Origin of the sequence: Rothia sp. P7181 (assembly GCF_048513015.1) — a bacterium.
GTDB lineage: Bacteria > Actinomycetota > Actinomycetes > Actinomycetales > Micrococcaceae > Rothia.
Genome location: NZ_JBLXXZ010000003.1, coordinates 1 through 57,671 on the forward strand (window position 1 = coordinate 1; position 57,671 = coordinate 57,671).

At 47.7% G+C, this 57,671-nt stretch carries 48 protein-coding genes, 1 tRNA gene and 1 rRNA gene (1 of these 50 running past the window's edge); 38 read left to right on the plus strand and 12 right to left on the minus strand.

Features of this window, described 5'->3' with window-relative positions; translation table 11 throughout:
• Positions 1 to 97 precede the first annotated feature (97 nt).
• The 18 genes from rrf to ACN08Z_RS02230 all read left to right on the plus strand — a co-directional run bounded on the left by rrf (position 98) and on the right by ACN08Z_RS02230 (position 17,405).
• Positions 98 to 214: ribosomal RNA gene (gene rrf / locus ACN08Z_RS02145) — 5S ribosomal RNA — on the plus strand.
• 194 nt (positions 215 to 408) lie between these two features.
• Positions 409 to 1,653: a hypothetical protein gene (locus ACN08Z_RS02150; protein WP_419102962.1), complete on the plus strand. Its 1,245-nt coding sequence runs from the start codon at positions 409 to 411 to the stop codon at positions 1,651 to 1,653.
• A gap of 1 nt (position 1,654) precedes the next feature.
• Positions 1,655 to 2,650 carry an HAD-IIA family hydrolase gene (locus tag ACN08Z_RS02155; RefSeq protein ID WP_419102963.1) on the plus strand — a complete coding sequence of 332 codons (996 nt, stop codon included), beginning with the start codon at positions 1,655 to 1,657 and terminating at the stop codon, positions 2,648 to 2,650.
• The gene (locus tag ACN08Z_RS02160; RefSeq protein ID WP_419102964.1) at positions 2,637 to 2,834 is read left to right on the plus strand and encodes a hypothetical protein; all 198 of its coding nucleotides are present in this window, start codon (positions 2,637 to 2,639) and stop codon (positions 2,832 to 2,834) included. Before ACN08Z_RS02155 ends, ACN08Z_RS02160 begins: the two co-directional genes overlap by 14 nt.
• Positions 2,831 to 3,559: a TlyA family RNA methyltransferase gene (locus tag ACN08Z_RS02165; RefSeq protein WP_419102965.1), complete on the plus strand. Its 729-nt coding sequence runs from the start codon at positions 2,831 to 2,833 to the stop codon at positions 3,557 to 3,559. Before ACN08Z_RS02160 ends, ACN08Z_RS02165 begins: the two co-directional genes overlap by 4 nt.
• A gap of 47 nt (positions 3,560 to 3,606) precedes the next feature.
• Positions 3,607 to 4,566, plus strand: a complete 960-nt coding sequence (locus ACN08Z_RS02170; RefSeq protein WP_419102966.1) for an NAD kinase — start codon at positions 3,607 to 3,609, stop codon at positions 4,564 to 4,566.
• Positions 4,567 to 4,581: 15 nt separating this feature from the next.
• Complete coding sequence (gene recN, locus ACN08Z_RS02175) at positions 4,582 to 6,309, plus strand: DNA repair protein RecN (RefSeq protein ID WP_419102967.1); 1,728 nt, start codon at positions 4,582 to 4,584, stop codon at positions 6,307 to 6,309.
• A gap of 29 nt (positions 6,310 to 6,338) precedes the next feature.
• Positions 6,339 to 8,021 (plus strand): CTP synthase, encoded by a 1,683-nt coding sequence (locus tag ACN08Z_RS02180; RefSeq protein WP_419102968.1) that lies wholly within the window; start codon positions 6,339 to 6,341, stop codon positions 8,019 to 8,021.
• A 154-nt stretch (positions 8,022 to 8,175) separates the two neighbouring features.
• Entirely contained in the window at positions 8,176 to 8,862 is a 687-nt protein-coding gene (locus ACN08Z_RS02185) for an NUDIX domain-containing protein (RefSeq protein WP_419102969.1), read from the plus strand.
• Between the two features lie 12 nt (positions 8,863 to 8,874).
• Positions 8,875 to 9,849 carry a site-specific tyrosine recombinase XerD gene (xerD, locus tag ACN08Z_RS02190; RefSeq protein WP_419102970.1) on the plus strand — a complete coding sequence of 325 codons (975 nt, stop codon included), beginning with the start codon at positions 8,875 to 8,877 and terminating at the stop codon, positions 9,847 to 9,849.
• A 70-nt stretch (positions 9,850 to 9,919) separates the two neighbouring features.
• Entirely contained in the window at positions 9,920 to 10,786 is an 867-nt protein-coding gene (locus tag ACN08Z_RS02195; RefSeq protein WP_419102971.1) for a ParA family protein, read from the plus strand.
• 108 nt (positions 10,787 to 10,894) lie between these two features.
• Positions 10,895 to 11,764 carry a segregation and condensation protein A gene (locus ACN08Z_RS02200; protein WP_419102972.1) on the plus strand — a complete coding sequence of 290 codons (870 nt, stop codon included), beginning with the start codon at positions 10,895 to 10,897 and terminating at the stop codon, positions 11,762 to 11,764.
• A gap of 2 nt (positions 11,765 to 11,766) precedes the next feature.
• Complete coding sequence (scpB, locus tag ACN08Z_RS02205; RefSeq protein WP_419102973.1) at positions 11,767 to 12,591, plus strand: SMC-Scp complex subunit ScpB; 825 nt, start codon at positions 11,767 to 11,769, stop codon at positions 12,589 to 12,591.
• A gap of 103 nt (positions 12,592 to 12,694) precedes the next feature.
• The gene (locus tag ACN08Z_RS02210) at positions 12,695 to 13,675 is read left to right on the plus strand and encodes a pseudouridine synthase (protein WP_419102974.1); all 981 of its coding nucleotides are present in this window, start codon (positions 12,695 to 12,697) and stop codon (positions 13,673 to 13,675) included.
• Between the two features lie 15 nt (positions 13,676 to 13,690).
• A complete protein-coding gene (locus ACN08Z_RS02215; protein WP_419102975.1) occupies positions 13,691 to 14,839 on the plus strand; it encodes a prephenate dehydrogenase in 1,149 nt (382 codons plus the stop codon).
• A gap of 20 nt (positions 14,840 to 14,859) precedes the next feature.
• The gene (cmk, locus tag ACN08Z_RS02220) at positions 14,860 to 15,549 is read left to right on the plus strand and encodes a (d)CMP kinase (protein WP_419102976.1); all 690 of its coding nucleotides are present in this window, start codon (positions 14,860 to 14,862) and stop codon (positions 15,547 to 15,549) included.
• Positions 15,550 to 15,580: 31 nt separating this feature from the next.
• Entirely contained in the window at positions 15,581 to 17,155 is a 1,575-nt protein-coding gene (gene der, locus ACN08Z_RS02225) for a ribosome biogenesis GTPase Der (protein ID WP_419102977.1), read from the plus strand.
• Positions 17,156 to 17,331: 176 nt separating this feature from the next.
• Positions 17,332 to 17,405 (plus strand) — tRNA-Pro (locus ACN08Z_RS02230).
• Positions 17,406 to 17,473: 68 nt separating this feature from the next.
• Here ACN08Z_RS02230 and ACN08Z_RS02235 read toward each other — a convergent pair.
• From ACN08Z_RS02235 to ACN08Z_RS02260, 6 genes are all read right to left on the minus strand, one after another.
• Complete coding sequence (locus ACN08Z_RS02235; protein WP_419102978.1) at positions 17,474 to 18,034, minus strand: methylated-DNA--[protein]-cysteine S-methyltransferase; 561 nt, start codon at positions 18,032 to 18,034, stop codon at positions 17,474 to 17,476.
• 77 nt (positions 18,035 to 18,111) lie between these two features.
• A complete protein-coding gene (locus tag ACN08Z_RS02240; RefSeq protein WP_419102979.1) occupies positions 18,112 to 19,032 on the minus strand; it encodes an ornithine cyclodeaminase family protein in 921 nt (306 codons plus the stop codon).
• A gap of 151 nt (positions 19,033 to 19,183) precedes the next feature.
• Positions 19,184 to 20,740 (minus strand): glycerol kinase GlpK, encoded by a 1,557-nt coding sequence (gene glpK / locus ACN08Z_RS02245; protein WP_419102980.1) that lies wholly within the window; start codon positions 20,738 to 20,740, stop codon positions 19,184 to 19,186.
• Positions 20,741 to 20,805: 65 nt separating this feature from the next.
• Positions 20,806 to 22,191 (minus strand): MFS transporter, encoded by a 1,386-nt coding sequence (locus ACN08Z_RS02250; protein WP_419102981.1) that lies wholly within the window; start codon positions 22,189 to 22,191, stop codon positions 20,806 to 20,808.
• A gap of 72 nt (positions 22,192 to 22,263) precedes the next feature.
• Entirely contained in the window at positions 22,264 to 23,049 is a 786-nt protein-coding gene (locus ACN08Z_RS02255; RefSeq protein WP_419102982.1) for an MIP/aquaporin family protein, read from the minus strand.
• A 280-nt stretch (positions 23,050 to 23,329) separates the two neighbouring features.
• Positions 23,330 to 25,087, minus strand: coding sequence for an FAD-dependent oxidoreductase (locus ACN08Z_RS02260; RefSeq protein WP_419102983.1), 1,758 nt, complete (start codon positions 25,085 to 25,087; stop codon positions 23,330 to 23,332).
• Between the two features lie 104 nt (positions 25,088 to 25,191).
• On the opposite strand from ACN08Z_RS02260, the gene ACN08Z_RS02265 reads away from it, so the two are divergent.
• The gene (locus ACN08Z_RS02265; protein ID WP_419102984.1) at positions 25,192 to 26,142 is read left to right on the plus strand and encodes a sugar-binding transcriptional regulator; all 951 of its coding nucleotides are present in this window, start codon (positions 25,192 to 25,194) and stop codon (positions 26,140 to 26,142) included.
• A gap of 5 nt (positions 26,143 to 26,147) precedes the next feature.
• Here the strand turns inward: ACN08Z_RS02265 and ACN08Z_RS02270 are convergent, their stop codons facing one another.
• Positions 26,148 to 27,077: a LysR family transcriptional regulator gene (locus tag ACN08Z_RS02270; protein ID WP_419102985.1), complete on the minus strand. Its 930-nt coding sequence runs from the start codon at positions 27,075 to 27,077 to the stop codon at positions 26,148 to 26,150.
• A 159-nt stretch (positions 27,078 to 27,236) separates the two neighbouring features.
• Between ACN08Z_RS02270 and ACN08Z_RS02275 the strand changes: the two genes are divergently transcribed.
• The 6 genes from ACN08Z_RS02275 to ACN08Z_RS02300 all read left to right on the plus strand — a co-directional run bounded on the left by ACN08Z_RS02275 (position 27,237) and on the right by ACN08Z_RS02300 (position 33,799).
• A complete protein-coding gene (locus ACN08Z_RS02275; protein WP_419102986.1) occupies positions 27,237 to 30,722 on the plus strand; it encodes a bifunctional proline dehydrogenase/L-glutamate gamma-semialdehyde dehydrogenase in 3,486 nt (1,161 codons plus the stop codon).
• A 195-nt stretch (positions 30,723 to 30,917) separates the two neighbouring features.
• Positions 30,918 to 31,064, plus strand: a complete 147-nt coding sequence (locus tag ACN08Z_RS02280) for a hypothetical protein (protein ID WP_419102987.1) — start codon at positions 30,918 to 30,920, stop codon at positions 31,062 to 31,064.
• Positions 31,061 to 31,450: a glycine cleavage system protein GcvH gene (gene gcvH / locus ACN08Z_RS02285; protein WP_419102988.1), complete on the plus strand. Its 390-nt coding sequence runs from the start codon at positions 31,061 to 31,063 to the stop codon at positions 31,448 to 31,450. Before ACN08Z_RS02280 ends, gcvH begins: the two co-directional genes overlap by 4 nt.
• Before the next feature lie 282 nt (positions 31,451 to 31,732).
• Complete coding sequence (locus ACN08Z_RS02290) at positions 31,733 to 32,212, plus strand: FHA domain-containing protein (RefSeq protein WP_419102989.1); 480 nt, start codon at positions 31,733 to 31,735, stop codon at positions 32,210 to 32,212.
• On the plus strand, positions 32,213 to 32,980 hold the full coding sequence (locus tag ACN08Z_RS02295; protein ID WP_419102990.1) for a MerR family transcriptional regulator: 768 nt from the start codon (positions 32,213 to 32,215) through the stop codon (positions 32,978 to 32,980).
• Positions 32,981 to 33,196: 216 nt separating this feature from the next.
• Entirely contained in the window at positions 33,197 to 33,799 is a 603-nt protein-coding gene (locus tag ACN08Z_RS02300; RefSeq protein WP_419103094.1) for a MerR family transcriptional regulator, read from the plus strand.
• Positions 33,800 to 33,881: 82 nt separating this feature from the next.
• Here the strand turns inward: ACN08Z_RS02300 and ACN08Z_RS02305 are convergent, their stop codons facing one another.
• A complete protein-coding gene (locus ACN08Z_RS02305) occupies positions 33,882 to 34,667 on the minus strand; it encodes a ParA family protein (protein WP_419102991.1) in 786 nt (261 codons plus the stop codon).
• A 303-nt stretch (positions 34,668 to 34,970) separates the two neighbouring features.
• Here ACN08Z_RS02305 and ACN08Z_RS02310 point away from each other — a divergent pair, with 303 nt between their 5' ends.
• Complete coding sequence (locus ACN08Z_RS02310; protein WP_419103095.1) at positions 34,971 to 38,423, plus strand: pyruvate carboxylase; 3,453 nt, start codon at positions 34,971 to 34,973, stop codon at positions 38,421 to 38,423.
• A 186-nt stretch (positions 38,424 to 38,609) separates the two neighbouring features.
• The gene (locus tag ACN08Z_RS02315) at positions 38,610 to 40,022 is read left to right on the plus strand and encodes a mycothione reductase (RefSeq protein WP_419102992.1); all 1,413 of its coding nucleotides are present in this window, start codon (positions 38,610 to 38,612) and stop codon (positions 40,020 to 40,022) included.
• A 96-nt stretch (positions 40,023 to 40,118) separates the two neighbouring features.
• Here ACN08Z_RS02315 and ACN08Z_RS02320 read toward each other — a convergent pair whose 3' ends face one another.
• Positions 40,119 to 42,131, minus strand: coding sequence for an AMP-dependent synthetase/ligase (locus ACN08Z_RS02320; RefSeq protein ID WP_419102993.1), 2,013 nt, complete (start codon positions 42,129 to 42,131; stop codon positions 40,119 to 40,121).
• On the minus strand, positions 42,128 to 42,886 hold the full coding sequence (locus ACN08Z_RS02325; protein ID WP_419102994.1) for an alpha/beta hydrolase: 759 nt from the start codon (positions 42,884 to 42,886) through the stop codon (positions 42,128 to 42,130). Before ACN08Z_RS02325 ends, ACN08Z_RS02320 begins: the two co-directional genes overlap by 4 nt.
• A 240-nt stretch (positions 42,887 to 43,126) precedes the next feature.
• On the opposite strand from ACN08Z_RS02325, the gene ACN08Z_RS02330 reads away from it, so the two are divergent.
• Both ACN08Z_RS02330 and ACN08Z_RS02335 read left to right on the plus strand, forming a co-directional pair.
• Entirely contained in the window at positions 43,127 to 43,885 is a 759-nt protein-coding gene (locus ACN08Z_RS02330; protein ID WP_419102995.1) for a lysophospholipid acyltransferase family protein, read from the plus strand.
• 200 nt (positions 43,886 to 44,085) lie between these two features.
• On the plus strand, positions 44,086 to 45,459 hold the full coding sequence (locus tag ACN08Z_RS02335; RefSeq protein WP_419102996.1) for a class II 3-deoxy-7-phosphoheptulonate synthase: 1,374 nt from the start codon (positions 44,086 to 44,088) through the stop codon (positions 45,457 to 45,459).
• A gap of 98 nt (positions 45,460 to 45,557) precedes the next feature.
• Here ACN08Z_RS02335 and ACN08Z_RS02340 read toward each other — a convergent pair whose 3' ends face one another.
• Positions 45,558 to 46,976, minus strand: coding sequence for a serine/threonine protein kinase (locus ACN08Z_RS02340; protein WP_419102997.1), 1,419 nt, complete (start codon positions 46,974 to 46,976; stop codon positions 45,558 to 45,560).
• Between the two features lie 164 nt (positions 46,977 to 47,140).
• Here ACN08Z_RS02340 and ACN08Z_RS02345 point away from each other — a divergent pair, with 164 nt between their 5' ends.
• Positions 47,141 to 47,473: an Rv2175c family DNA-binding protein gene (locus ACN08Z_RS02345; RefSeq protein ID WP_419103096.1), complete on the plus strand. Its 333-nt coding sequence runs from the start codon at positions 47,141 to 47,143 to the stop codon at positions 47,471 to 47,473.
• A gap of 121 nt (positions 47,474 to 47,594) precedes the next feature.
• On the opposite strand, the gene ACN08Z_RS02350 is transcribed toward ACN08Z_RS02345, so the two are convergent.
• The gene (locus ACN08Z_RS02350; RefSeq protein WP_419102998.1) at positions 47,595 to 48,722 is read right to left on the minus strand and encodes a polyprenyl synthetase family protein; all 1,128 of its coding nucleotides are present in this window, start codon (positions 48,720 to 48,722) and stop codon (positions 47,595 to 47,597) included.
• A 172-nt stretch (positions 48,723 to 48,894) separates the two neighbouring features.
• Here ACN08Z_RS02350 and dinB point away from each other — a divergent pair, with 172 nt between their 5' ends.
• The 8 genes from dinB to ACN08Z_RS02390 form a co-directional block, all read left to right on the plus strand.
• The gene (dinB, locus tag ACN08Z_RS02355) at positions 48,895 to 50,157 is read left to right on the plus strand and encodes a DNA polymerase IV (protein WP_419102999.1); all 1,263 of its coding nucleotides are present in this window, start codon (positions 48,895 to 48,897) and stop codon (positions 50,155 to 50,157) included.
• 147 nt (positions 50,158 to 50,304) lie between these two features.
• Positions 50,305 to 50,691, plus strand: a complete 387-nt coding sequence (locus ACN08Z_RS02360) for a DUF3040 domain-containing protein (RefSeq protein ID WP_419103000.1) — start codon at positions 50,305 to 50,307, stop codon at positions 50,689 to 50,691.
• Positions 50,692 to 50,968: 277 nt separating this feature from the next.
• Complete coding sequence (gene mraZ / locus ACN08Z_RS02365) at positions 50,969 to 51,403, plus strand: division/cell wall cluster transcriptional repressor MraZ (protein WP_419103001.1); 435 nt, start codon at positions 50,969 to 50,971, stop codon at positions 51,401 to 51,403.
• 74 nt (positions 51,404 to 51,477) lie between these two features.
• A complete protein-coding gene (gene rsmH / locus ACN08Z_RS02370) occupies positions 51,478 to 52,470 on the plus strand; it encodes a 16S rRNA (cytosine(1402)-N(4))-methyltransferase RsmH (protein ID WP_419103002.1) in 993 nt (330 codons plus the stop codon).
• On the plus strand, positions 52,471 to 53,178 hold the full coding sequence (locus ACN08Z_RS02375; protein ID WP_419103003.1) for a hypothetical protein: 708 nt from the start codon (positions 52,471 to 52,473) through the stop codon (positions 53,176 to 53,178).
• A gap of 205 nt (positions 53,179 to 53,383) precedes the next feature.
• On the plus strand, positions 53,384 to 55,261 hold the full coding sequence (locus ACN08Z_RS02380) for a peptidoglycan D,D-transpeptidase FtsI family protein (protein ID WP_419103004.1): 1,878 nt from the start codon (positions 53,384 to 53,386) through the stop codon (positions 55,259 to 55,261).
• A gap of 69 nt (positions 55,262 to 55,330) precedes the next feature.
• The gene (locus ACN08Z_RS02385) at positions 55,331 to 57,019 is read left to right on the plus strand and encodes a UDP-N-acetylmuramoyl-L-alanyl-D-glutamate--2,6-diaminopimelate ligase (protein WP_419103005.1); all 1,689 of its coding nucleotides are present in this window, start codon (positions 55,331 to 55,333) and stop codon (positions 57,017 to 57,019) included.
• Positions 57,020 to 57,026: 7 nt separating this feature from the next.
• Positions 57,027 to 57,671, plus strand: partial view of a UDP-N-acetylmuramoyl-tripeptide--D-alanyl-D-alanine ligase gene (locus ACN08Z_RS02390; protein ID WP_419103006.1) — the start only. Its footprint extends 945 nt past the window's final position; 645 of the gene's 1,590 nt are visible here — the first part of the coding sequence; its start codon is at positions 57,027 to 57,029; the stop codon falls past the right edge of the window.

Consider the following 57,671-nt stretch of genomic DNA (forward strand, 5'->3'; position numbering starts at 1 on the left):
TTTGGCTTTGTTTTGTGTTTGTGTCCACTGTACGGTTTTCTAATAACAAACCACAAGAGTTATAAAACTTTTGCAGGTATTGATTATTAAATAGATTTGCGGTGATTATATCGTAGGGGAAACGCCCGGTTCCATCCCGAACCCGGAAGCTAAGACCTACCGAGCCGATGGTACTGCACTGGGGACGGTGTGGGAGAGTAGGTTGTTGCCGCATTATTATTTGAAGGAGGATTTCTTCCAGGTAAAACTGGTAGAAATCCTCCTTTTTTATTACCTATATTGAGTAACGTGTAAGAGAAAACGCATCAACACTTTTGATGTGTCGATAGCTCATCCTGAAATACCTCGATAAACTATATATTCAACGCCATAACGTGAATCATCTTCACAATAATAGAGGAGCATAATTTGTCTGACTACTCCCGCCGTGACGCGCGCCAGAACAACGATCGAAAAGATCAAGAAGGAAAAGCTCAACGACCTGACCGTCAGCGTTCTGCTTCTCGTGGAGAATACACAAAGAGTTTTGGCAACCACAAAAAGTTTAATGACCGTGGTCGTGACGGAGAAAAACGCTACTCAAAAGATACAGAACGTTCTTCTTCAGCCCGTCGCCCTTCCCGCGATAATAACCGCTCTGAACGTTCCTACCAAGACCGTAACAAAGCCGGACGACGCTATAACAACGAAAATAAACCTCAAGGTGGACATCGCCGTGGAGGAGTAGAACAGCGTGAAGAGCGTTTTGCCCGTAAAGAAGGCTACCGTCCGGCACGCCCACAAGCTCCAGAGCTAGACACTGATGTGACCGGTCGTGAACTTGAAGGATACATCCTTTGTGAGCTACGAGCTCTCGAAAAAGATAACGCCGAAGTTGTGGCAAAACATCTTGTTATGGCAGGACGATACCTCGAACTTGATCCACAATTTGCGTTAGAACACGCCGTTGCCGCTACTCGCCGTGCAGGACGTATTGGAACAGTGCGTGAAGCAGCAGGAGTCGCCGCATATGTTGCTGAAAACTATGACTTATGCCTTCGTGAACTTCGCACACACCGTCGTATCAGCGGTTCCAACCAACATTTAGCGCTACTAATCGACAGCGAACGAGCTCTAGGACGTATCGATAAAGCCCTAGAAATGGCAGAACAATTCCGCTTCGACCAAGACTTACAACCTGCAACTCGCGTCGAAATCGCTCTTGTACTTTCAGGTATTCATCATGATCAAGGCAACTTGCAAGATGCAATGAAAGCACTAGAAATCCCCGAGCTGAACAGCAAACGTGGATTCGAATACAGTCCACGTCTCTTCTCCGCATACGCGAATCTTCTCGAAGAAGCTGGACGAGGTAAAGAAGCAGCACGCTGGAATCGTCTTGCTTTCATGACCGAAGCAGCTTTAGGCCAAGGAAACTTCGTAGAGCCTGAAATTTTTGACATTCTCACCGAAGAAGAACTCCTCGAACCAGAAGAACCTTCAGTAGATATTAGTGAATTAGAATCCCAAGCTGAAAACTCGACATCACAAGCACCTACTGAAGAAGACACTATAGAAGAGACTGACTCAGCATCTACTGAAGAATCACCGGCTGAAGAAGAATCTTCTGTAGCCGACGAGAAAACTACCGATAAAACATCCAAAGAAGCATAGTATGTTAATCAAAAAACATGATGCTATTCTGAGCGACCTTGACGGCGTCGTCTACGCTGGACCACATGCAATTGACGGCGCACCTCAAGCGCTTAACCGTGCAGAAAACGAAGGTGTACCTGTCGCATTCGTGACAAATAATGCTTCACGAAGCGTCGAAACCATTGCAGAACACTTACGCTCTCTAGGGGTAGACACCTCAGCAGAACGTATTGTTAGCTCTGCACAAGCTGCAGCAGAACTCTTACGAGAACACCTTAAAACAGGGGCAAAAGTTCTGATTACAGGAACTCAAGATCTTGCAGACTGTGTTGAAGCAGCAGGTTTTAAAGCGGTTTACCACCAGACAGAAAATCCTCAAGCTGTTGTTCAAGGTTTTAACCCAAAAATGATATGGGAAAACTTAGCCGAAGCATCCTTTACCCTAGCGGACCCAGAAATTCTGTGGATTGCAACCAACACTGACTGGACTATCCCACAAGCCCGTGGAATGGCCCCCGGCAACGGCACACTAGTCTATGCCGTTGCTAAAGCAACGGGTAGAACACCATATATTGCAGGGAAACCAGAAGCCGCAATCTTCAGAACTGGAGCTCAAAAACTCAAGAGTAGCGCACCAGTTGTTGTAGGAGACCGTCTTGACACCGATATTCGCGGTGGAAATAAAGCCGGTATGGCAACTGCTTGCGTTCTGACCGGCGTAGAAAGCTATCAAAGTATTCTGCAGGCGCCAGTTCAAGACCGTCCAGACTATATTCTGGCCACATTAAACGACTTCTTCACAGAATATCCAACAATAAATATTAACGTTACCGAGGGCCTCTACAGGGCTGACGGTGCAGGATACTCTGCAGTAACCGACGGTAAGACCCTCACCGTGACCGGTCATGGAGAAGAACTTAACGCATGGCGAGTAGCTTGTGCTGCATGGTGGGCAGCACATCCACAACAAAAAGAAAGCTGCCAACCGGAAGAAATTATTCGTGACAAACGATAATGCACGCGACAAACTTTCCTCAGAGGAAGAAACTGAAAGATTAGATTCTTCCTACCTAGAACATTTTATCTATCAGCTAGAACAGGCCGAGACTCTAGATACCATGGACCAAAAAACTCAAGAACTTTGGTCCCTGATCAACGGGTTAGAGGACTATCTTCAAAAGGGTGACTCTTTAGAGTGAGACTCGATAAAGAACTCGTGAACCGTAACTTAGCTCGATCACGGACTCTCGCTCAGAAACTCATTCACGATAGTTTCGTGTCGGTCAACGGCGTCATCGTCACAAAAAGTTCCTACGACGTGCTACCTCAGGACACTCTTACGGTGCACGATAGTGAGCATACCCAATATGTGTCCCGAGCAGGACATAAACTGATGGGCGCATTAAAAATCTTCTCTGACGTTAGAGTCACCGGCAAATACTGTCTTGATGCTGGGGCCTCTACCGGAGGATTTACAGATGTCTTACTCCAACAAGGTGCAACGCACGTTGCCGCAGTTGACGTAGGACATGACCAGCTCGTTCCTGAACTACGAGAAGACCCACGCGTTAGTGTCTATGAGGGGATGAACGTTAGATATTTACGTTTAGAAGATATCGGAGGAGCAGTAGATCTTACTGTTTCTGACCTCTCTTTTATCTCTTTAACCCTGGTCATGGACGCATTAGCCCAAGCAACTAAAATGGGTGGAGACCTCCTGCTGATGATTAAACCCCAATTTGAAGTGGGCCAACATAAAATTGGGCGTGGGGGAGTCGTCAGCGATCCAACAGCACACCAAGAAGCTATCGAAAAAGTCTCTTTGAGCGCTAAAAGCTGCGGACTTAACATTGCCGGTCTTGAAAAAAGTCCATTACCTGGACAAGACGGAAATCAAGAATTTTTCCTTTGGTGTACTAAATAGTGCAGGCTAGCTCAACCTCAACGCAAAAGTGCCATAAGATTTATAAGGTGAGCACCTCAACACAAAAGAACTCTTTTTCTCGAAAAATTCTCGTCTTTGCACATACCGGACGTGAAGAAGCCCGACGGGCGGCACGTACCGTATGCACCCAGCTACACGAATCGGGGCTAATTCCCGTCCTTGAACGTAGCGACCTCGAATGTCTCGTTGAGGGGTGGCAAGACCCCGTACCCGTCGCGGTTGCTCGTGAAGCAGTAGCACTCGTTGACGTTGAACTAGGGATTGTCCTTGGTGGCGACGGCTCTATTCTGCGTGCAGCAGAAAAAGTACGTCACACAGATATTCCCCTCGTTGGTGTTAACCTCGGGCACGTTGGCTTTCTAGCCGAATCTGAAGAATCTGATCTTCAAGAGACCGTGCAATGCATCGTTGAAAATAACTACACCGTCGAAGAACGCATGGCTATTGAGGTAAAAGCATGGCACGGGCATCAAAAATTAGTCGAAACATGGGCTCTGAACGAAGCAAGTGTTGAAAAAAGTAACCGCGCAAAAATGATTGAGGTAGTTATCGAAGTCGACAAACGTCCGTTGAGCACCTTTGGGTGTGACGGGGTTGTTATGGCAACACCAACCGGCTCAACAGCTTATGCTTTCTCTGGTGGCGGACCTATCGTATGGCCAGAAGTGGAAGCAATGCTTATCGTACCGTTATCTGCACATGCTCTTTTCTCCCGTCCTCTCGTGACCGCGCCGACTTCTTTGCTTGCCGTTGAATTGTTGCCTCATAATGGGGTGACCGGCGTATTGTGGTGTGATGGACGCCGAACTATTGATTTACCCGCTGGTGCACGAGTCGAAGTATCACGATCAGATAAGTACGTTCGTCTAGCACGAATACATACAGCACCATTCTCCGAACGTCTTGTCGCAAAATTTGAACTTCCTATTCGCGGTTGGCGTGGACCCTATAACGCAATCCATGATGAAAAAGCATCCCAAGAATAAGAGAGACACTATTTTATGATTGAAGAGATTCATCTGCGTGACGTGGGTGTTATTACTGATGCTCGCCTGCCGCTAGAACCGGGGTTTTCTGTGTTGACTGGCGAAACTGGAGCCGGTAAAACAATGGTTGTTACTGCCCTCGGCATGTTACTTGGTGCACGTAGTGACGCTGGAACGGTACGAAGCGGTGCGAAGAACGCTTTAGCTGAAGCCGTGATGCGTTTGCCTAAAAACCATAAAGCTCTTGCTCTAGCAGAAGACGCTGGAGGTAGTTTCGACCATATTGATCAAAACCAGTGCGAATTGTTATTGGCTCGTACTGTCTCTGCTCAAGGACGTTCACGTGCTCATGTTGGCGGTTGTTCTGCACCTATCGGAAAATTAGCGGAAATTGGTCAAACCCTTGTGGCGGTGCACGGACAATCGGACCAGATTCGTTTGAAATCTTCTGCAGAGCAACGACGAGCCCTTGACTCTTATGCTGGTGATGAGCTGTCCAATATACAACGCGATTATCAGCAGCATTATGAGCGTTATCGCCATATTGTAACGGAGCTACGTCAAGTGCGCGAGAATACTCGTGAGAGAGCTCTTGAAGCGCAAACATTAGAAAGCGCTTTAAACGAAATTAACGCAATAGAACCTCTTCTTGGTGAAGATGAAAAATTAGCTCAAGAAAGTTTAAGACTAACAAATATTGAGTCTTTACGTTCTGCCGCGCAGACAGCTTTAGCAGCTTTAACAGGAGCAGAATACCTCGAAGCTGAGAGCGCTAACGTCCTTGCCTTATTAGATACAGCTCGTTCTGCTTTAGAGGTGGAATCTTCTTCAGACGAGCAACTGGCGGCGCTAGTGCAACGACTCAATGACGCGCTGATACAGATTACGGATATTGCTGAAGAGCTATCGTCCTATACCTCGAATTTAGATAGTGAAGGCCCCCAGCGTTTAGCACAAGTTCAAGAGCGCTTAGCTCAGCTGAAGACTCTTACTCGCAAATATGGTTCAGATATTGCTGAAGTGCTTCAATGGGCAGAAGAATCTCAAGAACGTCTTTTGACGTTGAACGATGATCCACACCGCATTGAAGAGCTTGAAGACGAACTGCAAGACCTTCGAGAACGTCTTCAACGGCAAGCTGAGCAGATGTTGCAGATCAGGCAGCGTACAGCGAAGAAACTTGCTCATGCTGTTTCTGAAGAGTTAAGCGCGTTAGCCATGCCTCATGCCGAACTTGTTGTTGACGTTCAAGAGAGCGCAAAATTCACGCCTTCTGGCAAAGACACTATTGAGTTTTTACTTAAACCGCATGAGAAGGCTACGGCTCGTCCCTTAGGAAAAGGTGCTTCTGGAGGTGAACTTTCTCGCGTAATGTTAGCGCTTGAAGTTGTCTTAGCAGAAGTCGACCCCGTCCCTACTTTTATTTTTGACGAGGTAGACTCTGGGGTAGGCGGTAAAGCTGCTGTTGAGATTGGGCGACGGTTAGCGATGCTTGCTCAACATGTTCAGGTTCTTGTCGTGACGCATTTACCTCAAGTTGCGGCTTTTGCTGATCAACATATTCTTGTGATGAAGAATGATGATGCTTCGCTATCGAAGGTTAAAGTGCTTGATGAACAAGAACGTGTCGTAGAGTTAGCTCGTATGCTAGCCGGACATGACGAATCTCTCTCTGCTCAAGAACATGCAAGAGAACTGCTGAAAAATGGGAAGAACATCTCACGACCTGCTCACGTGCAATAGGTGAGTGGTGTTGGCTCAGAAGAATATCAATGATAAGGTGGAATTCCGTGGCGAATGAAAAAAAGACTTCAGATAACGGCAAAGTAACACATCAGATTTTTGTGACTGGTGGTGTAGCTTCATCCCTCGGTAAAGGACTTTCAGCATCTTCTCTAGGGCGTCTACTACGCTCTCGCGGTCTATCCGTGACGATGCAAAAGTTTGATCCTTACCTCAACGTAGACCCCGGTACGATGAACCCCTTCCAACATGGAGAAGTTTTTGTAACAGATGATGGGGCAGAAACAGACCTTGACATCGGTCACTACGAACGTTTCCTTGACGAAAATCTCGACCAGTCTTCCAACGTAACAACCGGACAAGTCTATTCTACTGTTATCGCTAAAGAGCGTCGCGGTGAATACCTTGGCGATACCGTTCAGGTTATTCCTCATATCACTGATGAAATTAAACGTCGTATGAGAGTACCTGCAACACGCGAAGATGCACCCGATATTATCATTACTGAAATTGGTGGAACTGTTGGTGATATTGAATCTCAGCCGTTCCTTGAAGCTGCCCGACAAGTTCGCCGAGACGTCGGACGAAATAATGTCTTCTTCCTACACGTGTCCTTAGTGCCTTTTATTGGGCCTTCCGGAGAACTCAAAACTAAACCTACTCAGCATTCAGTTGCTGCGCTTCGTGGTTTGGGTATTATTCCTGATGGGCTCGTCCTTCGATGCGAACGAGAAGTTCCAGAATCTCATAAGAAGAAAATTGGGAACGCTTGCGATGTTGACCCTGAAGCAGTTATCTCTTGCGCTGATGCGCCTAGCATCTATGACATCCCTAAAACTCTTCACAGCCAAGGGCTAGACACCTATATCCTTGATTATCTTGGTCTTGACTATCAAGAGGCTGACTTTGCCGAATGGAACAAAGTTCTCACCGCTGTACACCAGCCTCAATCTGAGGTTAATGTTGCCCTCGTCGGAAAATATATTGACCTACCTGACGCGTATCTTTCTGTCTCTGAGGCCTTACGTGCTGGAGGCTTTGCAAACAACGCTAAAGTGAACGTCAAATGGGTAGCGGCTGACCTCTGCGCCACTGACGAAGATGCTGCACACCAACTACGTGAGATGGACGCAGTCCTCGTTCCTGGTGGTTTTGGTATTCGTGGTCTTGACGGTAAAATTGGGGCACTCAAATATGCGCGTGAACATCACATTCCAACATTAGGCATTTGCCTAGGTCTACAGTCAATGGTGATTGAATACGCGCGCAATGTGCTAGAAATTCGTGACGCATCATCAACAGAATTTGATCCTGAAACACCATCACCGCTCATCGCCACTATCAAAGAACAACAACAATTTGTTGAGGGCGCCGGAGACCTTGGCGGAACGATGCGCCTTGGCCTTTACCCCGCAACTTTAAACGCTGATTCTGTCGTAGCGAAGACCTACGGTGCTACTGAAGTTTCAGAACGTCACCGCCACCGTTACGAAGTTAACAACGAATATCGTGAACAGCTAGAAAAGGCTGGACTTGTTATCAGTGGTGTATCTCCTGACGGAAATCTCGTAGAATACGTTGAACTCCCTGAAGATGTACATCCTTATTACGTCGCAACGCAGGCACACCCCGAATACCGTTCTCGCCCAACACGACCACACCCATTGTTTGTTGGTCTAATTAGGGCAGCGCTTGCACAACGTGCAAAATAACGGGGTAATAAAAAACCTGAGGTAAGAAAGTCGGGTACTAGAGAAAAACACTCTGGCACCCGACTTTCTGTATCTTATCTATTATCGATAGTTGTACCGTATACCTCGGTTGTAGACTGATATATGTTTGAGACAATATCAGGAAGGTTCCATCATGCATCTCTCGTCAGAAGAACTGACCGATGATATCGATCCACGCCCCCTGCACCGGCGAGAACTCCTCTGCGGTGGTCGTATCTGGGATGTTGTGAGAGAAAGCGTCTCTCTCACCGAAGAATCAAAACCCTTTGAACGGGACTTCTTAGACCACCCAGGTGCTGTTGCGATTGCAGTATTGAATGAAGAATACCAAATTCTTCTGATTCGCCAATACCGTCACCCCGTGCGTGCGAACCTTTGGGAAATACCTGCTGGACTATTAGATGTGGCAGGAGAAACTCCTCTCGAAGCGGCACAACGAGAACTCGCTGAAGAAGCTTTTCTGAGAGCCAAACAATGGGATACGTTAATGGAGTTCTATAATTCTCCAGGAGGAAGTACCGAAACCTGCCGAGTATTCTTAGCACGAGATATTACCCCTATTGATCAAGAACACCAGCATATTCGAGAAGATGAAGAATCTGAGATTGTGATGCGTTGGGTCAACCTTGACGACGCGGTTACGGCCGTCCTCTCCGGAAGAATACACAATCCTAGTGCGACCAACGCGATTCTTGCTACCTATGTAGCCCATCAACAGAATTTTGCTCATCTTTATTCTGCTCACGCACCATTTGAAGCGCATCCTCGGTACAGAACAAAAGATTACATCGGGCCTATCAGCCCAGCAGAAAAATCATAAGATTATATTTCTATGACAACACCTTCAACACCAACAGCTGTACATCGTGGCATAGAACAATATCTACAATTTCTCACTATCGAACGATCCCTGAGTAAAAATACGGTGGAGTCCTATCGGCGTGATCTACAACGATACGAAACATTTTTGACGCAGAACGCAATTATTTCTCCTCGCGCCATCACCTCAAAACACATCCGTGATTTTGTCACCGAGCTTGCAACCAGAGACTCTCCAGAACAGAAACCGCTCAGCGTACGTAGCGTAGCAAGAGCTGTTGTTGCGGTGAGAGGACTACACCGTTTTTGGTTTAAAGAAAACACCACAAAAGACGACCCCGCATCTCATATTCAACCACCTAAAATCGCGTCAAGACTACCTAAAGGTATTTCTTATGAAGAAGTTAAAGCTCTTCTAGAAAGCCCCGATAAACAGTCCACCACAGGTCTTCGTGACCGCGCCGTCTTAGAGTTTCTATATTCCACAGGGGCACGTATTTCGGAGGTCCTTGCCCTTGACCTCGACGATATTTCTCTGCAAGAGCCCACTGTAGATACTTCTGAACAGAAACAGCGTACTGGCATGGTAAGGCTATGGGGCAAAGGATCGAAAGAAAGAATCGTTCCTGTTGGTTCGTATGCCGTACAAGCCATAGAAGAATATTTGGTGCGCGCTCGCCCCATACTTGCTCAGCAGGGCAAAGGAACCCCCGCACTATTTTTGAACGCTCGCGGTGGACGTTTAGGGCGTCAAGGAGCATGGCTCATGATTAAGAGCGCTGCAGAACGCTCGGGTATCGTCTCAGATATTTCTCCGCACACACTCAGACATTCTTATGCTACGCATCTGTTAGAAGGTGGAGCAGATATCCGTGTTGTTCAAGAACTTTTAGGTCATGCTTCACTGACAACAACCCAGATTTACACTAAAGTTACGGCAGAAACGTTACGCGAAGTCTTCGCTGCAACTCATCCACGAGCTCTTTAACCAGAGATAATTTGACTCTAGGCTGTACTCTAGAGAGAGAACAATTTTCGGTTTCATAAAGGTAATGCACATGAATAAATCTTTTGATGATCATTCACAGACTGGTCCAACAGGTCGTCCTTTGCGGACATACCCTGATCCTGCGCCACTGCAAACCCACGGCCCAGCTCGTATTATTTCTATGGTGAACCAAAAAGGTGGGGTTGGTAAAACCACCTCAACTATTAACCTTGGTGCGGCTCTTGCCGAATGCGGGCGACGCGTCCTACTCGTTGATTTTGACCCACAAGGTGCACTATCAGCCGGTTTTGGTGCTAATCCACACGAGCTAGACCTAACGGTATATAACGTCATGATGGACCGTAACGTTGATATTCGCGAGGTTATTCAAAGCACCAACGTCGAAAATATTGACTTACTCCCTGCAAATATTGACCTTTCTGCGGCTGAAGTTCAGCTCGTGAACGAAGTCGCTCGTGAACAAGTCTTAGCTAGTGCTCTACGCAAAGTGGCTCATGAATACGATGTTATTCTGATTGATTGTCAGCCTTCTCTTGGTCTTTTAACTGTCAATGCGCTTACAGCCAGTGACGGCGTCATCATTCCTCTTATTTGTGAGTTCTTCGCCCTGCGCGCGGTCGCCTTATTGGTGGATTCTATCGAGAAAGTGCAAGAGCGCCTCAATCCTAAACTTCAAATTGACGGTGTTCTCGCAACTATGTTTGATTCGCGTACCTTGCATTCTAAAGAAGTGCTCGCTCGTATTATTGACGCCTTTGGAGACAAAGTTTTCGATACCGTCATTAAACGAACCGTTAAATTCCCTGATGCAAGCGTTTCTGCAGAACCTATTTTGTCTTATGCTGCGACCCATCCGGGGGCAGAAGCCTACCGCCAATTAGCACGTGAACTGATCAGCCGTGGTGGTGCCGCCTAAACGTGGGCAAAGCTACCCGCTCATACCCTTGCACTTTTCTTCTGTTCTACGGCAGAATCGTGGTAAGGACATCAACCTATATCTTTTTAAGAAGGACCTGCTACATCTATGACGACAGAGCCGGTCGCTGCCGTGATGGCACCGACATCCACTACCTCAGACGAGAGAACACCAACACCCTTCAACCTTACTCTTGAGAACTTTGAAGGGCCGTTTGACCTTTTACTCTCCCTGATTACTCGCCGTAAACTCGACATCACAGATATTGCTTTATCTGAAGTGACCGATGAATTTATGGAGTATATTTCGGCTCTTTATCAGCAACACCATCCTCAGGCGTTAGATACCGCCAGCGATTTTTTGGTTACTGCAGCAACACTTCTAGAGCTCAAAGCTTCCCGACTATTACCACGCGATACCACCGCTGAAAATAACTATGATGCAGCCTTATTAGAAGCTCGAGACTTACTCTTCGCACGACTCTTGCAATACCGTGCCTATCGAGAAGTCTCAGAATACTTGAACACCAGATACGAGCAAGAATCACACCGCTTTGCTCGAGAAGTCGCCCTCGAACCTCATCTTGTAAAGGTTCTCCCCGAACTTGTTTTTAACACTGGCATCGAAGAATTTGCGCGCATTGCTGCTCGAGCATTAAAGCTCAAAGAGTTAGAAACAGTTCATACACCAGAACCAACCGTCAACACCGAACATTTACAAGAACCTCTCACGACCATTGCCGCAGAAGAAGAACATATTAAAGAACGCCTACAAGACGGCGAAGAAATATCTTTCCTCGAACTCTTACAAGGTACCAATGTCTATGAGATAGCTATCGTTCGTTTTCTGGCTCTTCTTGGGCTATACCAGCAAGGAGCCATTGCTCTACACCAAGAAAAACCTCTAGGAACGGTTCGTGTAACAGCGCAATACACCCGCGAAAAAACAACGTGCACACCCATAGCGCAGGAGCAATGAAAATGTCTGAATACCCAGAAGAATACGATTACACTGCCTCCGACCTTGAACTTCTCAATTCTGGTGCATGGAACCCCGAAGACGACCAAGACCATGAAGAAGAACAATACAACTTTTCAGATATTCAAAAGAGCGTTGAAGCTCCTGAAAACCCGTGGGAAGAACCTGAAAAAGCTGAAGAATACGCAACACAAAAAACCCAACAGAAACCTGTTGTTATTCTCAACGATGAGGACATCCCACGCGTTGAACTTCAACCGGGAGGCGCTAAAGCTGCCATCGAAGCTATCCTCCTCATCGCACAAAAACCGGTACGAACTCGAGAACTATCAGAAGCTTTACTCTTACCGGAAGACGCTATAGATAACGCTTTAGACCAGCTATATCGAGAATATAATGGTTATGTTGAACAAGATATCGTGCACGAACCTCGCGGGCTAGAACTCCGACGTGTAGCAGGAGGATGGCGTATCTACTCACGCGCAGATTTTAGCCCTTGGGTAGGGCGTTTTATCGGCTCAAAAGCAAACTCAAAATTGCCTAAAGCCGTGATGGAAACACTTGCAGTCATCGCCTATCAGCAGCCTGTTACGCGAGCGTACATTACAAGTGTTCGAGGAGCTAACGCTGATTCTGCAGTGCGAACCCTTCTCCAACGAGAGCTTATCGTCGAAACAACACCAGAACCTCACACACGGGCGCAACAATACATCACTACAGAACTTTTCCTTGAAAAACTTGGACTAGATTCTTTGGACGAATTACCACCCCTCGCCCCATACTTACCCGATGAAGACGACCTAGAAATAGCAACAAAAAACTTTTAACGAGCAGAACAGACTCCTATCTCAACACGGATAAAGACTCTTCAACTCGAACAGAAAAACTCAACACACTACGTGCTACTACAGCACAAACAGGAGAAAACACATGAGTGCACAGAAACCATCCGGCCGTTCACAGAACCGATCCGGCGCTAAAAATAATCGGGGAACCACCCACCGCAAAGGTGGAATCCCCAAAGGCGGTAAAGGCAATGGCGGAAAACGTTTCCGTTCTGGAAAACCGTTCGCACAAGAACGTGGAGAATACAGACCACAACGTAATAACTCCAACTACGCCGGACCCCACCGCCCCCGCCGTCCCCGTGCAGAACCCGTAGACCACTACGAATTTTACGAACAAGACGGCGTACGACTACAAAAAGTGATGGCTCAAGCCGGCGTTGCAAGCCGTCGCGTCTGCGAACAAATGATTACTGAAGGCCGTGTCACCGTCAACGACGAACTCGTGACCGAACTCGGCGTGCGCGTCAATCCTGAAGAAGTTAGCATCCGTGTTGACGGAATTACCATTCAAACTGACGAACGTAAAATCTACATGGCATTAAACAAACCTGCCGGTGTTGTTTCTACCATGGAAGACCCTGACGGTCGCCCCTGCATCAATGACTTCCTACGTTCCTCGATGAGTCAACGCGTATTCCATGTTGGCCGTCTTGACGTAGAAACTGAAGGGCTCTTACTGCTGACCAACGACGGTGAACTAACAAACCGTCTGACACATCCTAGCTATGAGATTCCTAAAACCTATTTGGTGCAAGTTCATGGACCTGTAGAACCTGGCGTGGGCGCACACATGAAAAAGGGCATTCGTCTTGAAGACGGCGTCTCACGAGTAGATAGCTTCAAACTTGTAGACTCTACCCCCGGACACGTCCTCATTGAAGTAACAATCCACTCCGGTAAAAACCGTATCGTACGCCGTCTATTCGACGCCGCAGGATACCCAGTAGAGAAACTCGTTCGTGTACAAATGGGCCCCGTACGTATTGGCTCCCAAAAACAAGGAACGATCCGCAACCTCTCCAAAGTCGAAATTGGCCAGCTCCTCGCTTCCGTAGGCCTCTAAACAAGAGAAAAAACGATGAGCATATCACCTCATACCGGGACGTACCCACAGCCGCCAGTTCTTATTATCGGAACCGGACTGCTGGGGGCCTCCGTAGGGCTCTGCCTTCGTACTCAAGGCAGAGACGTCTACCTCGTAGACGTCTCTCCTACAGTAGAAGCCATTGCTGAAGACATAGGCGCAGGAATATCTGTTCACAAACGTGCTCAAGAACGCGGACTTGAGAGCTCAGAACTTGCACAACTGCTACCTGAAGCACCACAACTTGTGGTGGTCGCTGCTCCGCCCGATGTTGTAGCACACATCGTCATCGAACAACTACAACAATGGCCTGACGCAACGGTAATAGACCTTGCCTCTGTCAAAGCACCTATTGCCCAAACCGTTCTTGCCTCTTCGACAGAGGCACACCGTTATGTGGGCGCACACCCCATGGCAGGACGAGAACGTTCAGGGCCTGTTGCTGCACGTGCAGAACTCTTTACCTCACGCCCCTTTGTCATCTGCCCACACCAAGATTCTTCCGAAGAATCTATCAGAATTGCTCACCACTTAGGTGCAGAGCTTGGCTCCATCGTGACAACCATGGACGCTCAAGAACACGACCGCGCTGTGGCACGTATTTCACACGTGCCACAGGTCATGAGTTCTCTACTTGCTTCCCGACTACAGGAAACACCCCTACACGCACTATCTTTAGCAGGACAAGGCTTACGAGACACCGTTCGTATCGCAGGGTCTGAACCAACCTTATGGACGCAGATTCTGGCAGCTAACGCTGAGCCTGTCCGTGAAACACTGCACGAGATACGTCAAGAACTAGACCGAATCATTTGTAGTCTTGAAAACCCTCAGATGCAGGGCGCTCGCTTGAGTATCGCGCAGATGATACGTGATGGTAATGCTGGTGTGGCACGTATCCCCGGAAAACATGGGGGTGCGCCTTCTGCGTTCTCACAGATTGTAGTATTGGTTGAAGACACTCCTGGGACTATCGCTCAACTCTTACAAGAAATTGGTGAGTTGGGTGTGAACATTGAGGACTTACGTCTTGAACATTCTCCAGGACAGCCGGTTGGCATGGTAGAGCTTTCGGTCAACCCTAATGAGCATGAAAAACTAGTTGAAGATTTGACGAACGCCGGCTGGAAAGTCGTTCGATAAAGATGAAGGAAGACAAGACGATGAAAGAACTTGTAATCGCGATTGATGGACCTTCTGGTTCTGGAAAATCCTCAGTCTCTGAGCAGATTGCACGGCACTACCAGTTGGCGTACCTAGACACTGGAGCGATGTACCGTGCCCTGACTTGGTATTGCTTAGAAGAAAATATAGATCTTAACCGTCTATCAGCAATTATTGAGGCAGCACAGCGTTTCCCGCTAGAACAAAGTACCACCGTTGATGAGAAGTTCTTGAAAGTGGACGGTGTAGAAGTATCTGAGCAGATTCGTTCCCCGCGCATTTCAGAGTCTGTTTCTGCTGTTGCTTCCATCCCCGAAGTGCGGTCTTTACTGGTTGCCCAACAGCGTCAAATCATCGAAGACTGCGGACGGCGTATCGTCGTTGAAGGTCGAGATATTACAACTGTTGTAGCGCCGGATGCTCATGCGCGTGTACTGCTGACAGCTTCTGAAGAGGTTCGAATGGTTCGTCGTGGTATTCAGCTTGGAGGAACACAGAACCAGCAGCAGCTACAAAAACAGGTTGCTGAACGTGACGCCAAAGATTCCCAAGTGAATAACTTTATGGAAGCTGCTGAAGGCGTCGCTTTGGTAGATTCGTCTGAACTAGATTTTGAACAGACGATTCTTGCTGTGCGTCAAGCCATCGAAGAGCAGATTCAATCCAATAGTGCATTAGACTTGAACTAAATAGAATAAGAGCGAAGAGAAAAGAATTTCTATGGTAGAGAATACTACGCCAGAGCGCGATGAATATGAGAAAAAATATCTAGGCGACGGTAACGACAACGTATCAGAACGTTTAGCGCAGATTGATGACGAGACCGCTGAACAGCGTGCTGAAGCGTTACGTGCAGGTCTTGAAGACTACGCTCTAGAAGATGAAGACCGCCAGCTACTTGGCGCATGGGGCTTCGACATTAACGAGAACGAGACCGAAGAAGCTGACCCCGTTGTTGCTATTGTCGGCCGTCCAAACGTCGGTAAATCCACTATTATTAACCGTATTTTGGGGCGCCGTGAGGCTGTTGTAGAAGACAAGCCGGGTGTAACTCGTGACCGTGTCTCTTATAAAGCAGAGTGGAACGGAAAAGATTTCACTCTTGTTGACACCGGCGGATGGGAAGCTGATGCTAAAGGCATCGATGCGCAGGTTGCTGCTCAAGCCGAAATTGCTGTAGCTCATGCTGACGTCGTGCTATTAGTAGTAGATGCAATGGTTGGTATTTCTGCAACGGATGAAGCAATTGTTCGTATGCTACGTCGTATTGATAAGCCTCTTTTGCTGATTGCTAACAAGGTGGATGCTGAACATCAAGAGGCAGAAATTCATAACCTGTGGTCTTTGGGTATGGGACAGCCTTATCCGGTGTCTGGTTTGCACGGTCGTGGACTTGCCGACCTTCTCGATGCGTTGTACGAAGTGATGCCTGAACATTCTCAGTATGCTGAGCCAGAAGCGTTAGGTGGTCCTCGTCGTGTAGCTCTTGTAGGTCGTCCCAACGTGGGTAAATCATCGCTGTTGAACAAACTTGCTGGTGAAGAACGAGCTGTGGTGAACGACCTTGCTGGCACAACGCGTGACCCTGTAGACGAGATTGTGGAGCTAGGGGACCGCCCTTGGCGTTTTGTTGATACCGCAGGTATCCGTCGCCGTGTGCATATGGCAAAGGGAGCGGACTTCTATGCTTCTTTGAGGACGCAGACTGCTATTGAACGTTCTGAAGTGTGTGTTGTTCTACTCGATGTTTCTGAGACTATCTCTGAACAGGATATTCGTATTATTCAGCAAGTTGTTGATTCTGGGCGCGCTCTCGTGCTGGCCTTTAACAAGTGGGACACTCTTGATGAAGAACGTCGAGACCAGCTAGAACGTGAAATTGATCGTGACCTTGCCCATGTTGCGTGGGCTCCTCGCGTCAATATTTCTGCACGTACGGGATGGCACAAGGACAAACTTGTTCCTGCTTTGGAAACAGCTCTTGAATCATGGGATTCTCGTATTCCTACAGGTCGTCTTAACGCTTTCTTGGGTGAGATTGTTGCTGCTCATCCGCATCCGCTACGTGGTGGTAAGCAGCCTCGTATCCTGTTTGGTACACAGGTGTCTTCTCGCCCTCCAAAGTTTGTTCTCTTTACAACTGGTTTCTTGGACCCTGGATATCGTCGGTTCATTATGCGTCGTTTGCGTGAGACCTTCGAATATACGGGTACTCCTCTTGAAATTTCGATGCGTGTGCGTGAACGCCGTCAACTTGATAAGAAGCGTCAGTCTTCTAAAGGCTCTCGCCGCTAAATAGTATCTATTGTGTGATGCTGTGTTGCGTATGGTGTATCTCATGAACTGACGCAACACAGTATCAATGTGAGCTAAGACTCCAAACTTTTTAGGTTGTGAGTTTGTATTCATTCTCATGGGTGCTGTATAGTTGTCTAGGTGCTAGAAAGCCTAAGGCTTTCTATAGAGCATTTCGGGTTGTGGCGCAGCTTGGTAGCGCACTTGACTGGGGGTCAAGGGGTCGCAGGTTCAAATCCTGTCAACCCGACATATAAAAGCCGTGATAAAAACTTATTGTTTTTATCACGGCTTTACTTGTTCCTCTACTCTTATTCTCTAGAAAAGACGCTCACCAGCTAGCTCTCGAGAACGTTCTAACTCTAATAGCCACTGTTTTGCCGAAAGGCCACCGGCATAACCGGTCATTTTCCCGCCTGCCCCAAGAACCCTATGACATGGGATAAAAATAATACAGGGATTACGTCCTACCGCCTGACCCACGGCTTGAGCTGGCGCCCCAGGACCGACAATACGACTAATCGCACCATAGGTATTGGTGTACCCATAACGAATATCCGAGACAAGATTCCACACCGCTAGCTGGAAATCTGTTCCTTCTGGCCGAAGAGGAACTTCAAAAACAATACGTTGCCCCTGAAAATATTCTTCTAACTCTTTGACTGCCTGAGAAAGAACAGTATGCTCGTCCGCTGAAATCAATGTTCCAAGATGATTCTCATCAGGAAAATACTTCTGGCCCTCTAACCAAGCACCAACTAACGCATCCTCCTCAGCACAGAGAAAAATAGTACCAATCTGTGTAGAACAGGTGGTATAGAAACGTGGTTGCACATCATCTGCTCTTTCTTCAACCGTACTGGATAAAGACTCAGGCATGAGGAACACCTTTCGCACCATATATCATGATGGCGCCTTGAGAAGATACGTAATAATAACTCTAGGATACCGCTATCTTAGGGTTGAACAGCAGCTACGATGGCTTCTGCCAATGTTAAATCTTCCCAACCCATACCTGATGTTTTAAAAACAATAGGACAACCAGCCTGCACCTTCACACGTTCTGAAACAACATCACACAGAGAATACAATTCTTCTTCTGATAACACACCATCTTCAATAGCGCAGATGACATCACCACATTCGCGAAGAGCAGTTGCCCGATCTTCAACAATCACCTCAGCAACTTCCATCACCGAAGAACTTACTTCTCGTGCCTGCGGAGTATGAGAACCTACCGCAACGATAATAGCGTGAGGGTTAACATCTTCTACCTCAAAGAGGGGCGTGGACGAAGTCGTGGTACAAAGAATGAGCTCTGCCTGTTTGAGGACATGAGCAGCGTCCTGAGAACCAGCCTGAACCCACTGTGTTATATCTTCTGGCTGGGTACGGCTGATAAAAGTATGCTCTACTGGACGTATTGCCTCGAGCGTATTTTCGAGGGTCTTAAGATGGGCGCGTCCTTGTGCGCCACAACCAAAAATGACGGTTTTTAGTGGTTCTGAAGAATCAGAAATATACGGGTAAACACCAGCAATAGAAACCGCTGACGTACGGATATCAGTTAGTGCCACACCATCAAGAACATGTGTTGGGGCTAAAGTCTGTGCGTTAAAGAGAAGATAAGAGCCCTGAATCAAAGGGACGTCAGGGCGTGCAGAGGTATCTGCACAACTGAGTATTTTCATTCCGAAACTATGAGAAGTATAGGATGGCATCATGAGCAATTGCGCATAGGGCATATCCATTCTTTGACGAGGATAATCATTACTTGGATCATAGCCATTTCTTAAAGTATTCCTCAGCGCGTGTACCGCTTGTGCAGGGGAAAAATGGTCGAGAATATTCTGATACGAAAGATAAGTAATGCTCATATTTTCACCCTCTCAAAAACCAGCATAAAAATCTGCTATTAAGCCTAACGCTGAGCCGTAAGCGTCATAAATACTCACGTTGGAGTAATAACAACACCTACGACTCAGCGTTAGTGAATTCAGCTATCGAGAAGTGAAAATGACAATAGCTTTAGTCTTGGTCTACGTCCTCATCGACCCAGTCTAGAGTCTTGGCTACGGCCTTCTTCCAGAGGCGGTATTGACGTTCCACTTCTTCAGTTGGCATCTGAGGAATCCAACGCTGATCCTCAGACCAGTTTGCGGTCACGTCTTCTTCTCCCGTCCAGAAGCCCACAGCGATACCTGCAGCATAAGCGGCACCCAATGCAGTGGTTTCAATGACCTTAGGACGAATAACCGGTACCCCCAGAATATCTGCCTGGAATTGCATGAGGAACTCGTTTGCCGTCATTCCACCATCAACACGTAGCTCAGAAAGATCAACGTTAGTTCCTGCAGCCTGTGCATCGGCGTTCATTGCGTCGAGAACCTCACGAGTCTGCCAAGCGGTAGACTCAAGAGCAGCACGAACAATATGTGCACGGTTAACATAGCGGGTCAGACCAACGATAACGCCACGTGCATCTGGACGCCAATGTGGTGCAAAGAGACCAGAGAACGCCGGAACAACGTAGCATCCACCAGAATCTTCAACGCTTGTAGCAAGAGCTTCGGAATCTGCCGCGTTATCAATCATCTTCAGGTTATCGCGAAGCCACTGGATGAGTGAACCAGAAACAGCAACAGAGCCTTCCAACGCGTAGACAGGTGCTTGGTCGCCAATCTTATAAGCAACGGTTGTGAGCAAACCATTCTCAGAGATAACAGGTTCTTCGCCGGTGTTCATCAACATGAAGTTACCGGTTCCGTAGGTATTTTTCGCCATACCTTTTTCAAAGCATGCCTGACCGAAAGTTGCTGCCTGCTGGTCGCCAAGAATACCTGCAATAGGGGTGCCGTTGAGAAGTCCCTGGGAACGACCGTATCCGTACACCTCGGAGGAAGACTTAATTTCGGGGAGCATAGACATGGGGATGCCCATATCTGCTGCAATGTTTTCGTCCCACTCAAGGGTGCGAATGTTCATGAGCAGAGTACGGGAGGCATTGGTGACGTCAGTAACGTGGACGCCTCCATCGACACCGCCGGTCAGGTTCCAGAGAACCCACGTATCGGTGTTGCCAAAGAGCAAATCGCCGGCTTCTGCTTTTTCACGTGCACCTTCGACATTGTCGAGAATCCACTTGACCTTAGGTCCAGAGAAATAGGTGGCCAAGTTGAGACCAACAATATCGTGGTATTTGCCAGGGCCAGCTTCGCCGCCTAGCTCATCACAAATTTTTTGAGTGCGGGTATCCTGCCACACAATAGCGTTGTATACAGGCTTACCGGTGGTCTTATCCCATACAACAGCAGTTTCACGCTGGTTGGTGATACCTACCGCTGCAATTTCGTGGTGGTTGACCTCAGCTTTGGTCATGCACTGACCAACTGCTTGGCGGACGTTCTCCCAGATTTCCATAGGGTCGTGTTCTACCCATCCAGCCTTTGGGAAAATCTGTTCGTGCTCAAGCTGTCCGATAGATTTAATCTCGCCGCTCTTGTTGAAGAGAATCGCGCGAGAGCTGGTTGTTCCCTGGTCGATGGAAAGAATGTACTTCTTACGCTCGGGGAGAGTGGTAGTCATAATGTCACTTCCTTGTGAAGTTTGATGTTTTGATAATGGACAAAAGATATCTCGTACGAGAAAAATTAGTTGTTGTCTGCTAGCTCGCGCTGTTGGAGAAGCTCACGTTCTTTGCGCCCGATAATCCACATGAAGATGAGTGCGAGAACAACAATTCCAAGCAGTGCGCTATAGGCTACGCCCCAACCAAAATAGTGGATGAGTAGACCTACACCGGTAGATGCCAGTGAAGCGCCAAGTAGGTAACCGAAAAGCCCAGTAAAACCGGCGGCTGTTCCTGCAACATTACGAGGTGAGAGGTCGATAGCCTGCAAGCCGATGAGCATCACAGGGCCGTAGATGAGTCCACCAATGATAGCGATGAGCAGGTAGAAAACTCCGATTGGTGCAGTTGCCGGTAGCAAAGCATACGTTGCTAGAGCTAGACCGACACCGGCAAGGAATACCATCCCCGCACCAGAACGCCAACCCTTGAAGACTTTATCGGATAGCCAACCGCACAAGAGTGTGCCGATGATTCCTGCAAGCTCATAGATTGCAAAGCCGAGGATGCCTTCTTTGACGTTTGTTCCGTGAATCTTATCGGTGAGATAAATCGGAATCCAGTTAAGAACTCCGTATCGCAGAGTGTAAACAAAGACGTTTGTGATTGCTAAAAGCACGATCACTTTGTTTTTCAAAACATGCTTGAATAGCATCTCTTTCCACGGAACTTGAGCCTCAGAAGCAACCTTAGGAGGGTCGTTACGATACTCTTCGATAGGTGGCAAACCAACCGCTTCAGGACGGTCACGAATTAGAAGGAACGCAATGAAAGCGACAACGAGTGCAACAATAGCTGGCGCCCAGAACGCTGGTCGCCAGTCGGCCTCAGACTGAGCGTAGTGATCGAGCGCCCACGCTGAGATAACACCAACAGCTGCACCACCGACGTTATGAGCACAGTTCCAAATGGAGGTCTTCCATCCTCGTTCGTTGGTTGAGAACCAGTGGACGAGAACACGTCCTGAGGGCGGCCATCCCATACCTTGTACCCAGCCGTTGACGAACATGGTCAAAGCAAAAATCATGACGGTAGCTGATAGCGCTGGAATGAAGGCGATCATCAGATTGATGATTGCAGAAAGCGCTAGACCTAGGGGCATAAAGTAACGGGCGTTAGCTCTATCGGAGAGCATTGCCATGAAGAACTTTGATAACCCGTAGGAGAAGAGTACCGCGTTTGCAACGATACCGATACCAACAGCGTTGAGGATATCGTGCTCTTTGAGTACTGCTGAGACAAGTGAAACGTTATTACGGATGAGATAGAACCCTGCATAGCCGATGAAGATTCCCATAAAAACGCTCAGACGCAGACGACGGTAACGCTGCGGAACTTCGCTTTCAGGGATACGTTTGGCTGCTGGTGGGGCATTGAGAATACCCAAGGAGAACTTGTGTTGAGTCAATGTGTACCTCAAATAGTAGATGATGGAAAAATGCAATAACGGTGCGGTGATGAGAAACCCTACAAACTCGAATTAGATTCCGAGGAACATAGGAACGAGAATTGCTGCTGCAACAGATCCGATGATGGGGCCAACAACTGGAACCCAAGCATAGGACCAATTGGAATCGCCTTTACCCTTGATAGGTAGCACTGCGTGAGCAATACGTGGACCAAGGTCACGAGCAGGGTTGATAGCGTAACCGGTTGCACCACCGAGAGAGAAACCAATACCGACAACGATGAGGGCAACAGCCAAAGGTCCAAGACCGGAAGGAGTTTGCCCTGAGGCTACAACGAACCCGATGAGTACAAAGGTTCCAACTGCTTCAGTAAATACGTTCCAACCGTAGGAACGAATTGCTGGCCCGGTAGAGAAAATACCAAGTTTGACACCTGGTTCGGTGTCCTCATCAAAGTGTTTCTTATAGGTGAGAAATACCATGACAGCACCGGTAAAGGCACCCGTAAATTGACCCGCAAAGTAAATCATCATATTTGCTGCTGTTGCAGGTACTTCGCCGACAAGGTTTTCGCCGGCAGCCCACAATCCGATGGTGACGGCAGGGTTAAGGTGCGCACCAGATGGACCAGATAGGTACACTGCAGCAAAAACTGCCATACCCCAGCCCAAGGCAATAGCTACCCAGCCTGCATCTTTAGCGATAGATTTTGGTAGCGAACAAGCAGCGCAAACGCCACCGCCAAGAAGAATGAGGATAAAGGTTCCCAAAAATTCGGAGGAGAATAATCCTAATGCAGTAGGTACTCCATCCGCTCCTACGAGGACAGATGCGCCCTCAGCCAAAATAGTCTGCATGTATTTTTCCTTTCAACACAGCATTGTGGTGGGGGAAGGAGTAAAAGCAACCGTTGCTTTTACACAAACATTTTTGAGGGAAGAATCCTCAAATATACGACAAAAAAGATTTGAGAGGCACTATGACATGTTTGATATGTGCCTGATATGAAAGGTGGCAGAAACGTCGTAGTGGGGGAAAGTTTCTGCCCCTTTCATGAACATCAGTATTTTTATATGTAGGGGAGTGTTGTACCTATACCTTTCATGTGAAGTTTTCTATGGGGAAACTTAGTGAATATTAGCTCAATGGTACGCGGGGGCATACATGCTCGATAGATGTGATGCATTGAGCTGCTTGAGCGTCAGAAGTTTTTTCTTCTGCTTGAGCGATTGCTTCTACTCGTTTGCGGTAGAGTTCTAGCTCTTTCTCTGCTTCAGCTTCGCTCCAACCGAGTTCTGGCGCCATTACTTGGAGGACTTCTTCGGCTGCGCTTAAGCCACGGTCACGCTGTTCAAGGTCTAGACGGCAACGGCGGATGAGTACGTCTTCTAAGTGAAGGGCACCTTCGTAACGTACTGCAAAGAGGACGTCTGCTCTGAGGAATTGTGGAGCTTTTGCCAAGGGCTGCGCTAACTCTGGTGCTTCATCAATGAGGGCTACGAGTTCCGTAACGTCTGCACCGTAACGTTCGAGCAGGTGTTCCATGCGGTCTTCGTCCCAGCCAAATCGTTGTGCGAGACGTGGGGAAGATGCTTGTGCTGCAGAGAAACCGGCTGCACCGACAAGCTGAATATTTTCGGTAACAGAAGGTTGTTCTTGTGCTCGTTCTTTGAGTGCAAAGTCTACGGCATCAGCTGCCATAACACGGTAGGTGGTGAGTTTTCCACCCGCGATAGCGCTCATTCCGGGGGCTACTTCGGTGACGGTATGTTCACGGGAAACTTTGGTAGACGCCGCTTCGGAGCCTTCTTTAAGTTTTGGCTGTAGTAGCGGACGTAGACCTGCGTAAGTTCCGATGATGTCATCACGGGTTAACTCACGTGCAAGGAGCTTATTGGCTTGTTCAAGTACATAGTCAATGTCTTGGGACGTTGCTACAGGGTGCGCGATGTCTTCGGTGTATGGGGTGTCGGTTGTTCCGATAATCCAGTAACGCTGCCAAGGGATGATGAAGAGTACAGATTTTTCGGTTTTGGTGAAGATGCCGCTGGAGGCGTTAATGCGGTCTCTTGGAACGATGATGTGAATACCTTTGGACGCAAGAACTTTAAGCCCGGCATCCTTATTGGCCATGGACTCAGACTCTTCGGTCCATACGCCGGTAGCGTTAATGATGTGTTGGGTGCGAACCGTGTGTTCTTGTCCGTTTTCAAGGTCTCGGATGACTGCTCCGGTAACTTTTCCTTGAGCGTCTTTGAGTACTCGGGTGACTTGTGTGCGAGATGCCGCTAAGGCACCGTATCCTGCTGCGGTGCGTACAAGGTCAACGACGAGGCGTGCATCATCAACGCGTGCATCGTAGAACTGGATGGCTCCGGTAAAAGCTGAATCTTTAATATCGGGGAATACGGTTTTGGTACCTTGTTTTGAGAAGTGGTGTTGTGGCGGTACAGTTTTTTTGCCACGAGCCCCAACGAATGCAAGAGTGTCGTACATTCCAATTCCGATAGCGGAATAGGCGCGTTCGATGACTGGTGTTTTGAGGGGCCATAGGAAAGGCTGTGCTTTAACGAGGTGTGGCGCAATTTTTTCAAGGAGTAGGCCACGTTCTTTGAGTGCTTCTGCTACGAGTTTAAAGTCAAGGTTGTAGAGGTATCGGAGTCCGCCGTGGACAAGTTTTGATGACCATGCTGAAGTTCCTGCTGCCCAGTCGCCTGCTTCGACGATAGCGGTTTTGAGTCCGCGGGTTGCTGCGTCTAAGGCGATACCGGCGCCGGTGACGCCGCCACCAATGACGAGAATGTCTACGCCTTCTTCTGTGCTCATTTCTTTGAGAGCTTCAGTGCGAGAAGATGCGGTAAGCTGAGACTTCTGAGCGAATTGTGTGTTGGCCATAGTTCCTGTCCCTTTCTACTACGGGTGCTTGATATACATTCTGACGTAGTTGTAGTTACTATGACCAAAACATTTGAACGTTTTTTCAGAAGGGGGAAATTTGAATGAACGAACGTCACGACACCGCATACGAGGCAGCGTATCTGTATTACATGGAAAACCTCACCATGGAACAAATTGCGCAACATCTATACACTTCACGCGCAACGGTATCACGTCTACTCAAAACTGCTCGAGACACCGGAATTGTGCAGATTCGGCTCAACGAAAATAGCAAGCCGCAAACAGATCTTGCCCAAAAACTAGGGGATAAGTACAGAGTCCGTGTACACCTAGTTAAAACCTCAAAAGAACAATCTGCTATTTCCCGTATGGAAAAAGTCGCTAAGCGTGGAGCAATTCTTGTGGACTCCTGCGTTGAAGAAGGCACCTCATTAGGTGTTGCTTGGGGGTCAACGGTGACAGAACTAGCCAAACATCTGCCGTATCGTCCGCTCAAAGATGTGGTGGTAGTACAACTTAACGGAGCCGGTAACGCTCGGCATACAGGTATACCTTACTCGGGGTCGATTCTTGGGCAGATTACTGCCGCATACGATGCGCAGATGGTGCATTTTCCCGTTCCTGCTTTCTTTGACCATTCTGAGACGAAAGAAGCAATGTGGCGTGAACGGAGCATTATGGGAGTTCTCGCTACACAGCGTAAAGCTGACGTTGCGGTGTTTGGGATTGGGGCTTTTGGGGGCGCTATTCCTTCTCACGTGTATAACGGAGGCTATTTTGATGCTCAAGAACAACGCGAATTGCGTGCAAACGGTGTTGTCGGAGATATGTGTACGGTACTTCTTCGTGAAGATGGAAGCTATCAAGACCTTGCCGTGAACCAACGTGCAACGGGGCCAACCGCAACAGAATTGGCACGGATTCGTCGTCGGATTGCGGTAGTTTCTGGCAATCACCGAGTCCTTGCTTTACGAGGTGCACTACGCACTGGTGCTATTACAGATGTGGTGATAGATACTCAACTTGCTGAAGCCTTGATGGACTGCCCCTAAAATTTTTAGATGCTATCGCTAGGGCACATGCTCTCTTGATGATGTTTAAGGGCACCGGCTGCATATGATAGTGCCCTTCTGACCATGGCAATGTTGGGTTGTCCTGCACTGTCAATTCTAGAAGCAGTAAAAATTTGACGTTCGGGGTGTTCGGGTAAACAGATGAGTTTAATAGAGGTCTTGTGGTGCGTGGAAGATGTGACAAAACCGGGCAGAATAGCTGCTGCATAACCTTGTTCTGCAAGACGTACATGAGTGAGTAAATCTTCGATACTGTAGCGAACGTACGGTTCGAAGCCTGCCTGGCGGCATTGATTAATACCCCAAATACGGCTGGTATTGTGTTCTCGTTCAAAAACCCATGGTAGAGATTTTGCTTCAGTGAGGGTTGTGTAGGGAGAGTCTTGTGCTAAGACAAGGTGAATTGGGTCTGTTGTGAGTAGTTCAAGGTGAAGGTCTTCATGCTCAGGCACAAAATGGTGCGGATAGGACTCTGTAATAGCAAGGTCGAATTGTCTGCTTCTTGTGAGTTCTAAACCTGTCTCTGGGTCTATCTGCACAACTTCTAAAATGAGTTGCGGTGCATTCTGCTCTAAATACGATAGTGCTGTGGGTAAGAGCGCCATCGCTGCTGACTGAAAAATTGCTAGCCTTACGGTGCCTAGCGGTTCGCCAGAAAACTGTGCAATGCGAGTGGCAGTCTTATCCATCTCTCTGAGGATGGCTCGTGCACCGTGGACGAGGATAAGGCCTTCGTCGGTCAGGCGTACCGAACGTCCTGATCTGCGAATGAGGGGAGCTCCAGCTTCTTTTTCGAGTGCCGTCATCTGTTGTGAGATAGCAGAAGATGTGAGGTGTAGTGTTCTTGAAGCCGCCGCAAGGGAGCCTCGTTCATGGATTTCAAGGAGAATGCGGAGTCGGTGAATGTCGTACATTGCGCTAAACCTCATCACAGGCGGTTAAGTTTTTCTTAACTATTATGCTGAGAAATAGTTATTTTTACTAATAGTGTGTTCAGAACCATAACGTGGTCAAATAGAACAAAAGCACAATGAGTGCCAGTTCACACAAACACAGAAGACGGGAGCACAGGAATGACAACCAACCCCTTTGCCGCAGAACGCTACCAAGAACTTGCCCAAGAAGCACGAACCCTCGTACGCCAATGGCTTACCGAAGCCCAAGACGTCCCCGCAGACTCCTCCGCACAAATGCTCGCAGGTGTCCTCAAAGACCCTAACGGGTTAGACTTCACCGTCGGATTCGTCGACACCGTCGTTCGCCCTGAAGATAATAATGTTGCTGGAGCCAACCTCGCAAAAATCGCACCCCTGGTACCATCCTTCCTCCCGTGGTACATGAAAAGTGCAGTAGCCGCCGGCGGAAAAATTGCTAGCAAAGCATCATGGCCCACTGTCGGTATCGCACGACGAGTCCTCCGCGAAATGGTCGGACACCTCATCGTAGACGCCCGCGACGAAAAACTTGGCCCAGCCATTGAACACCTCACCAAAACCGGCAACAAACTTAACGTCAACCTCCTTGGCGAAGCCGTCCTCGGTGACAAAGAAGCAGAACGACGACTCAACGAAACCAAACGCCTCCTCGCACGAGACGACGTCGATTACGTCTCCATCAAAGTCTCTGCTGTTTCTGGCCCACACTCTCACTGGGCCTTCGACGAAGTCGTCGAAGAAGCAGTACAACGACTCACCCCACTTTATGAACTTGCAGCACATTCCCCTGAAAAGAAGTTCATCAACCTCGACATGGAAGAGTACAAAGACCTCGACATGACCATCGACGTCTTTACCAAAATTCTCGACCAACCACAGCTCAAAGACCTCGAAGCAGGAATCGTTCTACAGGCATACTTGCCCGACACCCTCGCAGCAATGCAAAAACTCCAGCAATGGGCTAGCAACCGCGTAGCCTCCGGCGGAGCACGCATTAAAGTGCGACTGGTCAAAGGCGCCAACCTCTCCATGGAAATCGTTGAAGCCCTCACCCACGGTTGGGAACTGACCACCTGGGATTCCAAACAGCTCAGCGACACCAACTACAAACGAGTCCTCGAATACGCACTACGCCCTGAACACACCAAAAACATTCGACTAGGCGTCGCCGGACATAACCTCTTCGACGTAGCATTCGCGCTACTCTTGAGCGAAGAACGCGGAGTCAAAGACGATATCGAATTTGAAATGCTCATCGGTATGGCTGCACAACAGGCAGAAGTCATCCGCCGACGTGTCGGGCACCTCCTGCTCTACACTCCAGTCGTTCGCCCCGAAGAATTCGACGTAGCAATTTCCTATCTCGTTCGACGGCTTGAAGAAAATGCTTCGAGCGAAAACTTCATGTCAGCAGTATTCGACCTGCACGACAACGTTGAACTCTTCGAACGAGAAGAACAACGATTCATGCGCTCGCTCAACTCTGTTACCGATGAAGTACCTGAGCCCAAACGTCAGCAAAACCGTCAGACAGAAACCGTCGATAACGTTTTCCGACCCCGTCAAGGATTTGAAAACGCACCAGATACTGACCCTTCGCTTGCTGCAAACCGCCAATGGGGACGAGAAATTCTCGAACGTTCAAAAACAACTACCCTTGGCATCAACACATTGGAAGCTTCAAAGCTTAGCTCTAGTGGCGAAGTGCAACCATTAATCGACTCTGTGGTTGAAGCGTCGAAAGCATGGGCAGAACGTAGCGGAGCTGAACGCGCTCAGATTCTTCGTCAAGCAGGTATTGCTTTAGGTGTTAACCGAGCAAAACTACTTGAAGTCATGGCAGCAGAAGCAGGAAAAACACTTGACCAAGGTGACACTGAAGTTTCAGAAGCTATCGACTTTGCAAACTACTACGCAACTTTGTCAGAAAACATTGAACACATTGACGGGGCGACCCCCGTACCTGTTCACCTCACACTAGTAGTGCCACCATGGAACTTCCCAACAGCTATTCCAGCAGGTGGTGTTCTTGCTGCACTGGCTGCCGGATCTGGTGTCATCTTCAAACCTGCAACAAATACTGCAAGAACAGGTGCTCTCATTGCTGAAATTCTTTGGGAAGCAGGTGTTCCTCGTGAACTACTCAAGCTCATCAAAATCACAGACCGTCAGGCCGGAAAAGAGCTTATCTCTCACCCAGCAGTAGACCGACTGATTCTCACAGGTGGATACGAAACAGCAGAAACTTTCCGTTCATGGCGTCAAGACTTACCATTATTTGGTGAGACCTCTGGCAAAAACTCCATCATCGTTACGCCTAACGCCGACCTTGATTTAGCGGTTAAGGACGTTGTCTACTCTGCTTTTGGGCATGCTGGACAAAAATGTTCTGCAGCATCAACAGTGATTCTCGTTGGAACTGTCGCACAATCTGAACGTTTCAAGAACCAGCTCGTCGATGCTGTGTCCTCCCTGCACGTAGCCTACCCACAAGATATCGAATCTCAGATGGGGCCAATTATCGCACCTGCAGAAGGCAAACTACTCAGCGGACTAACCACTCTTGGAGACGGCGAAAGCTGGCTAATTGAACCTAAAAAACTCGACGAGAGCGGCAAACTCTGGTCACCAGGTGTACGTGTAGGAGTCAAACCCGGAAGCGAATACCACCTCACTGAATACTTTGGCCCAATTCTTGGAATCATGGTTGCTGAAACCCTCGAAGAAGCAATCGAATTGCAAAATGCAACCGACTACGGTCTTACTGCAGGGCTACACTCACTAGACTCTGACGAATTAGCGCTGTGGCTATCTCGCGTCGAAGCAGGAAACCTTTATGTGAACCGTGGAATTACTGGTGCAATTGTTCGCCGTCAGCCCTTTGGCGGTTGGAAGAAATCCACGGTAGGTAGCGGAACTAAAGCTGGAGGGCCTAACTACTTAGTAGCCCTTAGCGATTGGGAGAGCACTCCTTCGACAGCTACTGCTATGCCAACCTCTCGTGCTGTGCGAGAGACTTTAGCTGCTACCCGTCAGCCAACTGCTGTAGACCAAGAGAAACTAGAATTCTTAGTTCGTTCTGCCTCTTCTGACGCTGAAGCCTATAACAGTGAATTTGGTATTGCTCATGACCCTTCCCAGCTAGGAGTTGAGCGTAACATCTTGCGTTATGTTCCACAGGCTGTGCAAGTTCGTGCTGATTCTTCTGCAAACGTCGCTGATACTTTACGTGTTATCCTAGCCGGTTTGGCAGCTGGTGCACCTATTTATCTCTCAACGGCGCGACAGCTACCGGTAGCGGTGGCCGGCACACTTGAAAACCACGGGGTGAAGATTGCTCTTCAAAGCGATGAGGAATACCGTCAATGGCTTGGAGCTTACGCATCCAAGAGCACAGCAGACCTACAAGGCACTCCGTTAGAAGGTAGCCGTATCCGTTACATCGGGGACCAGCCGACAAGCATCTTCGAAGCGTTGAACGGCCGCCCTGATATCGGAATTTACACGGCTGTAGTCACGGAAGCTGGACGTATTGAGATGCTTCCGTTCGTCAAAGAACAAGCTGTCTCTATTACTGCGCACCGTTTTGGTAACCCCAATAGATTCTCTGAACATGTAATCTAACGCCTTTGATAGAGGGTAGTGCCGTAGAAATGTTTTTCTGCGGCACTACTTTGTTTGTAGAGAGTCATGATGTTGATGAATCATCAATGGTTGGTTCTTTTGATAGAGAATAATTCTTGAGAATGGGCTGTTGATGAAGCCATCTTAATGAGATGTGGAATACTATAGAATGTGACGGGTGAAACGCAGGAGAAGATGTCTCTTACAGAATCTCCTCGCCCTAAGAACATCACACACGTTATTGTTCTACCCGTTGGTGAACATGGTTTATTTTTCTGGGGTCAGAACCCCGGGCATCTTGGTGGTCGTAGCGCCACACGCACGAAAGGAAAGCCACTATGAGTGACGTACCCGCAAATCTGCTATATACCTCAGAACATGAATGGGTTACTGCCGTAACCGCAGAAGGTACCGTAAAAATAGGTATTACCGATCACGCGCAACAAGCTCTTGGCGACGTCGTGTATGTTGACTTTCCTGAGGTAGGGGAGAGCGTTGTTGGCTCAGAAACTTTCGGAGAAATCGAATCTACAAAATCTGTCTCAGATTTATTTGCGCCCGTTAGTGGTGAAGTTGTTGCTATCAATGAAGAGATTGAAGCAGACCCCGCTTTGGTGAACACTGACCCCTATGAGAAGGGATGGCTCATTGAGCTACGTCCCGATAACGTAGAAGATCTCTCCACACTTCTTGACGCAGAAGCCTATACTGCAGAAATCGCTGAATAAATAGTGCTTTCTAGTGGTCGGTGTCGGTCTCTCGTGACATGAGAAGCCGACACCGATGCCGTTAATAATGGTGTATAGATGTTCCTATAGAAGATACTGCGTCATGAAGAAAATGCTGAGGAGTTTTTTGACGCCATCGTGTTTTATATAGCTAACTCTTATACTTGCCTATAAGATTAGACGGTAGGTTCAATGTTTACCGAATCGTTATCATTGTGAAGGGTAAAGATACGGTCAAAAAATAACCTATCGGGAAGACTCATACGGCAAAGGACACCACCCATGACTGAACACAACGAAGCGCACCCACCGACAGCTGCGCTCAATCTCCTCACCCAAGAAGAGTTGCGGATTGCTGCAAAAGTTACTGCAGAATTTGAAAACGCTCATCACAAGCCCACCGTGGAAGAACTGGGCGTTTTAGCAACCATTCCTCGAGGCTCAGGGTTGCTCATTTGCACTAGCACAGAACTTGAAGGTGCTCGTTTCTTACTCAACTCTGAGCTTGACGAAAACGGTGCTGAGAAACAAATCGTCGTTGGTCGTAGCCCAGACTCTGATGTCTTCCTTGACGATGTCACGGTCTCTCGTCAGCACGCTGTTTTCACACCCAACGCTGGGTCCTTCGCTATTACAGATAATAATTCACTCAACGGCACATACCTCAACGGTGATCGTGTAGATACCGCTTTCCTGATGAACGGATCTGAAATCCAGATTGGAAAATACATTTTTGCGTTCTTCTTGGGAGTCGGAGAATAAATGTCAGCCCCCGCGCAAAAGCTCTCTGACGGTGAAGGTAAAGACCGTACTATCGGTCAAGTTCTTAGCGCCCTAGATGTTGATTTTAAAGGTATTAGCGCCTCAAAAATTCGCTTTTTAGAAGACAAAGGTTTAGTTCAACCTCATCGTACCAATACTGGCTACCGGAAGTACTCTGCTCGAGACGTTGAACAGCTACGCTACATTCTGTTATTGCAGAGAGACCAATACCTGCCATTGAAGGTTATTAAAGACAAACTGCAGGCAGGGGAGTTTGACCAATACTATCGGGAAAAGACACAAGGCGACACAACGCCTGACGCAACTTCTGACAGTGCGCACGAAAAATCTGCCCCAAAAGAGCCAGATGCAGTCGCGAGTTTTGTTCCCCTGCCTGAACAAGAGAGAAACTATAGCCTAAGAGAGCTTTCTACCGCAGCCGGTGCAGACATGCCCTTACTCCGTGAACTTATCAATTTTGGTCTGATTCGAGATGTCGACGGAAATTACAGTGAGTATGATGTTGCCATCACCAAGATTTGTTCTCAGCTTACCTCTCACGGCTTGCAGCCTCGACACCTACGCCAATTCCGTGCAACAGCTGAACGGGAAGCTGAACTGGTTAAAAATGCGGTAGCACCTTTAGCTTTAAGGAAAGATAAAGACTCACTTTCATTGGCAAAAACTCGTGCTCGGGAAATATCTAATCTTTGCCTTCGCCTACATATGGCACTTGTTATTTCTTCTATTCCTGATTACGAGTCCTAAGTCCATATTCAGGGAATCTCTGAAGAAAAACAGCTGTTCTTTATCGACAATGACGACGTTTTGCCGTATCTACCGGTAATATGTCAAGAGGTCAGTAAAAAAAGTATCTACGGTTAGGAAGTCCTTATGGTAGCTCACAAGAATGGGGGCACACGTCGCCCTGGTTCTGCGGTTCAACCTTTGAACCTAGCTACACAGAACTCAGAAACTATACCGATGGATCAGCCTATCCTAGGGTTTGAGCAAGTAATGCCCAAACAGCCCCCTCAGCAAGGTGAGCAGGGCGTACTCTTCACTGACTCCGTCTCACTCGTCGACGAAAACCTCGGATACCGTGGGCCAGTAGCATGTAAAGCCGTAGGAATTACCTACCGCCAATTAGACTATTGGGCTCGCACTAAACTCGTAGAACCTACCGTTCGCTCAGCTTCTGGTTCCGGTTCTCAGCGTCTTTACTCTTTTAGAGACGTCCTCGTCCTAAAAATTGTTAAGCGTCTTCTCGACACAGGGGTGTCTCTCCAGCAGATTAGAACTTCCGTTAAACATCTACGGACCCGCGGAATTGAAGACCTCTCCGGTATCACCTTAATGAGCGATGGCGCAAGCGTATACGAGTGTACTTCACCTCATGAAGTAATCGACCTTGTACAGGCAGGACAAGGCGTCTTCGGTATTGCTATTGGGCGAGTCTGGCGTGAACTCGAAATTAACCTTGCGAACCTTCCAGGCGAAAACACCTGCGCAATCTCTGACGATGAAGAGCTCGCACCAACAGATGAGCTTTCCTTACTTCGTGCTAAAAAAGCAAACGGAAGCTAACCTCAATATTCTTAAAATATTTTAGCGAGGGGTCTTATACAAAAGATTTTGTATAAGACCCCTCGCCTGTTAAACGAAAGAGTTACGTGAGCCCCTGAAGAATGTCAGAGAACACGGCGGCACAACGTTGAGCATCATCACTGGGCCAATAATGCATAGGATACGCAGAACCCTGAACGCGTTGGAACTCCTCAAAATCTTCTAAGAACTGGTCAGCAACAAGATCACCAAATAAGACCTTCATTTCTTCGACACGATAAGAATGCTCATTACTGTGAGGACGAACCTTATTCAAAATAACCGAGGCAGAAGATACAGAATACTGACTATTCTCTTCAAAACGTGTGATAGCTCGGAGGGTACGTTCTGTACCAGCAACCGAAAACAAAGAAGGCTCAGCTACCGAAATAACACGATCAGAAGCCGCCCACGCCATAGACGTAAGTACCCCCAACGTTGGAGGGCAATCAATGAAAACTACATCATAATCATCAACGTTACCCTGAAGGAGATTCAAGAGGCGCGATAAATACTGGGGTAATGGGGCTTGCTCTAATGGAGTAGACGAAGCACTGCCTCGTACAACGTGAACAACTCCATCAGAGTTCTTCTGTCCTTGAGCAATAGCATTCCACCCAGAAAGAACAATATTGTCTCTCAACGAGAAACGTTCTGGATCAGCAAGCATACTGCCGATATCTGCTCCTGTTGTAGGAGCATTCAAACCTGTACTCGCATCACCATGAGGGTCTAAATCAATCACAAGAACCTTCTGCCCAGCGTGCAGAGCTGCTGAGGTAAGACCAAGAGTAACTGAAGTTTTACCAACCCCACCTTTAAGGCTGCTGATACTCACAATCAGTGGCATAAAAAATGGCCCCCGCCCAAATCCAGAACACAAATCTAACGTGCAATTTTTACACAGTTAACATAATGCTACCGAATTTTAGCGGTAACTCCTGCCAAAGGTCACCAAAATATCGCATTGTGGGCTTAAATGTAGATAACCACAGCAGATGCCCTATAACTATGTAAACTTTAGGTATTCTTGGCTCCACCAAGAACAAAAAAGGGCAAAAACTAGCAATGATGCATATAGTAGAGCTAGTCACACACCGTGAAAACCTCTACCAAGAATGCCTCCTACGCTAGGCAGATTGGAACTAAACACATGTTTGAAAAGATTCTTGTCGCAAACCGTGGCGAGATTGCCATTCGTGCATATCGCGCCGCCTACGAACTTGGTGCAAAAACAGTTGGCGTATTCCCTTACGAAGACCGCCACTCCATTCACCGTCAGCAAGCCGATGAAGCCTACCCTATCGGTGAAGAAGGACATCCTGTTCGTGCGTACCTTGATATCAAAGAAATCATCCGCGTCGCCAAAGAAGCCGGCGCAGATGCCATCTACCCAGGATACGGTTTTCTCTCAGAAAACCCAGACCTTGCACGTGCCGCAGAAAAAGAAGGAATCACCTTCATCGGACCACCACCAGAAGTCTTAGAACTAGCCGGTAACAAAGTCGAAGCACTACGCGCAGCACGAGCAGCAGGCATACCCGTCCTCAAATCTTCCGAACCGTCCAAAGACACCGAATATCTACTAGCAGAAGCCGAAAAAATTGGGTTCCCCATCTTCGTCAAAGCAGTAGCAGGTGGCGGTGGACGCGGAATGCGTCGAGTCGAAAGCAAAGAAGCCCTACCCGACGCGCTCGCCTCAGCAATGAGAGAAGCAGACACTGCCTTCGGCGACCCCACCGTATTCCTCGAACAAGCAGTACTGCGCCCGCGCCATATCGAAGTGCAAATCCTTGCCGATGCACAAGGGAACATCGTGCACCTCTTTGAACGTGACTGCTCCTTGCAACGGCGACACCAAAAAGTTGTCGAAATTGCACCGGCACCACAACTCGATGAGAACATTCGACAAGCGCTCTTCCGCGACGCCGTCAAATTCGCTCGTGAACTCGGCTACCAAAACGCTGGAACCGTAGAATTTCTTGTAGACACCGCAGGCGAACGCGCCGGAGAACACGTCTTCATCGAAATGAATCCACGTATTCAGGTCGAACACACCGTCACCGAAGAAGTCACTGACGTAGACCTCGTCCAAGCTCAAATGCGTATCGCTTCAGGAGAATCCCTCGAAGACCTCGGCATTAAACAAGAAGAACTGCACGTTCGAGGCTCAGCCTTACAATGTCGCATCACAACTGAAGACCCTGCCAACGGATTCCGACCTGACGTCGGAAAAGTGTCATACTACCGATCAGCAGGTGGTTCTGGCATCCGATTAGATGGCGGAACCGTTTATACCGGAGCTCAAATCTCACCACACTTTGACTCCATGCTCGTAAAACTCACCTGCCGTGGACGAAACTTCTCGGCAGCGGTGCAACGTGCACAACGCGCGTTGGCAGAATTCCGTATCCGCGGAGTTGCCACCAACATCCCCTTCTTACACGCGGTACTTGAAGACCCCACCTTCCAAGCTGGAGACGTTTCGACACCGTTCATCGATGAACACCCAGAACTGTTACGCAAACGTCCCTCGGGTGACCGCGGCACAAAAGCCTTACAGTACCTTGCAGAAGTGACCGTCAATCAGCCTCACGGGGCACGTATTGAAGGGCCAGACCCTCGCCATAAACTTCCTCGATTCCCCGGGGACAAAATTGACGAGCCTTTCCGCTCGCCCTTCGACCACGGCGAACACGAACGACCCCGAGGATGGCGGCATATCCTGCAAGAACGAGGCCCAGAAGGATTTGCACAAGCACTACGCGAATACCAACCTATCGCCATCACTGACACGACGTTCCGAGACGCCCACCAGTCTCTTCTAGCAACACGTCTAAGAACCCGAGACCTGCTAGCTGCAGCACCTGCCGTCTCACACGTGCTACCAGAACTATTCTCTGTAGAAGCATGGGGTGGAGCAACCTATGATGTGGCGTTACGCTTCCTTTCAGAAGACCCTTGGGAACGTTTAGCACATCTTCGTGCGGCCATGCCAAATATCCCCATCCAGATGCTTTTGCGCGGACGAAACACCGTCGGGTACACTCCTTATCCGGTAGAAGTAACAGATGCTTTCGTCCAAGAAGCGGCTGCTACAGGCGTCGATATCTTCCGTATCTTTGACGCTCTCAATGACGTCTCACAAATGACTCCTGCAATTGAGGCAGTACGGAAAACCGGAACAGCCGTTGCAGAAGTCGCCATGTGCTACGCCGGTAACCTCCTAGACCCTCAGGAGAAGGTCTACACTCTTGAATATTACCTTGAGCTCGCACAACAAATTGTTGACGCGGGTGCACACATCCTTGCTATCAAAGATATGGCAGGGCTACTACGTCCAGAAGCTGCACGACGTCTTGTGAGTGCTTTACGTGAACGCTTTAACCTGCCAGTACATCTTCACACTCATGACACTGCTGGCGGACAAATCGGAACGTTATTGGCTGCTGTAGAAGCAGGGGTAGACGCTGTCGACCTTGCCTCCGCTACCCTCGCTGGAACAACTTCACAGCCTCCTTTCTCTGCTTTCATCGCAGCGATGGACGGCACCGAACGTCAACCAGAAGTAAGCCTTGACGCGGCGCTCTCTCTAGAACCTTATTGGGAAGCCATTCGAGCAATCTACCGTCCCTTTGAAAATGGTTTGAGTTCACCCACTGGGCGAGTCTACGATCACGAAATTCCTGGGGGACAACTCTCAAACCTCAGGGCACAAGCCAAAGCCCTTGGCTTGGCTGACCGCTTTGAAGATATTGAGAATATGTATGCTGCAGCGGATAAAATGCTGGGGCATATCGTCAAGGTGACACCCTCCTCAAAGGTTGTTGGTGACCTTGCCTTACAACTGGTAGGTATGGGAGTCGACCCCGAAGAGTTTGAGAAAAACCCACAGAACTTCGACATTCCAGATTCTGTTATCGGTTTCTTGAATGGAGAATTAGGAACACCTCCAGCAGGTTGGCCAGAACCGTTTAGAACCCGTGCGCTTGAAGGGCGAAAACTAGCGAAACCGACGGTCAATGAACTCTCTGAAGAGGACAGAAAAGCTCTACAAGAAGGTGGAGACACACGTCGTAAAACACTAAACAGGCTACTTTTCCCTGCCCCGACACGAGAATTTGAACGTGTCCGTCAAGACTATGGTGACGTTTCTATCCTTCATACTCGAGATTTCCTTTACGGAATGATCGAAAACCGAGAACATGTTATCTCCTTAGGAAAAGGAGTGCGTCTTATCGCCAGCCTTCAAGCAATCTCTGAACCAGATTCTAAAGGTATCCGGCACGTCATCTGCACGCTTAACGGACAATCTCGAACTGTCGAAGTACGAGATCTCTCCATTGAATCTGATGTTAAAGAGGCAGAAAAAGCTGACCCCACCAACCCCGGTCATGTTTCTGCACCTTTTGCTGGTGGGGTAACGATTACCGCCACGGTAGGAGACCGTGTCGAAGCCGGAGAACAAATTGCCACCATTGAGGCAATGAAGATGGAAGCATCTATCACCTCACCCGTAGCCGGCGTTGTGGAACGAGTCGTCTACCAAGATGTTACTCAAGTGGCAGGTGGAGACTTGCTCATCGTAGTTAACACCAACTCATAAAAACATAACTCACTAGGTGATGAGGTCTTTCTTTAACAAAACTTCTTTTTTGTTAAAGAAAGACCTCATCTTTTATCAACGCCGTAGCATAAACACATCAAAGGCTGTCAACGAGGGAATAGAACCACTATCAAACCCGTTATAGTCAGCAGAATCTATCCCGAACACTCATTTCACGGAGGAAACATGACCGAAGAATACGACCTCATCATTATTGGATCAGGCTCAGGGAACTCTCTCATCGATGAACGCTGGGAACATCAAAAAGTTGCCATCGTGGATGGCGGAACGTTCGGAGGAACCTGCCTGAACTTCGGTTGTATCCCCACTAAACAATACGTTTATCCCGCAACTCTTGCCTACGAGACTACTCATATGCAACGCCTTGGCGTGCAAGCTGAGCTTGTGAACGTTTCATGGAAACAGATGAGAGACAGAATCTTTACACGCATTGACGCAATCTCTGAAGGCGGGCTCAACTACCGCAAAACCCTCGATAACGTTACTGTCATCGAAGAGTACGCACATTTCATTGATACACATACCCTTCAAACCGATAGTGGGCGACAACTACACGCACCAAAGATTGTGATTGCTGCCGGCTCACACACCACCATCCCCGAAAATATCGATGGCACCCATAGCCCACTAGTGCACACCTCTGACACTATTATGCGCATTGAAGAACTCCCCAAGAGTCTCATCATTATTGGTGGAGGGTTTATTGCCGCAGAATTTGCACATGTCTTCAGCTCCTTAGGTACTGAGGTCACTCAGCTACACCGTTCAGAAACTCTGCTACGTGGTGCTGACGAACTCATCTCAGAACGTTTTGAACACAACGCACGTAAACAATGGAGCGTATACACTAATACTCCCGTCCATGCCATCGAGACAGACGAGAACACTCAGCAAGTCACGGTTCGTGCAGAACATGAAGGAGAAGAAAAAACTTTTAACGCAGAACTCGTTCTCTTGGCTGTTGGACGAACACCAAACAGCGCATCGCTCAAACTCAAAGACGCCGGTTATGATGTGGTAGACGGTGGGTTCCTCGCAGTTGACGAATACCAGCGGGCACTATCGAACGGAAAAGTTGTAGAGGGCGTTTTCGCCTTAGGAGATATTAGTTCACCGTGGATGCTCAAACACGTCGCTAATGCACAGATGCGAGCCGTACAACATAACCTATGGGAAGGCGAAGACCTACACCGCGCAGAAAACAACATCGTTCCAGCTGCTGTTTTCACACACCCGCAGATCGCTAGCGTAGGACTCACCGAGAAACAAGCCCTGCAACAGGCAGAAAAAGAAGGCTTTGAGATTGTTACTAAAGTCCAAAAATATGGTGATACCGCCTACGGGTGGGCGATGGAAGACACCGAAGGCTTCGTCAAACTTATCGCTCGTACAGATACCGCAGAACTATTAGGGGCACATATTATGGGCGCTGAAGCATCATTACTGATTCAGCCCCTCATTCAGGCAATGAGCTTTGGACAAAACCTAAGAACTCTAGCTCGCGGACAGTACTGGATTCATCCAGCACTCACAGAAGTTGTTGAGAACGCTATTCTAGGTCTTGACTTACACTCCTAAAAAGTTTGTACCACCATTAACGGGTGATGGGTGTTGGCTTCAATCCCTTAAGCGGGAGGAGCCAACACCCATCATCTTTTTATCAAGGTAAGGTTATTATTCGCTGGAGGATTCGTCCTGACCGGCGCTATGTTTAGGTGTGTAGTCCTTAATCTGCTCACCTAATTCAATGAGTTTATTGCCAGTTTCTTGACGGAACTCATCAAGTTTCTCGGCACGTTCAGCACGTTTAGCTTCAGCACGTTCAGCACGCTCTGCTCGGAACTCTTCGAACTTCTTAGACTGCTCATTGACAGACTCTTTAGTACGGTTATAAATATCCTCAATATATGAAGCAAAATCATGCGAAACTACAGCACGTTTAATTTTTTGTGACGGAGTCAAATGCCCTTCTTCTTCGGTAAAATCACGGTTCATAATACGGAACTCACGAATAGATTCCGCTCGTGACACAAACGTGTTTGCCTCATCGATAAACTTCTGAATAGCCTCACGAACTTTAGGGTTAATAGCCGCATCAGAAATAGACATCTCACGCGGTAAACCAAGATGCTCTAACTCATCTGGTAAAGCGTCTGGGTCGAGGGTAATCAGTGCCGCAATAAACGGTTTCTCATCGCCAATAAGCATGGCATTAGAAACTAGTGGGGAAGTACGTAGACGCTCTTCAGCAACTGAAGGAATAACGTTTTTACCACCAGCTGTCACAATAATTTCTTTTTTACGTCCGACAATCTTAATAAAACCACGCTCATCAATTTGAGCTAAGTCGCCGCTACGGAACCAACCATCCTCTGTGAAAGCGATAGCGTTTTCTTCAGGGTTATCAAGATACCCCGTAATGACACCAACACCTTTAAGCTCTAACTCGCCGTCTTCAGCAAGACGAGCAGCACCACCAGGTAACAACGTACCAACATTTCCGACCTCAAAGTCGCGGGTGCGTCCAACACAGATAGGACCGGTACATTCGGTTAGTCCGTACCCCTCAATGACCATAACACCTACTGCATGGAAGAAATGGCCTAACCGAGGAGCTAAGGGGCCTCCACCAGATACCGCATATCGGAGGTTTCCTCCCATTGCTTTACGCAACTGAGAGTAAACCAGACGGTCATAGAATGCGTATTGTAGCGCTAACGTGCGGGGAACTTTTCCAGCGATAGAAGCCTTCGACCAACGAATTGCTACGTCAACAGAACGGTGGAAGAGCTTAGCGTTAACTTTTCCGCCTTTCTCTGCCTTACGCACTGACGCCTCATAAATCTTCTCAAAGAGACGGGGGACCACCAACAAGAAGGTTGGTTTAAACGAACCTAAATCAGAGGTTAGATTCTTGATATTAGAAGAATGACCAACCACAACTCCAGCGTCCATCGCCGTAATCTGAATGATACGAGCCATGACGTGAGCTAAAGGCAAGAACAACACTGTTGAACCACCCGGTTTAGAAACATTTGGTTCACCCACCAAGATGTTGGCTGCAACACGCGCAAACATGCCGTGAGTGAGAGGACAACTCTTAGGTTTTCCCGTTGTGCCAGACGTATAAATAATGGACGCGATAGAGTCTAACGTAGCGTGGGAGCGACGCTGCTCCACTACCTCATCACTAATATCCTGACCTTTGCGGACCAGTTCTTTGAGGTCACCTTGATCAATAACCCAGGTATTGTCTAATACAAGGGGAGCGAACTGCTCACCTTCAGCAACAGTGTGAGCAAGGGCTTCTGTTTCTACGAACACTGCTTTTGCCCGAGAGTGCGAAAGCGCCCAAGCGGCTTGAGCAGGTGAAGAAGTTTCATAGACAGGAACTGAAATGGCGCCGGCATACCAGATTGCAAAGTCAACCAGCGTCCACTCATATCGGGTGCGGGACATAATGCCAACGGTATCGCCAATTTCGATGCCTGCAGCAATCATACCCTTAGCAAGGTCTACTACCTGTTTTTTAAACTCGGTGGCACGAATAGGTACCCAGTTGCCAGGGGAGTACTGGACACGGTAAAGAACGGGGTTCTCACTATGTTGTACTTTACGTTCCAAAATATCGGTAACGTTGAGCTGTGGGTCACAGGTGACAGCTTCTGGTACTGAAACATACTTCATAAGGTAACTTTCTGGCTCAATTCACATGATGTGAGAAAAACAGTAGCATGTTCAAAGATGAACGGGGCATCATTATCAAGAGTTGCCACATGATAGCTATTCTCAAGCTCAATAAACTCTACCGGGCAGAGCGCATTTTTCAGAAAATAACGGTGCGAAGCATCTGAAACCACATGATCTTGCCGTGAACGAAAATATAAAACTGGTTCAGACAAAAGCGGTATCACCGGACGCAACTGTCGCCCCAAAAAATGTAACTGCGCTGCAGAGGCAGTAGGAACTCTATCATAAGCACCCTCATCAACACCTTCTAACGCAATATCAGAAGCAATAGAAGACGTACTTGAGATAAAAAACTTCGCATACGGAGTCAAAGACAACAACGGGGTTGGATTTACAACATAAGGATTAATAACAATTGTTCCCACCACCGGACGACGAGCAGACTGATAAAGAGCTAACGCCCCACCCATCGACAAACCCGCAATAACAACGTCACACCCTTGAGAACGTAAACGCCAATACGCCTGATCTACCTCAGCCAACCAATCATGACGAGAAAACCTCGACATATCCTGCCATGAGGTGCCATGACCCGGCAGACAAGGAAGTTCTACCGAATATCCCAACCCCATCACATGCTCAGCTAAAGGACGCATGCTCCACGGCGAACCCGTAAAACCATGCAACACCAGCACACCGATAGACTTTTGACCACGAAAAGATATCGGCTGATGGTTAAAAATACCGGCCAAAACTATATCTCCTGAAGGTGCCTCATCGGAACGCGAACACCACTCATTATAAGGTCACTGAACAGCATTCACCTCGTATCAAAGACACAACTGTCACAAAAACACTCCAGCAAAAATAAACCTGCACTACTTAGGCCATGACAGTTCTCAAGCCACGCAACCAAAACGAGATGCAGACAGAACACTATTGATAAACTATGAATGCATTCGACGCTCGTGTAGAGAGGCACACCCACAAGAATGAAAAATACCCAAAGCACCCGCCTATATATGGTCCTCAAAAAAGTTTGCACTCCACTGCTTGGACGCATCTATCACCACAGCGTCCAAGGACAAGAAAACTTACCAGCAGGGGGAGCCATTCTTGCCAGCAACCACTTAGCATTTTGCGACTCCCTCTTTATTCCCATGTCAGTACCTCGACAAGTATTCTTTCTCGCAAAATCTGATTACTTTACCGGAACCGGACTCAAAGGACGCCTCATGCGCTGGTTCTTCAGCGGCGTTGGACAAATTCCTATGGACCGATCTGGTGGAGCTAAAAGCCAAGCCTCTCTCAACCAAGGAATCAACAAACTACACGAAGGCTGCTACCTCGGCATCTATCCAGAAGGAACAAGAAGCCCCGACGGCAGAGCCTACCGAGCAAAAATTGGTGTTGCAAAACTTGCCCTGAGCGCTCGCGTTCCAGTTGTTCCTATCGGGCAAATCGGAACAGAGCGTGTCCAACCACTTGGAACAAATGCTGTACGTTTCAAAAATGCTGACGGGTCCGCTATTACCGTAGAAACACGTATTGGAAAACCCTTAGATTTCTCCGAATACTGGGACCGTGCATCTGACCATAAAGTTCAACGCCTTGTCGCTGACCGTATTGTGGAAGCAATCCGTGAACTTAGCGAACAAGAATACGTTCCGGTTTATGCTGCAGACGTCAAAGACCGCATGAAAAAACATCATGTCACAGCAGAAGAAGCTATTGCTGAGATAATGTCCTAATTTTTTGCAAACTGCTCAAGATACCGGTAATGTTCACCAAAATACTCGTACCCTGCAGAGGGTATGAGTCACTTGCTTACCAAGCAGTAGCTTCACAAGAATACCGTTCTAAGAACACCCATATCTTAAGAGCGGTATCTTGTTGTAGCACCCCATTTTCTGATACCGCAGAACTTTCGTACTCTCGAAGGAAACCTAATATGTCACTAGAAAACAGCCAACATGGTCAGACGCTGAACTCCCACAATCTGCCAGAGCTTGACGAATGGCGCAATCTACATATTGACCAACAACCAACGTGGCATGAACACCCCGATTATCCTTCGTCTATTCAAGAGCTCAGCTCACTTCCCCCTCTTGTCTTTGCCGGTGAAGTGGACCGTCTGCGCAGAAGACTCGCGAACGTTGCTGAAGGAAAAGCTTTCTTCCTCCAAGGCGGAGACTGCGCTGAAACCTTTAACGACGCTACCGCCGACAAAATCTCAGCACGAGTAAAAACACTCCTACAAATGGCTGTCGTACTCACCTACGGTGCCTCTATGCCCGTCGTCAAAATGGGACGTATGGCAGGACAATTTTCAAAACCTCGCTCCTCAAACGATGAAACACGTGATGGAACCACCTTGCCCTCATTCCGTGGCGAAATGGTTAACGGCTTTGACTTCACGGAAGAAGCTCGTGCTCATGATCCTCGACGTATGGTACGTGGATACCACACCTCCGCATCAACGCTTAACCTTGTCCGAGCTTTTACAACAGGAGGGTTTGCTGACCTTCGTTTAGTCAACCAATGGAATAAAGGCTTTACCGCTAACCCTGCACACGCACGCTACGAATCTTTAGCACGAGAGATTGACCGTGCACTTAAATTCATGGAAGCTTGCGGAGCCGATTTTGAAGCTCTTAAAGCAACCGAAATGTACGTCGGGCATGAGGGATTACTCCTCGACTACGAACGTGCCATGACACGGATTGATTCACGTACTCAAAACCCATATGATACCTCTGCACACTTCATCTGGATTGGTGAACGAACCCGAGGACTAGACGATGCACACGTTAACTTCCTGTCTAAGGTGCGTAACCCCATCGGTGTTAAGCTTGGACCAACGACATCTACGGAAGAAGTCCTCCGCCTCATCGACATTTTAGATCCAGAACGTGAACCAGGACGTTTGACCTTCATTACTCGCATGGGAGCACAGAAAATTCGAGAAAATCTTCCTCCCCTCGTTGAAGCGGTTAAATCTGAGGGCTCAAAGATTGTCTGGGTAACAGACCCCATGCACGGTAACACTATTTCTGTGCCATCAGGATATAAGACAAGACGCTTTAACGATGTTGTCGATGAAGTTCGTGGTTTCTTTGAAGTGCACGAGGCATTGGGAACATTCCCCGGTGGGCTACATATCGAGATGACAGGCGACGACGTCGCTGAATGTTTGGGAGGCTCAGACCCCGTTGACGAATCAGCGTTCTTAGATAGTTATGAGTCTCTCTGCGATCCACGGCTTAACCACCGCCAATCTTTGGAGATCGCGTTCTTGGTTGCAGAGTATCTTGCACGACGCTAAACCTCATTGAGGGTATTTAAAAAATAATATTTTCAATAGTTGAGGGGCAGTAGGAAAAAATTCTATTGCCCCTCAACTATTAATGTCTGAGCTTTTTATCAAAAGCTTTCAAAGAGAAGTCCTTCGCTCGGCAGTGCCGGCAAAGCGTTGAGATGCGGAATGAGCGGAGATTGTATGAGAATCACCGCTAGCTGTTGCCCTAGGAAACCTGCGATAGTGTATGTGAGAATAAAGACGAGCATTATTCCTATACATACAGGCAGAGTAGGCTTTCGAGTCCACGACTGTGGAGGCTTGCGACGAGTTGTAGGATGAGTATGAAAAGCTTGTTGAGGCGGGGTCACTATCGGGTGAGAAGACTCAGCAGGCCCTTGTGGAAGATAATATTGAGCGCTTAGGGCGGACGTATCGTCGGAATTTTCTGCTGTTGTATCTCGTACTGAACTATCAGAATAATAAGTATTTTCTGACTTGGCGTCTTCGAACGTGCGAGAGTCTGCGAACTTTAAGTTTTTATCGACTTCTTTAAAAGCAGTAAAGATAAGGTTCTGCGATTCTTCCAAAGGTTGACTTGCCGCCGTCAGCTGTGCAACGTCCTCCCAGAGACTTCTGCTCGGAAGTGCATCATCTGTCTGTCTATAGTTCAACGCATCAGGTGATAAATCTGAATGAACCTGTTGGAGAATTTCAAAAAGCTCGGTAGCGTGAGACGGGCGCGCTCTCGCCGGTTTACGCGTACACCATTTGATGATTCCTGAAATGCTCTGATCAAGTTGCGGAGCATATTTATTGATGTCTGGTAGTTCCGTCTTCACATTATGGTAGATAACCTGCTGATCATCTGAACACTCTGCGAAGGGAAGTCTGCCGCTGAGCATACGGTACATGATAATCCCCAGAGAGAAAATATCTGCTTGTACTCCCACCTCAGCTCCGGGCGTGACAATCTCTGGGGCAACAAATGACGGCGTGCCCATCAGCTCACCTGTCCACGTCTGGTCAGCACGTCGGGTCAAACCAAAATCTGTCAGTTTAATGTCTCGATAATCTGCAGAGAGAAGAATATTGCTTGGTTTGAGGTCACGGTGAATCAAATCGTGTGCATGGACCTCAGAAAGACCCTCAACTACTGGCAGAATAATCTCAAACATTTCTGCTGGTGTGAGAACCTTACGATGGTTTAACAAATCTTGCAATGTGCAACCGTGCACATAATCAAGAACAAGAAACATCAGCTGATAGCCTTGTTCCTCTTGAACACCAGAATCAATAACACCCACGACATGCTCATGAGATATATTGCGAAGAGAACGTTCTTCTCTAAAAAATTTTTGCTGCTGTGAGATATCTGAACAAAAACGAGCAGACAAAACCTTAATAGCCACAGGATTATGAGAGAACACGTCCGTAGCATAATAAACCTCTGCCATACCCCCTTCGCCGATTTTTTTGCCGAGTTGATAGCGTTGGCCAAAAGTTTTTCCAGTGAGCCATGCGTCAGAACGTGATTTACTCATGTAGCTATACTACTAGGCTCAAAACTGTCGATAGGGTGAAAATATCTTCATTCTTAGCGAATAAAATCCTTTGAGGTGCTCTAAAGCACGGAAAAATTTCTCAATATCTGGCAGACTCATTAACTGTGACTGAAGAAAAAACTACTGCACAGATTTTTGACCTTGTGGGCAATTGGCTCACTATCCCCGATATCGCTGAGCTACTTGATATTAAGGTGACTCGCGTACACTCTCTTATCGCAGAACGTGCGCTTTTAGCTCTTCGCGACCCAGAAACTCAGATTCGTAAAGTTCCAGAATTCTTCTTCCGAGAAGAACACGTTTTGGAATCTCTTAAAGGAACGTTAATCGTTCTTCAAGACGCTGGGTTCAGTGACGAAGAAGCTATCACATGGCTATTTACTGAGGATGAATCCCTACCTGGCCGTCCTATTGATGCGTTACATCAAGGACGGAAAACCGAGATTCGTCGTCGTGCTAGCGCGTTAGCTTGGTAACACCTCTTACGGTGTAAAAAACATCAGATACATCATATGGTGGTGTAGCTATCGTAGATTCTGCGATAGCTACACCACCATTTTCCATCTCGTCGTACAGGGCCCCCAGATACATAAGAGCCTATGAGCGTCGATGCAACATCTTCGACACAATGCCAGCTAAAGCAACGCGAGTGAGCTCATCAATCTGCATACTCTCTAAAGCTGAAAATACTTCATTTCTGGTACTTTCGATGTCTTTTTCGACCTCTGCAAGCGCACCAGAATCAGTAATAATCTTTCGTAGCTGAGAAATCTCATCGTCATTCAGCTCGGGGTTCCCCAACTGAGAATTCAATAATTCCCAATGTTCTCGAGGAGCGTTCTTCTCGACAAGAGCGATGAGTACCGTCCGCTTTCCCTCTTTAAGATCGTCACCGGCAGGTTTTCCTGTCTCTTGTGGCGCTCCAAAGACACCTAATACATCGTCTCGAAGCTGATAACCTTCACCCAATGGCAACCCAAAAGAACGGTATTGCTCAAGTAAGGAGCTCGACTCATCCGAAGAAATATTCAAGGCGAGCGCTCCACCTAAAGATAACGGGTGCTCACATGAATATTTTGCAGATTTATAACGGATAATATTGCGGGCATATTGCAAAGACTGCTGGTAACCTCTTGACGGTACTACCTCGTTGAAAATATCGAGGTACTGACCTGCCATCACTTCAGTGCGCATGAGGTCAAAGATATGTCGAGCTTCAGAACCCCATAATGCTTTGTCTCCGATAGAACTAAACATCATCTCGGACCACGATAGACACAAATCTCCTGCAATAATGGCGCTAGAAGTACCATAATTTTCTGAAGACGTAAGCCACTGTTGCTTCTGATGCTCGTATTCAAATCCTCGGTGCACTGATGGTGCGCCACGTCGAGTATCTGAACGATCAATAATATCGTCGTGAATCAGCGCTGCCGTTTGGAATAATTCGATGGCCACGCCTGCTTTAACAATTTCATTCGAGATATCGTGTGCACCTGCGCCACGATAACCCCAATAGCTTAGGAGCGCACGAATTCTCTTTCCTCCTGAGCAGAGCCTACGGATAGCATTCAGAAGTTCAACCGACTCAATAGAAATCTTGTGAAGAAGCCGTTCTTGGCTCGTGAAAAACGCTTGCATATGGTCTTCTACCGCTTGAAGGTAAGCTTCTTGTTCTACACGGACCTGTTCTGCAATCGTCTGGTTTGGAGCGTTATGAGCCAATGGTGATCCTTGAGCATGAGGGGAGTAAACTCTCCCCATTTTAGGGGAGGTCTTGAAAGAAAATCTACTGTAATACAAGAACTCTCCGGGTGTTGATTCCTAGAAGCTGTCAAAAGTTATATGCTCTTAGTAGCGTTATATCGAATATATGTTCTATTTAGGTGGTGTTTTTATGACAGAAAAGCCCTCAAGAATCATTATGCACCTTGATATGGACGCTTTTTTCGTGAATGCTGAGTTGCTTCATCGAAACTATGCGACGGATGTACCCGTCATTGTGGCGAAAGAAAGCGCTCGCTCTGTGGTGCTTTCTGCCTCATATTCTGCACGTGCTTATGGTGTCCGATCGGCAATGCCACTTCTGAGGGCAAAATCGTTATGTCCGCACGCTATTATTCTTGCGCCGAGCGCAGATTATGCCCACTATTCTCATCAGATGATGAATATTCTGAAAAGTTATAGTTCGCTGGTTGAAAAGATAAGTATTGACGAAGCCTTTGTCGACTTGAGTGGTACCGTTCGTACTTTGGGACACCCCGTGGGTACTGCTCATCATATTCGGCAAAGAATCATGCGTGAATTATCTTTACCTTGTTCGGTGGGGATAGGTCCTACAAAATTTATTGCTAAGATGGCTTCTTCTGCAAGTAAACCTCATGGTTTATGGGCTATTGCCCCTCATCAGGTGCAAGATTTTCTGGACCCTCTGCCGGTTGAAAAATTGTGGGGAGTTGGAGCTAAAACACAGCAGCTATTAGCTGATATTGGTGTGCACGCTGTATCCCAGCTGCGCGATTATTCCCGTCCTTTCCTTATTTCACGTTTTGGTGCGAGCTCAGGCTCTCATCTTTATGATATTGCTCGAGGTCTTGACCCTCGCGAGGTTATCCCTCAACGTCCAGAGAAGTCAGTGGGGGCAGAACACACTTTTTATCAAGATGTTTCATCGTGCGAGCAGGTACAACAGGAATTGCTGAAAATATCTTTATCTTTAGGTGTTCGACTCCGCAAACTTCGTAAATACGCATCAACGATCTCCATCAAAATTCGATACTCAGATTTTCATACAGTAACTCGTTCCACCTCTTCTTCAGAAGGTACGAACTCTGGGCAAAAAATTTATACTGTCGCTTTAGATAAAATGCGGGAGCTTTCTATCTTTGATAGTAACGGTATTGCTCATCGAAGGATTCGTCTGATTGGTGTAAGAGCAGAAAACCTGCGCGATATAGAAACTGGTGTTCAAGGCGCTCTCTTTGATCGAGAATCACAGTACGAGAATTCTCTTTCTGGCTCAACATCATTCGGAAGGGAAGACAACTGGCGTCGAACAGAAGAAATGATGGATCAAATCCATGAACGTTTCGGAGTTAAGGGCATCATGCCCGCAAAATTATTGAATTCTTCTCTCTCAGAAAAAGATGAGACATCGTAGGATGTGGGTGAGAAGAAAATAACCCTCATTATTCTTGGTGTATCCATAGCACTGGAGATAATGCTTCTGTATGATGAGGAGAGAGTTTGAGAAAGAGATACTTTGTCTCTTGTATCCCATCAATAATTATGAAGACAGGGGAGCAATATGCCACTTTCGGAACGTGAGCAACAGTTGCTAGCGCAGCTTGAACAGCAGCTCAACGCGGAAGACCCAAAATTTGCAAGCTCCATGTCTTCCTCTGAGACTTCTTCTGTTGTGACGTATTCTGCTCGGCATTTAGTTCTTGGTGTTTTGATTGCTCTTGTTGGGCTTGGCGTTGTCTTGGCTGGTGTCAGCACAAAACTTATTCTTCTTGGTGTTTTTGGTTGTGTCATTACCGGTGTTGGAGTTTATGTTGCGACATTAAAAGATTCCTCTAAGGCTGCGGTAAAGACTTCTTCTTCAAAGGTGCGTTCTTCCTCAAAAAATACCTCACGTTTTATGAAAGATTTAGAAGAGAAATGGGATAAACGTCAAAACGGTGGATTGTAGTTTTTTCTTAGGTTCTTGAAGTAAACGGCGGTATGGGTGACCATACCGTCGTTTTTTATGTGTTGAGGTGTTGTAGGAGTGGGGAATGATGCTTTGTCGTTGCTTACCTGGGTGTCATCGCAAAAGATATGTGAAAACTCTTAAAAACATCGAGAAATGCGGGTATTTGGGTAGACTGGGGAGGAAAGTGGAGTAAAGTGGGGTAAGGCGAAACAACATGGTTGTAGTTTTCATCCTTTAAGTGCATGAAGAAACCAAGGAAATGTGAGGTGTACTAATGTTTTTAGGAACATATACACCTCGTCTTGACGCTAAGGGGAGAGTTATCCTCCCTGCACGTTTTAGAGATTCCTTGGCTGATGGGCTCGTGTTAACTCGAGGGCAAGAACGTTGTCTCTACGTTTTCCCTCTAGAAGAGTTTCAACAAATTCATGAGCGGATGAGGATGGCTCCCATATCATCTAAACAATCCCGTGACTATATTCGTGTGTTCTTATCGGGTGCTTCTGATGAAGTGCCTGATAAACAGGGAAGAGTCACTATTCCCACGAACCTGCGCGAGTATGCAGGTTTGGGGAAAGAACTAACTGTTATCGGTGCCGGTAGCAGAGCTGAGATTTGGGATTCTCAAGTATGGGAAACATACCTTGCAGCGAAGGAACATGAGTTTTCTGCAACAGATGAAGAAGCTTTAGAAGGTTTCATCTTATAAGCACCTAAAGATACCACCTCAAAGAACCACCAACATCATGAAAACGTTATAGGTCATAACGTGAAGGAGCAAAAGTGACTGACGGCGCCGCACTCGGCAAAGAAGCCCATCAGAGGCACATCCCCGTTATGCTTGACCGCTGCCTTGAGCTTCTTGCACCTGCTATCAGTCGTGACAACGCTTATGCTATTGACGGGACGTTAGGAATGGGTGGGCATACCGAAGCGATGCTTGAACGTTTCCCAAAACTAACCGTTATTGGTATTGACCGTGATCTTGAAGCTCACCGTATCGCGGGGGAACGACTCCAACGCTTTGGTTCACGATTTAAACCTATCCACGCTGTATACGATGAAATTCCAGATGTTCTTTCATCATTGGGCTTAAGTTCTGTTGATGGTGTGCTCTTCGACCTTGGTGTTTCTTCTATGCAACTAGATGAGCGCGAACGCGGATTTGCTTATTCCTATGATGCACCATTAGATATGCGTATGGACGCTACTGAAGAACTCACTGCAGAGCGTATTGTGAATGAATATTCTGTTGAAGAGCTACGTCGTATCATTCGTTCTTGGGGAGAAGAAAAATTCGCCTCACGTATTGCCTCAGAGATTGTTAAAACCCGTCAAGAGCAACCTTTAGTAACCACAGGAGAGCTTGTCAGTGCCATCCAACGTGCTGTTCCTGTTGCTGCTCAACGTCAGGGCGGGCACCCTGCAAAAAGAACTTTTCAAGCCTTGCGTATCGAAGTTAACCATGAATTAGATGCTTTATCTCGAGCGATTCCAGCAGCTATCGATGCGCTAAATCTTGGTGGGCGTCTTGTCGCGATGAGCTATCACAGTTTAGAAGATCAGCTTGTTAAAAAAGCGATGGTACGAAAAGCGACTTCTAGTGCGCCTAAAGGTTTTCCCGTTGAGCTTGAAGAACATAAACCGGAGCTAAAAATTATTACTCGTGGTGCAGAACCGCCGAGTGAACAAGAAATTAGCGAAAATTCGAGGGCGGCTAGTGCAAAATTACGAGCTGCTGAAAAGGTTAAGATGAATCGGGGAGGAGGGCGTTAGATGAGTGCTGAACCTCAATTTCCTCGTCGAGGGCAGAATATGAAAAATTCTTCGTCAAAGCGCCATTTGCGGCTCGTCTCTGATTCTGTGAGTGTATCTTCTGCTAAAGCTCGGCCGGCTTTAGTTCCAGGTGCTGCGCCTAAGAACCGTAGAATGCTGATTATTCTCGGGTTCCTTGCTATTCCTTTTGCCCTCGGAATTATCCTATGGCTTAACATTCTCACGGCGCAGGGACAGTACGAACTTCTCGATCTTCGTGCGCAAGAAAAAAGTCTGATTGAAAAAAATGAGGCGCTAGTTCAAGAAATTGAGTACGATAAAGCACCTCAAGATTTAGCGGTGCGTGCATCTCAACTAGGGCTTGTTGCAACAGACGTGACAACAACACTGAACTTGCAAACAGGGCAGCTGAGCGGAACTCCTGTTCCTGCGGCAAAAGTTGAAGGTCAAGACCATCGTAAAAATCTGATTAGCCCACCTGCCTTGTATGACACCGAAGCGTATGCTAAGGCTAGCGAACGAGCTGCTGAACAGCTCAAAAAAGAACGTGCAGAACAGAAACGTAAAGAAGAAGCTGCACGTCAGAAGAAAGAAGCTGAGCAGAAAGCTCAGCGTCAGCAGCATGAACGGCAGGAAAATGCTCCTCCTTCTGCCTCGCCGTCACAACAGCCTGCCCCTCATCCCTCTGCGCCAGATGCAAACCACTAATAACTGGGATATGACACCTTCGCTCACAGTCGTAGAGGTTCAACTATGTTGTTTTCAGGCAGGATGATGGTTTAAAGATTCTACGTGTTATAAGTAGGCAAATACTTGTCGCGTGAACTTGAGAGTGCTGTGGAAAAATAGGTATGGTGTTAGCCGGTTATGGTAGTGCTAAGACCAGAGGTTGAGAGAGTTTAAGGGAAACGCGATGAACGAAAAAGAAACTAGGAAACCCGTACCTAGTTCACGGCCGACAGAACGTCGGGCAATCGGCCGTCGTGCCTTTTTAGCGAGTGCAATCGGCACCGCCGGTTTAGGTCTTTTCAGTGCGCGTCTCTTATATCTTCAAGGGTTTGACCCAAACGGTATTGCGGCAAAGGCTAAAGAGCGAAGAATTCGAACGCAAGAAATTCCGGCCTTAAGAGGTCAGATTCTTGATATTAACGGGAATATTCTTGCTCGAACCGTTCAGCGTTACACTGTTGTCGTCGATCAGAGTGCCGTTGCGCCGTTTCGTCGTTACGTTAAAGGCAGTAAAGACCAGAATGAGACGGAACTCGTTACTCCGAGCCAATTAGTGTATGAGCTGGCTGATTTGTTAAAAATGTCAGACTCAGACGTTAAAGCTGCACTTGACGGTGATAGAAAATATTCGGTGGTTAAAGACAACGTTACGCCGGAGGTCTATAACGCTGTTAGTGACTTAGGCGCAACATTTGTGTACGGAAAAGTTACCTCTGAACGCCTTTATCCTAATGGGGCAGTAGGTGGATCTGTTGTTGGACGTTTCCAAATGGTTGAAGCTAAAGTTGAAGGTTCAGATGAGATTGAACTTCAAAACAACTCCGTAGGTATTGAACGCGTATACGGCGAAACTCTAGCCGGAAAAAACGGAGAACGTAGCTTCGAGATTAGTGCAACCGGTGTGCGTATCCCCGTTGGCGACGAACATAATATCCCCGCCGTCAACGGAAAAAATGTGCGTCTAACCATCAACCAAGACATCCAATACTTCGCCCAGCAAGTTGTAAAAGCACGAGCCGACGAACTTAAAGCTGAATGGGCAACTGCCGTCGTTATGAACGTAACAGATGGTTCAATTCTGGCTTTAGCAGACTCCAGTACTATGGACCCCGGGTCACAGAAATTCACTTACGCTGACATGAACCCCCGCGCCATCACTCAAGCTACAGAGCCTGGCTCAACAGAAAAGATTCTTACAGCCTCAGCCTTACTTGATAGAGGCCTCGTCACACCCACAACAGTATTTGATGTACCTGCCGAACTCGTCATCGATGGGCAGACCATTACTGACTCGTTTGAACATCCTCCCCAGAGACGCACATTCTCTGGCATCATTACCGACTCTATGAATACCGGAACTGTTCTTGCAGGAAAGAAAATGACTCCTGAACAACGTTATGACTGGCTTAAGAAATACGGTTTGGGCGAATATACGGGAATTGAGCTAACCGGCGAAAACCAAGGAATCGTAGCCTCTTGGAAAGACTGGGATGTCCGCCAACAATACACCGTACTCTTTGGCCAAGGTGTTGCTCAAACACCCCTACAAACCTCTTTGATTTACCAAACTGTGGGTAATTTAGGTATTAAGCTGAAGCCAAGAATTGTTGACGCTATCATCGATGCCGACGGTACCGAAGAAATGATGCCTATTGAGCCTGGAGAAAGAATCATCTCCGAAAAAGCAGCACGAGAAACCCTGAGCCTGATGGAAAACGTGGTGCTACAAAATGCAAAAGGTGCCCAAGTAGCAGGATACCGAGTGGGCGGAAAAACTGGTACCGCAGAAGCACCCAGCGAAACTAAAGCAGGGTACGACGGGTACACCACCTCTTTTGTGGGGGTAGCACCCCTAGAAAATCCACAATTTTTGGTCAGCGTAACGATTCAGCGTCCAGATGCTAACGCATATAACGTTGGTCTTGCTGGTGCTGCTACACAGTTCTCGCAAATCATGGAAAAAGTGCTGAGCACTTATAACGTTCCGCACTCAACCAGTGAACCAGTGGAAATCCAAAAATTTGCCGAAAAAGATGAATCAAAACAAGACTCGATAGGGTAAAAGAGTCTTTAACTCACGAAAATTCCAGCAACCTTATAAAATAAGAATATTATGAAAGCGCAGAATACTATGAGCACTGAGGAACCAACCGGTCAAGGAACCGCTCAGAGCCTCCGACCGCAACATATCGTCGGACGCTCCGCACAAGAATTGGTTGATTACCTAATAAACGTGGGACACCCCGCCCAGTTGCTCGCTGATACACCACATATCACTGGAATCACAATGGACTCCCGTGAAGTCCAATCAGGAGACCTCTACGTCGCTATCCCCGGAGCTCAAACTCATGGCGCAAAATTCGTTGAAGCCGCAATCAACCAAGGAGCTTCAGCGATACTTACTGATACACAAGGTCTAGAAATCCTCAAAGCGAAAAATCTGTCAGCTCAAGAGCTCACATTAGGGGTTATCCGATGCGAAGAACTGCGCGAGCTCATCGGACCGTTATCTGGCTACATCTACCAATCTCAACCTCAAGACGGCAGCGCTCCGACGCTCTTTGCTGTTACCGGAACCAATGGAAAAACCACCACAACATATATGGTGAACTCCATAATGCAAAGTCTTGGAAATACAACCGGTCTTATCGGAACTATCGAGATTCTTGCAGGACAAGAATCTATCCCCTCAAAACTGACTACGCCAGAATCCCCACATGTACACTCACTTATTGCCTTAATGAGAGAACGAGGCATTGGCGCGACCTCAATGGAAGTCTCTTCGCATGCCTTAGACTACCGACGTGTCGACGGCATCCGATACGACGTATCAGGGTTTACTAACCTGACTCAAGACCATCTCGATTTACACGGAGATATGGAAAGCTACTGTGCATCTAAAGCAGAGCTTTTTACCCCAGAACGTTCAGCTCGGGCCGTTATTACCGTTGATGATGCTTGGGGTGAACACATCTACCAGCAAGCATGCCAAGCAATGGGAGCTGACCACGTCGTAGCACTCTACACAAATGCCGGTGCAGGATACGAACATGCACCGACAGGGCTTAACCCACAAGACTGGGTACTTCTCAACGTCGAACGCCACGGCATCGGACACCGTTTTACCGTAGTTCGCACAGATGGAACCCAACTGAACTTACAAACACAATTACCAGCAGACTTCAATGTCTCTAACGCATCATTAGCTGCCGTCATGGTTTATGAATCAGGCCATAATACGACAGAGCTAGAACAAGTTTTGCAATGCGCACAAACCCTCACCCCCGTCGTTCCAGGACGTATGCAGTTGATTGGAGAAGCCCCCACCGCTATCGTTGATTTCGCACATAACCCTGACGCGCTCAAACGAGCGCTAGAAGCGGTACACCCTGCTGAACAGAATGGGCGAGTGATTATTGTCTTTGGTGCCACCGGAAACCGTGACCAAACAAAACGTCCCATTATGGGTAGCATCGCTGCACAATATGCAGATATTGTCATCGTCACTGACGATGACCCTCATGACGAAGATCCAACACCGATTCGTCAAGCTGTTGTTGATGGCGCAGAACAAGAAAAAGCATCTGGCGCCCGCGCACAACGGATACTTAACATTTCCCCTCGAGCTGACGCAATCGATTATGCCTTTTCGCTAGCTGGCAAACAGGACTCTGTCCTTATTGCTGGACGTGGGCATGAAACAGCCCAAGATATTGCTGGTGTTGATATTGAACTTGACGATAGGGTAGAAGTAGCTCGGGCACTTAACCGCTATGGGTACAGCGTACTTGCTGACTATCAGCTAATGTTGGAGGCATAAACACAATATGATTACGTTAACCGCTGCAGAGATTGCTCAGGCAACCGGCGGTAGCTTAGAAGGAATCTCTACTGAAGCTGCCCAACAAATAACGTGCAACTTTGCAACAACCGATTCTCGTGAAGTACGAGAAAGCACACTCTTTCTTGCAAAGCCCGGAGAACAGACCGATGGACATCTATTCGTTCCCGCTGCTTTTGAAACCGGTGCTAGCCTCGCATTAGTTGAACGTCCCATTGAACAAGAAGACGGTAACCCATACCCACAGATTGTGGTAAACGACATGGTGCTCGCAATGGGTCGCTTAGCAGAATTCTGCGTTCAGAAGATGCGTGAAAAATCTAAGCTAACAGTGGTTGGTATTACCGGTTCTGCCGGTAAAACCACAACCAAGGATCTTCTCGCTCAGATTTTCGCTACAGCTGGGGAAACCATCGCTCCGATTGGTTCTTATAACGGCGAAGTTGGGGTTCCTCTAACTGTTTTCCGAGCAGATGAGAACACCCGTTACTTAGTGATTGAAATGGGAGCTGACGGTCTTGGCCATATCGAATACTTAGCGAATATAGTTCGCCCCGATTATGGCGTCATCCTCAAAGTTGGAACAGCTCATGCTGGAGAATTTGGTGGGGTTGACAACATCGAAAAGACT

Bases quoted from the DNA above. Each gene is read 5' to 3' on its own strand.
- ACN08Z_RS02155 (WP_419102963.1), top strand. From the start codon at position 1,655: ATGTTAATCAAAAAACATGATGCTATTCTGAGCGACCTTGACGGCGTC.
- recN (WP_419102967.1), top strand. From the start codon at position 4,582: ATGATTGAAGAGATTCATCTGCGTGACGTGGGTGTTATTACTGATGCT.
- ACN08Z_RS02180 (WP_419102968.1), top strand. From the start codon at position 6,339: ATGATAAGGTGGAATTCCGTGGCGAATGAAAAAAAGACTTCAGATAAC.
- ACN08Z_RS02185 (WP_419102969.1), top strand. From the start codon at position 8,176: ATGCATCTCTCGTCAGAAGAACTGACCGATGATATCGATCCACGCCCC.
- xerD (WP_419102970.1), top strand. From the start codon at position 8,875: ATGACAACACCTTCAACACCAACAGCTGTACATCGTGGCATAGAACAA.
- ACN08Z_RS02195 (WP_419102971.1), top strand. From the start codon at position 9,920: ATGAATAAATCTTTTGATGATCATTCACAGACTGGTCCAACAGGTCGT.
- ACN08Z_RS02200 (WP_419102972.1), top strand. From the start codon at position 10,895: ATGACGACAGAGCCGGTCGCTGCCGTGATGGCACCGACATCCACTACC.
- scpB (WP_419102973.1), top strand. From the start codon at position 11,767: ATGTCTGAATACCCAGAAGAATACGATTACACTGCCTCCGACCTTGAA.
- ACN08Z_RS02210 (WP_419102974.1), top strand. From the start codon at position 12,695: ATGAGTGCACAGAAACCATCCGGCCGTTCACAGAACCGATCCGGCGCT.
- ACN08Z_RS02215 (WP_419102975.1), top strand. From the start codon at position 13,691: ATGAGCATATCACCTCATACCGGGACGTACCCACAGCCGCCAGTTCTT.
- cmk (WP_419102976.1), top strand. From the start codon at position 14,860: ATGAAAGAACTTGTAATCGCGATTGATGGACCTTCTGGTTCTGGAAAA.
- der (WP_419102977.1), top strand. From the start codon at position 15,581: ATGGTAGAGAATACTACGCCAGAGCGCGATGAATATGAGAAAAAATAT.
- ACN08Z_RS02235 (WP_419102978.1), bottom strand. From the start codon at position 18,034: ATGCCTGAGTCTTTATCCAGTACGGTTGAAGAAAGAGCAGATGATGTG.
- ACN08Z_RS02240 (WP_419102979.1), bottom strand. From the start codon at position 19,032: ATGAGCATTACTTATCTTTCGTATCAGAATATTCTCGACCATTTTTCC.
- glpK (WP_419102980.1), bottom strand. From the start codon at position 20,740: ATGACTACCACTCTCCCCGAGCGTAAGAAGTACATTCTTTCCATCGAC.
- ACN08Z_RS02255 (WP_419102982.1), bottom strand. From the start codon at position 23,049: ATGCAGACTATTTTGGCTGAGGGCGCATCTGTCCTCGTAGGAGCGGAT.
- ACN08Z_RS02260 (WP_419102983.1), bottom strand. From the start codon at position 25,087: ATGGCCAACACACAATTCGCTCAGAAGTCTCAGCTTACCGCATCTTCT.
- ACN08Z_RS02265 (WP_419102984.1), top strand. From the start codon at position 25,192: ATGAACGAACGTCACGACACCGCATACGAGGCAGCGTATCTGTATTAC.
- ACN08Z_RS02270 (WP_419102985.1), bottom strand. From the start codon at position 27,077: ATGTACGACATTCACCGACTCCGCATTCTCCTTGAAATCCATGAACGA.
- ACN08Z_RS02275 (WP_419102986.1), top strand. From the start codon at position 27,237: ATGACAACCAACCCCTTTGCCGCAGAACGCTACCAAGAACTTGCCCAA.
- ACN08Z_RS02280 (WP_419102987.1), top strand. From the start codon at position 30,918: ATGTCTCTTACAGAATCTCCTCGCCCTAAGAACATCACACACGTTATT.
- gcvH (WP_419102988.1), top strand. From the start codon at position 31,061: ATGAGTGACGTACCCGCAAATCTGCTATATACCTCAGAACATGAATGG.
- ACN08Z_RS02290 (WP_419102989.1), top strand. From the start codon at position 31,733: ATGACTGAACACAACGAAGCGCACCCACCGACAGCTGCGCTCAATCTC.
- ACN08Z_RS02295 (WP_419102990.1), top strand. From the start codon at position 32,213: ATGTCAGCCCCCGCGCAAAAGCTCTCTGACGGTGAAGGTAAAGACCGT.
- ACN08Z_RS02300 (WP_419103094.1), top strand. From the start codon at position 33,197: ATGGATCAGCCTATCCTAGGGTTTGAGCAAGTAATGCCCAAACAGCCC.
- ACN08Z_RS02305 (WP_419102991.1), bottom strand. From the start codon at position 34,667: ATGCCACTGATTGTGAGTATCAGCAGCCTTAAAGGTGGGGTTGGTAAA.
- ACN08Z_RS02310 (WP_419103095.1), top strand. From the start codon at position 34,971: ATGTTTGAAAAGATTCTTGTCGCAAACCGTGGCGAGATTGCCATTCGT.
- ACN08Z_RS02315 (WP_419102992.1), top strand. From the start codon at position 38,610: ATGACCGAAGAATACGACCTCATCATTATTGGATCAGGCTCAGGGAAC.
- ACN08Z_RS02320 (WP_419102993.1), bottom strand. From the start codon at position 42,131: ATGAAGTATGTTTCAGTACCAGAAGCTGTCACCTGTGACCCACAGCTC.
- ACN08Z_RS02330 (WP_419102995.1), top strand. From the start codon at position 43,127: ATGAAAAATACCCAAAGCACCCGCCTATATATGGTCCTCAAAAAAGTT.
- ACN08Z_RS02335 (WP_419102996.1), top strand. From the start codon at position 44,086: ATGTCACTAGAAAACAGCCAACATGGTCAGACGCTGAACTCCCACAAT.
- ACN08Z_RS02340 (WP_419102997.1), bottom strand. From the start codon at position 46,976: ATGAGTAAATCACGTTCTGACGCATGGCTCACTGGAAAAACTTTTGGC.
- dinB (WP_419102999.1), top strand. From the start codon at position 48,895: ATGACAGAAAAGCCCTCAAGAATCATTATGCACCTTGATATGGACGCT.
- ACN08Z_RS02360 (WP_419103000.1), top strand. From the start codon at position 50,305: ATGCCACTTTCGGAACGTGAGCAACAGTTGCTAGCGCAGCTTGAACAG.
- mraZ (WP_419103001.1), top strand. From the start codon at position 50,969: ATGTTTTTAGGAACATATACACCTCGTCTTGACGCTAAGGGGAGAGTT.
- ACN08Z_RS02375 (WP_419103003.1), top strand. From the start codon at position 52,471: ATGAGTGCTGAACCTCAATTTCCTCGTCGAGGGCAGAATATGAAAAAT.
- ACN08Z_RS02380 (WP_419103004.1), top strand. From the start codon at position 53,384: ATGAACGAAAAAGAAACTAGGAAACCCGTACCTAGTTCACGGCCGACA.
- ACN08Z_RS02385 (WP_419103005.1), top strand. From the start codon at position 55,331: ATGAGCACTGAGGAACCAACCGGTCAAGGAACCGCTCAGAGCCTCCGA.